Below are 57,671 nucleotides of genomic sequence, written 5' to 3' on the forward strand. Positions count from 1 at the left end.
ACATGCGTAAGTCCTTTTTTTGATTATTTGCGTAGAACTTCTGCCAAGTCCTTCACATCATCAATCAAGTTATGGATCGTCTCCTGATTATCCGTATAAAGTGCTTTTAATTCCTCAAAGCGTCCTTTCGGATCTTGTTTGACAGCAGACAATTGTGTTCCTGCGCCACTGAATGTTCGTTTCACTGCCGTGAACTGCGCTTGACGCGTATCTTTATGCAGTAGTGATAAAGTAGCGCCGACAAGTGCGCCACCAAGTGTTGCTACGACAAAATAGTTCTTCTTCATCTGTTAGTCCCCCTGCATCTCACTCATTTGTTGGTGGTACGATTTGATACCGTTTCATGACGGGAGAAGGCGCGAACGACTTCCCTGCCTCTTCAGCATACTGGTCTACCGTGAGACGTTCAACTGATTTTGCATAACGAGCCCCGTCGCTTGTCTCATGGAACTGAATCAATAAGACGAGATCTGTCCCCTTCTCGACACGTCCAATCCGAAAAGCCTGGAAGCCACCATATTCTGCTCCAATGACTTTTGGATTCGACATCACTTGATGTACGAATAAATCTCCGCTATTTTGATCTGCCGGAATCGACCAGTAGAAGAGACTGCCTTCATCCGAAAAATTTCCACGTGATTCGAGCAACGTGTAGGTATTGCCACTTTGAAAAGGTGATTTCGAGTCCGTCTCTATCCAGAGGATAGCGTCACCGCTCCCGCTAGCAACACGAATATGAGCATCCCGAGAACGAATTTGTTCAACAAACGAACCGCTACCGAATGTGATCGAAAGTTTAGATGGCATCACAGGCCTCCGCAAGTTGAAAGTCTTTTTCCGTCAATCCATTTTCATCATGAGTCGTCGCCGCAAGTGTGACGTTTTTATAGTCAATTACGATCCGTGGATGATGATTCAAGTTTTCGGCGATACTCCCGACTTCCTGTACGAAATCCAGTGCAGCAGGAAACGATGGAAGTGTATACGTTCGGACGATTTCATCATCGACGATACTCCAATCCTGCAATCGTTCAAGACGCTCTTCCACTTCATACTCATTCAACCTAGCCATCCCTTTCTCCTCCTCTACTATCATTTTCGTCCTATACTTTATACCCCATTCTATTACTTCTCTATACCTGTTTGTATCCGATTTCTTCCTTTCGCCTTCTATGTGAGATAGAGTACAATGTGAAAGAGAACACTAATTCAAAACCGAAAGGGGCTCACGCACATGCGCGCTCTGATTGTCATTGATTACACGATCGACTTCGTTGCTGACGAAGGGAAGCTGACTTGTGGAAAACCAGGACAGGCGATTGAAGACCGGATCGCTACATTGATGGAGGAATTTTCAACAGAGGACTACGTCGTCATTGCCAACGATATTCATGAGGAAGGTGATACGTTCCATCCGGAAACTGTCCTTTTCCCGCCGCATAATATTCGCGGAACACATGGACGTGATTTGTTTGGGAAAGTCGCAGCCATGGCACGTGTCGCTGATCACATCATTGATAAGACGCGTTACAGTGCGTTCGCCGGGACGGACCTTGATTTACGCTTGCGTGAACGTGGTATCCGCGAAGTCCACCTCGTTGGCGTCTGTACGGACATCTGTGTCCTTCATACAGCTGTTGATGCCTACAATCTCGGATATCATATCGTCGTCCATGCCGATGCGGTCGCAAGCTTTAACGCGACGGGTCACGACTGGGCGCTTACACACTTTAAACAATCGATCGGCGCAGAAGTCGTCGGCGAATAAGAAGGGATTTGTCCGTTATGTTACAACGTAATCTTGCACTCCATACCGATCTATACTTACCACGGTGGATGTATATCTACTGGAAAGAAGGACGTCACAATGAACGTGCCGTCTTCGATGTCTACTACCGTTCGAATCCGTTTGCAGGAGGGTATGTCGTCTTTGCGGGTCTTGAGAACATCATCGAGTACATTCAAACACTCCGTTTCACGGAAGAAGACATCACGTACTTGCAAGAGATGATCGGCTTCCCAGATGAATTCAAGGATGAACTGCGTCAATTCAAGTTCAACGGTTCGATTTCCAGTGTCAAAGAAGGTGAGATCGTCTTCCCGAACGAACCATTGATTCGGATCGAGGCACGAATTTTTGAAGCGAAACTCTTACAGACCGCAATTTTGAACATCGCGAACCATGAATCACTCATCGCGACGAAGTACGCACGCATTCGTCAATCGGCACCCCGTGCGAAGTTTCTTGAAGCCGGTGCCCGACGTGCGCAAGGCATCGATGCTGCTTACTTCGGAACGCGTGCTTCGTACCTCGCTGGTTTTGACGTCACAAGTCTTGCTTCAGCAGGACGCGATTTCGGAATCCCATGTGGCGGAACGATGGAACATGCCGACATTCAATTCCATGATGATGAACTAACAGCATTCCGGACATTTGCTTCTCACTATCCGGATCAAACGACGTTACTTGTCGATACGTATGACACACTCAAGAGTGGTCTGCCGAATGCCATTACGGTCGCAAAGGAACTCCAAGCCAAAGGACATAAACTGCGCGGAATCCGGATCGATTCTGGTGACTTATCTTATTTGTCAAAACGTGCTCGTAACATGCTTGACGAAGCCGGCTTCCCAGAAGTCGACATCGTCTTGTCAGGGGATCTCGATGAGTACGTCATCCAAGATTTGCGCATCCAAGGCGCCCAAGCGAATACGTTCCTCGTCGGAACACGTGGTATTACAGCTTACGAGCAACCCGCTCTCGGAATGGTCTATAAACTGGTCGCACGTGAAGTAGACGGCGAACTCACGCCTGTCATCAAAGTGTCCTCGTCAAAAGCCAAGACGACGACACCACACATCAAGGAAGTCTATCGCATCATCGATCCGGTGACGGATAAGTTTAAAGGGGATTACGTGACGTTGATGGATGAGGATCCATCGACACTTGAAGCCGTCGATCTCATCGACGTCCGGGACCCATCGTTCCGTAACCGTGTAGAGCAGTTCAAGGTCGAACGCTTGCTTGAACCGATCTTCAAAGATGGAGAGCTAATTTATACAGTTCCAACGATTGAAGAGATCCGTCACTTCCATGAAACGCAGATTGGTCGTCTTTGGGAGGAGTACAAACGTCTCCGTTTGCCAGAGATTTATGCCGTCACATTCAGTGACCGTCTCTGGAAACTCAAACTCGACATGATTCGGGAAACACGACTCGCGAGTGGTTTAAAATAAGACGCACAAACAAGCGCCGTTCTTCCTCTCTCAGGATGAACGGCGCTTTTCTCATGTTAATCCTGCTTCGTTTCCGACAGGTGTCATTTCTGTTGGCGCTTGTTCCATCTTCTTACGAAAGTACCACGCGAAACCAAGCGCACCTCCGATGAAGACGATATACGTTATGCGTTGACCGAATTCTGCTAAGGAATCCGCGTAAAAAATACTGATTAAATGATCACTTCCACTAATGAGTAGCAAACAGGCAATCAGGAGCGCAATGCGATATGCAAGCGTCGGGCGGTCTGTCGGTTCAGCATGCCAATACATGATGATATGGTGGGCAAGTAAGACAATACCCAGGATTCCTAATATTCCAATGAGTACTTGCGGCATAATGAACGATCCTCCTGTTAGTAATATCTAGTCTTATTTAAACATAGTTCACACGAATTTCGTCAGGAAAAGTTTCCCGTCCCACATTCCTCACGGTATACTGTAGAAAAATCGTAAGCGATCAAGGGAGGGCATTTTTTCATGAAAACCTTTAAATTATGCACATTGCGCATTTTAATGGACGAGTCAGGACGTGATACGACGATTCCCGTCGCCATTCAAGATGGACTAACGGTCAGTACCGAACAAACGGCACAATGGGTCGCAGAAATCGTCGTTCCTTCGAGCGATCAGCCGATCGTCGATGAATTGTTCACAAAACATTTACGTGCTTTGATTGAAATCACGATCTCACGACCCGATAATGACCCTGCCGCGATGATCGTCACGCCTCTTGAACGGACTGCCTTAAGCGAACACGTCTCCTATGTCTTCACTGGTAAGATGGTCATGATGAAGAATGATTTATCCGAATCGATCTTACGTGAAGTCGTTGAGGATGGATTCGCTGGTGAGGAACTCGTCCAAGAATACAAGGATCGTCGTTCAAAACGCGGTGCACATATCACGAGTATCGCTAAAGAAACATTTAAACAGTATCTAGCAGAACATCCAGAAACACCGATTTCTTAAGGTTTTTCGACTTCGTCCGTGATGTGATCCGCTACATTGATTCGATCAATCGTATAGTGGTCCGTATATTGGATATAATTCGCACATGCATTTTTCAAAGGTGTCCGGTAACTGAATGTCTCATCAATCGACGATAAGGCTGCTTTGATCGTATGCGAGTGACAGACGATTAAGATTCGTTTCCCCTCATACGTTCGTGTCACTTCCTGTAATGCTTCGAATACGCGATCCTGAATCGCTTGTTCCGTTTCAAGACCTGGAACACGTTTCGTATCGTTCGCTTGAACAGCTTCATAAATCGACGCAACCGGTTCACCGGAAGCGGCACCAAATTCACGCTCGACGAGTCGATCATCGGTCGCTGTGATCGTCAATCCGACCGCACGTCCGATGATTTCAGCTGTTTCAACAGCGCGGGACAACGGACTTGCTAGCAAGACATCCCACTTTTCATTGGCTAGATAAGCGGCGCTGAGTTCCGCTTGTCTTTTTCCTGTTGCATTCAACGGGATATCTTCTCTTCCTTGGATTCGCTCATTTAAGTTCCAATCCGTCTGACCATGTCGCACTAAACAAATTTCAGTCATGTCTCTGTCTCCTTCATTCAAGAAATATGACTGATTGTATCATGTTTTTCATCGGGAAGTTGTCGCGGTGGCAATAACAACACCTGACAAGTGAAGCGTTCAATTCGTTCGAGAAGTCGTTCAATTTTCAATGGATTTTCGGTCTGTGCAAAACTAGCAAGTGAGTGGGTACCGTTCGGAAAAGAAAACAAACGGACATCAGCTCCGACATCGGCTCCTTTTTCAACGAAGTGAAGAGCTTGGGAAAACGGAACGATTGGATCTTTTTTGCCATGCAGGAGCATGATCGGTGGGGCGTCTGACGAGAGATGCGTCACAGGTGAAACGTGGGTCATGAGCTTGCGCCATTCTTCCCGTCCACCTTTATAAAACTTAATGTGAGCGATCCAGGTCTGAATGAAAGTAAACAATAAAAAATTCGTCGGTGGATATAAGGCAATGACACCACTAATCAATGGCATGTGTCGTTCATCTCGCTCACCAACGAAAGCAGATGGGGCAAGTGCCGTCGTCAGCATGAGTGCAGCTCCGGCTGAGTCTCCCCATACCATCATCCGTCCTCTTAAAATGCGAAGATCTTCTGCTTCTTTGTTCAAAAAGCATAAGGCATCCCGTACATCTTCGAGATTATCCGGAAAATAACTGCCTTCTTCAAACAGACGATAATCGATACTACAAACAGCAACCCCAAGTTCAAGCAGGCGATCAACGATCGGGCTAAAACAGAACAGATCCTCGCGCTCTCCACGAACGAATGCGCCACCGTGCGCGTAGATCGCGACCGGAAACGGTCCTTCCCCCGGCGGATAATAGAGATCGAGTTGTAAGGTACGGTCTCCCACTTGTTTGTAAGTGAGTGTCCGCGATGCGAGTTGTTTTTCTGTGATTGGCAAGGCGGGTTCAGTCCATCGAAGTAATGCACCGTAATTGTTCCAGATACTTGCTCCCGCAGCTGCCGTCGTTAGTAGTGCAGCTCCCCCCATTAGCCATGCAGTTTCACGTTTCACTTGATCACCTCCAAAAGACGTACCAATTCCTTCACTTTATTATCCTTTTACCCCGTTTTAAAAGAAGTCGAACGTCTCGGTATTCGTACTTGACGCTTCTCAAACGTTCCGCTATAGTGAAAAAGTCCAAATCGGAATAATTACGTTTTAATAACGGAGGTAACATATAATGAAAAAAATCATTCCTGCTTTAACGGTCGCATTCGCGAGCGCAAGTATCCTCGCAGCTTGTGGATCAAACACCGATTCATCGACTTCAGATGATAAAAAGACGGAAATCTATACATCGACGTTCGCAACAGCTGCCATTGCCCGTGAAATCGGTGGTAATCAAGTCAACGTCAAGATGATCGTCCCACCTGGAGCAGATCCGCACTCCTATGAACCGACGTCAAAGCAACTCACTGAGATTGCCAAAGGTGACCTTTTCCTTTTGACGGGTACGACACTTGAACCCTATTCAAAAAAAATCCAAGAGAGTCTAAAAGGCACGGACGTCCGGTTCATCGAGACGAGTAAGGATGTCACTTTGCTGGAATCGGATGCTACGCTTCACGCACATGAAGAAGAGGGACATACAGAAGATGAGCAGGCGCACGAAGAGGAAGGACACGATCATGGAAAATACGATCCACACGTCTGGCTTGATCCTGTCAACGCCAAAGCAATGGCACGTTCTATCACAGTCGCCTTATCAAAAGAAGTACCAAAAGACAAAGCAACATTCGAAAAAAACCTGAAAGCGTTCGATCAGCAGGCTGACGCACTCGATAAAGAGTTCAAGCAAGCCGTCGCTGACGGATCAAAAAAAGAACTTCTCGTCACACATGCAGCTTACGGTTACCTCGCCGAACGATATGGTTTCACGCAGCTTCCAATCGCCGGAATTTCCCCTTCCGATGAACCCTCACAAAAGCAACTGGCTGCTTTAGTGAAAGAAGCGCGGATGCATGATTTGAAATACGTCGCGTTCGAAGAAACGGTTTCACCAAAGGTTGCGCGTGTCATCCAAAAAGAAATCGGAGCTAAATCCGTGACGATCCATAACCTCGAGTCGGTGACGAAATCGCAGCAAAACAGCTCGTATTTTAAGTTGATGGAAGAAAACGTCCAGACGTTAGAACAGGCACTTCAGTAAAGTACAGTTGACACGCGTTACTCAATGCGGTACGGTAAGAAACGTGTTTTACAACAATTGAATGACTTCTTTTTATCGCGAGAAACGGAGGGACTGGCCCAATGATGTTTCGGCAGCGGACGATTTGATTCGTACTGTGCCAAATCCAGCAAGCGAAAGCTTGAGAGATAAGAAGAGCGTCTTTATTTCATAAAGACCTCCTTCTTTCTTGCGAAGGGGTCTTTTTTTGTATCTTTGAGAAACGAGGTGTCAACAATGAATGAAATGATCACGCCTAACAAATGGGCACTGCTTCCCCTCGTCGTATTTCTGGTCCTCTTCATCGGAGCCGGCATCTTCTATGACGACTTTTACAAATTCCCGATTCTTATCGCTGCTTTGATCGCGCTGATCTTTGCTGCAATCACGACGAAAGGATCGATTAATCAAACGGTTGAACGAATCGCAACCGGTGCCGGAAATCCCGATATCATGATTATGGTCTTCATCTTCTTATTAGCCGGTACGTTCTCTGGAACGGCAGAAGCAATCGGCGCCATTGATGCGACCGTCAATGCTGCCTTAACGTTCCTACCTCCGTCACTCCTGATGAGCGGTCTGTTCGTCATCGCTGCCTTCATCTCGATGGCAATGGGAACTTCGACTGGAACGATTGCTGCACTCGCACCGATCGCCTTCGGTATTCATGAAGCAACAGGCATCAACGTCGCAATCGCAGCAGCGTCAGTCGTTGGGGGTTCGATGTTCGGCGATAACTTGTCGTTCATCTCAGATACGACGATCGCTGCCGTTCGAACGCAAAAAACGAACATGCGTGATAAATTCCGGACGAACTTCATGATCGTTCTCCCGGCTGCCATCTTGACGGTCATCTTACTCGCATTCGTTTCTGGTTCTGGCGATGCGGTAACGGCTAAAGCATTCGAGTTCTACAAATTGATTCCATATCTCGCCGTCATCGTCCTTGCACTATTTGGTGTTAACGTCATCCTCGTTCTCGTCGGTGGTACATTGCTCACTGGCATCATCGGTATGATTGACGGTAGCTTCGGTTTAAGTGGGTTCGTCCTTTCGATGTCAAAAGGAATGATGGGCATGGCAGAGATTTCAATCTTGACGCTCCTCATGGGTGGTCTCGTCAGTTTGATTACGTTCAACGGTGGAATCGCCTACTTGAAGGAGACGTTGACGCGCAAGATTTCACAGCGTCGCGGTGCCGAATTCAGTATGGCGGCACTCGTCAGTGCAACGAACCTCGCAACGGCGAACAATACGATCTCGATTCTTGTCGCTGGACCACTCGCGGCTGAAATCGCCGATACGTATGAAATCGATCGCAAGAAATCAGCGAGTATTCTTGATATCTTCTCTTGTGGGATTCAAGGTATCATTCCGTATGGGGCACAACTCTTGATCGCAGCAGAGTTGACGAAGACGGCTTCACCGGAACTGATTCCGTATCTGTTCTATCCGTTCCTGCTCTTCGTCTGTGGATCGATTGCCATCATCTTTGGTTTCCCACGTCCGAAGAAATCAGTTGCTCAACAGGAAAAAATCTCTTCTTAACCAACGACAGGTCCGATCATGGTGATCGGACCTGTTTCATTATTTTTTCTGCTTCGCTTGTCGTTCTAAAATCAAATACGCGATTGCTGGAAGTGGAAACTGAAGGAGTCCCGCGCCTCCCCATACCCACGGGTTACGTCCTGATTTTCGTGCACTGAAAAATAGGCTAACTGCTTGCGTGACCAACAAGGCACTAATACTAAGCCAAGCTCCCTTTGATAGCTTTTTATTCTTTTGAGCCATCCTTTCTCCCCCTCTTTCTGACATACAGTCAGATGTGATGAATTCTCTTTTATTTTAACCCATTCTATTCCTCCATGAGCATGGAAACGGACGGTTTCGTTCGTTCGTGCTAAACTAAACGAGCAAATCTAAACTACGTTTTATGAGGAGGAGTAACACATGCAATACGCAAAACTTTCAAACGGTATTACGATTCCCCAAATCGGATTCGGTGTCTGGCAAGTAGACGAAGAAACAGAAGCACCCGCTGCTGTTGCTGAAGCACTACGTGTCGGCTATCGTCATATCGATACAGCTGCTGTCTATAAAAACGAGCGCGGTGTCGCAAAAGGAATCAAAGAAAGCGGCGTGAAACGTGAGGATCTCTTCTTAACGTCAAAAGTCTGGAACGATGATATTCGTGCCGGTCGGACGAAGGAAGCATTCGCAGAATCGCTCGAACGTCTCGAAACAGACTACCTTGATCTCTACCTGATCCACTGGCCAGTCGAAGGCTATATCGAAGCGTGGAAAGCAATGGTTGAACTGTATGAAGCAGGCAAGATCAAAGCGATCGGTGTCTCGAACTTCAAGGAACATCACCTCGATACATTGGCAGAAGAGGGCTTGATGGCACCAATGATCAACCAAGTCGAATTGCATCCACAATTGCCGCAACACGAACTGCACGAATACTTGCAAGATCACAACATCCAAGTCGAAGCATGGAGTCCACTCATGCAAGGGAAATTCCTCGAAATCAACGATTTCAAGGAAATCGCAGAGAAGCATGGTAAGACACCTTCACAAGTCGTCTTGCGCTGGCACCTCGACAACGGTATCGTTGCTCTTCCAAAATCCGTCACACCAGAACGCATTGCAGAAAACTTCGACGTCTTTGATTTCCAACTCGATGCCGATGATCTTGAGAAAATTGATCGTCTAGCAACGGATGTCCGCCTCGGACCGGATCCAGACGAAATCGATTTTTAATCTAAAAATTATTGTAAAAAGAGTGATTTCCATGTGAAGTCATCTTGATTTAGATGAACGACAAGAGACCCGTTTCCAGTCGACGACTTGGAAGCGGGTCTCTTTTTTATAGATGGTACTAGTCATACGTAATAAATCAAAATCGTATCTTCCGCTTCTTCTGCCTTTTGAAAATAGGCACGCAGATCGGCGAACTGCTCCCAGACATATTCGAATTCGCCCGGTATTCCAGCTTCATCATGAATCGAAGCGAGTGCCCGTTGATCGAAGTTTCGCATCACTTCAGCGGAAATGATCAAAAGCGGTAAAGGAAGAATCCCGACGATTGCCGCTTTTTCCTCATTGACGATCAACTCTTCACCAATGATCGCTCGCCCTAGATTATAGTGCGTGTCCTGATCAATATAGATATCGATTTGATTCATCAAATGGTAGATGGCATTCGTTTGTTCGAGGGCAAACAATTGTTCATGGTCGGGTTGTGTCTCATGAATGAATAATATCCAGTCCATGATGATGTGGGGATCGTTTCCGAACGACTCCCAGACCGCATCCGTGACGCGAACGAAATGTACGTTTTCCATTCTCCCCCTCCCTTCTGTACTCTGTATTCCCTTTTTAAATTCGTTCTATACAAAAAAAAGAGCCAGATTTCTCTGACTCCCTTTTCTTAGATCGCTTTTTCGTCTTCTTCTGACCCATGCCATGCTTCAAGCGTATGTTTTCCTGGCAAGTTCGGAATCGAGTCCGCATAGAAACGCGGCTCTTTTCCTGCTTTTCGTTGTGTCGCGTAATCATCGAGCGCAAGCTTCGCGATTTTTGCGAGACGGAAAATCGCATATAGATTAACGATTGCCATCAGTCCCATACAGATGTCCGCTAAAGCCCACACGAGACTAGCCGACTCGACAAGTGAACCGAAGACGATCATGACGAGGACGAGTGCACGGTATGCCATCATGACCTGTTTATTGTCACGGATGAACGTGATGTTCGATTCACCGTAATAGTAGTTTCCAACGACAGAACTAAAGGCAAAGAGGAAGATGGCAAGTGCCATGAATCCTGTCGCAAGTGATCCAACTTGCGACGCAAGTGCCCCTTGCGCTAAATCAATACCGACTAAGGCATCTCCATTCGCATCTTTTGTCGGAACACCACTGACGAGAACAATCATCGCTGTCGCCGAACAGACCATCAACGTATCAACGAAGACCGCGAATGATTGAATCAAGCCTTGTTTGACCGGGTGGGAGACTTCAGCCGTTGCTGCTGCGTTCGGTGCCGAACCCATACCGGCCTCGTTCGAGAACAAACCACGGCGAATCCCGTTCAAGAGTGCTGCACCTACTGCACCACCTGCGAGTGTCTTGAATTCGAATAGACCTTCTTGGAAGATCAATTTAAAAATACTTGGCAGTACTTCAAGATTCGTCGCCATGATATAGAGCGCGATCAGGATATAACCACCGGCCATGATCGGTACGAGGAACGACGCGACGGTTGCAATGCTACGGACGCCACCAAAGATGACGAGTGCCGTCAGCACGACCAGTCCGACCGTAATCCATGTCTTATCAAAGCCATATTGATTTTGAAGAGAAAGCGAGATCGTATTCGATTGAACGGAATTGAAGACAAATCCGAATGAGATCGTAATCAAGACACTAAATAAGATTCCTAACCAACGTTGACCAAGTGCTTTCTCCATATAATAGGCAGGGCCCCCACGCCACGCCTTATCATCACGCACTTTATAAATTTGAGCGAGTGTACTTTCAACGAATGCCGATGCCGATCCGATCAAGGCGATTAACCACATCCAGAAGACCGCTCCTGGTCCACCGAGTGCGATTGCTGCCGCGACACCTGCGATATTACCAGTACCGACACGTGCTGCCGTACTGATCGCAAATGCTTGGAATGGCGATACGCCATCTTTCCCTTTATCCGTTCCTTGGAACAGTAAGCGTAACATCTCCGGAATCATTCGAAATTGAACGAACCGCATCCGGAATGTAAAATAAATGCCTAGTCCAACGAGTAAAACAATTAATACGTTCGTCCATAAGTAATCATTTGCTCGATTTACTAATTTCATCACTTCTTTTTCCATCGAATCTCCTCACTTTCATTCATCTTTTCTCTCTATTTCTATGTAAGTTTTTTTCACATGTGATTTATCATACGCAATTTTTTTTGAAAAATCAAACTCACTTATAACTCAGAACATAAAAAGCGTGTTAAACCTCACATCAGATGTCAGGTTTAACACGCTCACATAGTTAATTCTTTTATTAGATGAACAGATTCAGGTTAGCACCATCTGTTGCGCCGAGATAACTCGCGACACCACCGTAATCAATGCCGTCGAGGAGTTCTTCTTTCTTAATGCCCATGATATCCATCGACATCGTGCAGGCAATCATGCGGACACCCGCCGCTTGCGCTTTTGCCATCATCGTCTCGAGTGCATCGACTTGTTTATCCTTCATGACTTTTTTCATCATTTTTTGACCAGCACCTGCCATATTCATGTTTGAGAGTGGCAGTTCCCCGGCGTGTTTCGGCATCATCATCCCCATCATCCGCTCAATAGCGGCTTTCTCGACTGCCGGTGCATCCGGTTTTCGAATGATGTTCAAGCCCCAGAACGTAAAGAACATCGTCACTTGCTTCCCCATTGCTTGTGCACCTTGTGCGATGACGAAAGATGCAAGTGCTTTATCCAGATCACCACTAAAGACGACCATCGTCGCATCATCTGCCGGATTGACTTGAACCGGTGTTGCAGCAGGTGTCTCCCCTTGCCCTTTTTCAAACAAGACCTCAACGACCCCTTGATTCATCTCCGCTGAATGGACTGTGTGTCCTAGTTTTTTCGCCCATGCTTGAACGTCCGGTAAAAATCCCGGATCCGACGCTTTGACAAAAATTTGCTCGCCGTCCGTCATCTGATCGATTTTTGTTTTCAGCTCTAAAATTGGACCTGGGCACTGTAAACCGCACGTATCGAGCAGCGCCACTTGTTCTGGTGAAGTCTTCGTTGTTGGCTCACGTTTCGTTACCGTCACAGCAGTCTCCTCCTTCGCTTGGCTTCGTGCTTCTTGATCACGATGCACGACCGACCATGTTTTGTATCCGCCGCTTAAGTTTTTCACATCATAACCGTGTTGTTGCAACAGTTGACTTGCAACATATCCACGTAATCCGACTTGGCATGTCACATAGATCGTTTGATCCTTCGGCAGATCAGTCAACTTCTCACGTAACGTCGGTAACGAGATATTGACTGATCCCGGAATCGCGCCTAACTCGTTTTCCGATGGTTCACGGACATCGAGTAACAAACCTCCGTTTGCGACGATTTTATCGATTTCGTGCCAATGAACGTTCGCACTGTCACCAAGCACGATGTTCGACGCAATATATCCTGCCATATTGACCGGATCTTTTGCTGAACTATACGGCGGTGCATATGATAGTTCAAGATCTGGTAGATCAAGCACTGTCAATCCACCTTTAATCGCTGTCGCGAGGACATCGATTCGTTTCTCGACACCTGTCATGCCGATTGCCTGCGCTCCGTAGATCGTTCCTTCGATCGGATCAAATAACAGCTTCATCGAAATGGGACTCGCCCCTGGATAGTAACCCGCATGGGATCCCGGATGGAGGTGAATCGCTTCATAACGCATACCGAGCTGACGCAATCGTTTTTCGTTGTTACCGGTAGAAGCGACTGTCAAATCGAAGACTTTCGCTACTGCTGTACCGAGCGTTCCACTGTACCGGACATCGCGCCCGGCAATGATGTCGGCGACGAGACGCCCTTGACGGTTCGCAGGCCATGCGAGCGGCACATGTGTCGCTTCCTTCGTGATAAAATCCTTAACTTCGATCGCGTCACCAATCGCAAAAATCGACGGATCGGATGTCCGCAGTTGATTGTCGACTTGAATCGTCTGTTTGATTCCAAGCGTTAAACCAGCATCTGCTGCGAGCGTGCTCTCCGGTGCGACACCGATTGATAGGATGTTCATCTCTGTCTCAATCACGCGTCCACTTGTCAAGACGACACGACGACCTGCTTCTTCAAAACGAGCGACGCCATCTTCTAGAATCAGCTCGACGCCTTTTGCCCGAAGGTGTTCATGAACGATCGCCGCCATTTCTGGGTCGATCGGAGCCATGACTTGGTTTGCCATTTCAACGAGGGTAACGTGTGCCCCACGTTCGACAAGATTCTCTGCCATCTCGAGACCGATGAATCCTCCACCGATGACGACTGCCCGTTCCGGACGCGTCGTATCGACGTATTCTCGCATCCGGTCCGTATCCGGAATGTTGCGTAACGTAAAGACATTTGTTGCATCACTCAGTCCTTTAATGTTCGGACGAATTGGTTTTGCACCTGGAGAAAGAATCAGATGATCGTACGATTCATCGTATTCTTCACCTGTGTCAACGTTACGGATCGTGACAGTCTTCGCTTCACGGTTGATCCGAATCGCTTCCGACAAGTTACGGACGTCTAAATTAAATCGTGCATGCATCCCCTCTGGCGTTTGGACGAGTAATTTATTGCGATCTTTAATGACATCTCCGATATAGTAAGGCAGTCCGCAGTTCGCGAACGAGATCTCTTTTCCGCGCTCGAGCAAAATGATTTCTGCCGTTTCGTCAATCCGGCGCAGTCGTGCCGCTGCCGTTGCGCCACCTGCGACGCCACCTACGATGATCGTTTTCATCTAAATGATTCCTCCTTGAAGTACTATCTGCCACTCAATATACCCTGTTAGGTATGTATTTTCAAGTCAGTTGCTTGCAGCTTCACAGATATGACATATCCCATTCGTTTTTGTATTTTCTTCCTATCTGAACGGACATTAGTTGCATTTCCTTCTGAAATGCTTGAAACTAAATCTATAGTATATAAAGGGGGATTTTGCAATGGACCAGGAACGTAACTCGAACGAATCAAACGAGAACAATAAAGTGACACCGATTCACCAAGATCGTCAACCCGAAACAAACGAACAAGGAATCGCGCCACAACAGCAACAACACTTAGAAGCTTTCCAAGCTTTCCTCGTCGAAAAAGGCATTCCAATGGAAGCGCGCGAGAATGAAACACACGTCTTCTTCATGACACAAGAAAAAACACCTGCTGGAGCAGAACCGATGATGATGATTGTCTTCAGTAAGACGACGACAGATGTTGAATTGTTCGCTCGTACAGCGACACACGTACCAGATGGTGTCGAGGATCTTCCTATTCTTAATGCCATTAACGATTTCAACCAAGAGTTCAAATACTTCCGCGTCGTTCTCGATAGCGACCGTGATGTCACGATCGCATCGACGATTGATCTTGATCACGGCTTCAATCCAGCAGCGATCTTCGGACATTCTGTCATGATGTTCCAAGCATCGGACGAAGTCTACACGTATTTGACAAAACTGTATGAACAGTTCTGATTTTTGATTTTGGACGGCTTTGGATTCTTATTCCAAAGCCGTTTTTTATTTAAAGTTCAATTAAAAATACGAATCATTCTCCTTACGTTCAGATTTCTGAAAACAACTATATGATAGAAACTTCTTATCACTTTTGTAGGAGGTCATGATTATGAAAAAGCGCATAAAAGTAGCTTCGATTTTTATGTTAGCTGGCATCTTAGCTGCCTGCGGTTCAAACACAACCGATACGACTGTACCGAAAAAAGAGCAGTCGACAGAAACGAAATCAGCGGATGCTGGAATCGCTGCAACGACATTGATAGATGAATTGACGATTTACAGCTCGATCAAAGCAGAACTCGACAAAGCGAAAGACGGACAAGCAATCGATTGGAAGATGGTCAAGACGAGTTATGAAGCAAAACTAAAAGGTGGTGTCAAAACGGTAGCACCAGAAATCGACCAAGTCATTCAATCCGCTTTAGTAGATGTTGAAGCGAAGGATCTCGATCAGAACATCGCACGTCAACTCGTCGATAAAGGTCTACAATCCTATTTCTATCAATTACAAAAGGCAAATCAAGCAAAAGCTGAAGAAGCACTCGTTGCGGGTAAACCTGAAGCTGCAACAGAAGCACTCAAAGATATCGAAGCAATGGCAAAGACCGTTTTCATCCCGACAGCGAAAAAGTGCGACGAAAGCTACGAGTTCAAAAACGAAGACACGATTGCTCAAGCAATTACTTCCGGTCTATCTGCCCAGCAAGAAGCCATTGATACTAAAAAAATCGGTGACTTCAATGTCGCGAAACAAGTGACGGATAAATCGATTTATCGTTCGTTCTACTTGACTGCACTCGATTATGCTCAAAAAATCGAGGATGGTGTCAAAAGCGGGAAGAACGAAAAAGAATTACAGGTAGGGCAAGCAGAAGGATATGCTTCCCTCCTTGCAGTTGAAAAATCTTTAGCGGATGGCGAGGAAGAGGCTGTTAAAATACTAAAAGAACGTTATGACTTCTCGAAGACAAAACCAGCTGACGTTTCTTATAAAGAAATCGAAGGATTATTCGCACAAGCGTTGACGGAAAAAGTCGACGAATCTCATGAAGAAACACAAGAAGCAATCGAGAAGAAAGACATCGATACAGCACGGGCAAAAGCAATGGAAGCTAACCTGTTCATCGTTGCGATGAAACCCACGCTTGAAAACCGTCTCAGTAAAGAAAAAGTAGCGCAAATCACTAAAGATGCGGACGAATGGTTCGCGCTCGTTGAAAAAGGTGACGTCAAGGCCAAAATGATAGGTGAACGGATTAAGGACGCACTCAAACCATTTAACTAAGCAAAAATGTTATGAAAACGGAGTGCTAAGGTGAACCTCTTCATGTCTAGGATATGCGACGGGAAGTCACACCGAGCTTCCGCTTTACGAGTGATGCCCGATACGAACCAGAAGACGCGCTAGCGATTCTGTATCAACTAACGACGCCATGATGGCATGACTATAAAAACCATGTCGATTCCCGAATGACACTGTGGAGATCGACATGGTTTTTCATTGCTGTATATCGTAACGACGTTCCATATAATCAAAGGTACCGCCGCTAATTTCAATCGTCCGGACCGGTTTAAAGCCAAGACGGCGATACAGTCGCTGCGCTCCCACGTTCGTTTGATCAGCGTTTAAGGTGAACGCTTCTAGTCCCCGTTTCTCGCCTTCTTCCGCTGCTGCCTGCAACAGTTCCGTACCAATTCCTTTTCCACCATGACGCGCATCCACTGATAAGGTATCCAGGTAATAAACCGGTCCTTCCGTCTCGACGTCGATCTGGACATCTTGACCCGTCCAACGTTTCAGTTGTTCTTTGATTGGCTCGTCTAATTGTTCGGCATCCATCCCTGCATAAGCAATCACGATACCCGCTACTTTATCTTCGATGATTTTCACACGGATATTTTCATAACTTAGTCGGTTACCTGTTTGAGAAACGAAATAAGCAAGTCGTTTTAGAACCTCTTCTTTTTCTGTCGTTCCCGTCAATGTCTCAGCAATCTCATGAATCGCTTGCTCAATCAACGGGGCAATCTGTTGTGCTTCAGAAGCATCTGCTTGTCGAATCATCTAATCGTTCTCCTTTGAACTTATTTTCTAATTAATGAACCTGAAAAATCGGACTCGACGATGTCGAATCCGATACATGATTTTTTTAGATATTCTCCGTTTTACTGCGTCACTCTCTTTACGACAGGTGCCGGTACGATGATCGGCTCCCGTGTCATGACAGCAACAACACGACCGGCGATCGCTACGGCTAGTAATGTGTATAATGTCAAGCTAAGTGGCAGATAAACAAGTGAAATCACTAACACGATGGCGTCGAGTCCGAACAAAATCGTCCCGATCGATAGACCTGTCAGTTTACTGAGTCCCATCGACAGTAGATCGTCTCCACCTGTCGCTGCTCCACTTTTCAAAACAAGTCCGAGACCATATCCGGTCACGATTCCGCTAGCGATCGCTGCGATGAGTGTCGCTGGCCAAGCCTGTTCTGGAAAGTGGAACAAATCAAGTCGGTGCCACATCTCGTAAAAGAGTGATAACGCACCTGCTGATAGCAATGCTTCACTGACGAAGCGCTTGCCTTTGAAGTACAAGGCACCGATGAAAAATGGAATATCGAGCACGATCATCGAGATCGAAGGATTGATATCAAAAAAGTATCGACCGAGCAACGATAATCCGATAAAGCCGCCTTCTGCTAATCCGAACTGTTCATTCAATGTGTAGTAACCAAACGCCATGATGAGCGTCCCGGTTAAGATGGTTGCGATTCGTTTCATGTTTTATTGTCCTCTCCCATTTACATCGTGGGAGAGGTTTTATACGTCCCGTTTGGGTATTCATCTATTTTCGCTCTCCCTGATTTTTATAAGCCATTACCGTCTTGTTCGTCTTGACCGGTACTGCTAAAAATCAGGTAAGCTGAATAGATGATTGGTCCTCTCGGTATCCATCGGTTTCCACCCCTTCATTAAAAATCTATTTTCATTATAACCCGAATTTCAGTAACTAAAACAGTTTTACGCATTCTTCACACAATCCAAACACTTTTGCTCACTTATTCACAATTTAGACAAGATTATGCTCAATGTTGAACAAACTACTTGAAAGTGAACTTGTGAAGGATTACACTAAGTATATCAAATGAATGTGATTTACATCACAAACAAAACACAAAGGAGACTTTACCCATGAAAGTAGCAGTCATCGGATGTACACACGCAGGAACAGCAGCAGTCAAAGAACTCGCTTCACAACAAGATGTCGAGATTACCGTTTATGAGCGGAATGACAATGTATCGTTTCTCTCTTGTGGGATCGCACTTCACGTCGGTGGTGTCGTCAAGCACGCGGAATCGCTATTCTACTCGTCACCAAGTGAACTTGCTGAGCTCGGCGCCGAGATGCGTCTGAAACATGATGTACTTGAAATCGATAGTGAACGTCAAACGATCGTTGCGAAAAACCTCATGACTGGTGAAGTCGTTCACGATACGTACGATAAACTCATCATGACAACTGGATCATGGCCAATCATTCCGATGCTTCCTGGCATCGAATTAAATCAAATTGAGCTCTGTAAAAACTATCATCACGCTCAAACAATCATTGAAAAAGCGACAGAGGCAGAGCGCATCACGGTCGTTGGTGCAGGCTATATCGGTGCTGAACTCGTCGAAGCGTTTGAAGCCTACGGAAAAGATGTCACGTTCATCGATAGTGCAGATCGCATTCTCAACAAATACCTTGACCGTTCGTTCACTGACGTCATCGAACACGAATTGACAAATCGCGGTATTCACCTCGAACTTGGACAAACCGTCCAAAGCTTTAAAGGGGAAAACGGTACTGTGACACACGTCGTCACAGACAAAGGCACATTCGAAACGGATCTCGTCATTCTCTGTGTCGGTTTCCGTCCAAGCACGGAACTCTTAAAAGGACAAATCGATATGTTACCGAACGGTGCCATCATCGTTGACGATTATATGCGGACGAGCAACCCGAATATTTTTGCTGCTGGTGACAGCTGTGCCGTCTATTACAACCCAGCTCGGACACATGCCTATATCCCACTTGCAACGAATGCTGTCCGGATGGGTACGCTCATCGGGAAAAACTTACTTGCTCCAAAGATTCGTTACCAAGGAACACAAGGCACATCTGGTCTTCGCTTATATGATTTGAACATCGCGTCGACTGGTCTGACAGAAGAAGCGGCACCCTTGTTCGGACTTGAAGTGAGCAGCACGACAGTTACCGATGCCTATCGTCCAGAGTTCATGCCAACAGCAGAAGACGTCCAATTAAAGCTCGTCTTCGAGACGGCAACACATCGTGTCGTCGGTGCACAAATCATCTCAAAAGTTGATTTGACACAGGCCATGAACACACTTTCTGTCGCGATTCAAAATGACATGACACTTGAAGAGCTCGCTTTCGTCGATTTCTTCTTCCAACCGCACTACAACAAACCATGGAACTTACTAAACCAAGCAGCTCTACAAGCAATGAACGAGCGCCAATCAGCTCGTGTCTAAATTTATTGCAAGATAGATTAAGTGCAATTTTTCTCTATTGAGGAGAAAGATTGCACTTTTTTGTTCGTTTCGAACCGTTTTCTATAAAAGAACACGTCATGCATGTTTGCCATTTGAATGCATAATCAATGACTGAACGTTACTGTCATCTCTTCATTTTTTCGTTTCAGTCTGATAAAGATGTTGCCAGTCCTTATACGACATCGTTCCGTTCATCGTCTCCATATCAAAGCGTAACGGTGCGATCAATTCGAGTGAATTGCCATCTGGATCCTCGAAGTAGATTGCTGCGTGCGCATGTGGATGATTATCGAGAACGAGCGGTTGATCAGCTCCTGCTACACCGAAGGCTGATCGAACTTCAATCCCTCTCTCCTTTAACCAGTCCTGTGCTTTGTCGATATTTTCTTGTTCCACCCGAAACGCAACATGGCGAATCGACGGATGATACGGTAACCCAGCTTGACCTGCTTTCCATAGCCCTAACCAACTCTTACCGTGCTTGATCCAAAAGAAAGCGACGCGTTCATTTCGGAACGCACATTCAAGACCTAACTCTTCGTAAAAGACAATCGATCGTTCGAGCTCTTTGACCGGTAAATGGGCTTCATACAGTCCAGCAATCATCTTCTTCACACTCCTCTTTTTCTAGTGTAAGCCATCAATTTCCAAATTTACTACCATCAAAAACGTTTAATCCGACTTGTTGAGGGGAACATACAACCTATACCAAAACCAACTTTCAGGAGGAATGTTTACATGGCTGCATCGAAAAATCCGTTAACACAATACTTCAATGACGATTTCCCAAAACAATATCAGGACGCCCCAGCGGTTCAAGCAAAAATGGAACCTGTTCCCGATTGTGGAGAAGAGAGTTATAAAGGTTCTGGCAAATTGATCGGCAAAAAAGCACTGATTACGGGTGGCGACTCCGGCATCGGCCGAGCAGCAGCAATCGCCTACGCTCGTGAAGGGGCTGACATCGTCCTTAACTACTTACCGGAAGAACAACAGGATGCTGAAGAAGTCAAAGCATTCGTTGAAGCAGCGGGACAAAAAGCATATCTCTTACCTGGTGATTTAAGTGATGAAGCGTTCTGTGGACAACTCGTCAAAGAAGCACACGAATCACTCGGCGGACTCGACATTTTGGCACTTGTCGCGGGTAAACAACAAGCTGTCGAAAACATTCTCGACCTTTCGACGGAGCAATTACGCAAGACATACGAAATCAACGTCTTCTCCCTCTTCTGGGTCGTCAAGGCAGCCTTGCCACTCTTAAAGGAAGGCGCTTCGATTATCACGACGACATCTGTCCAAGGATATAATCCAAGCGCGAATCTCTTGGATTACGCTTCGACGAAGTTTGCCATTAACGGTTTCACACGTGGACTCGCTAAACAAGTCGCGCCAAAAGGAATCCGTGTCAACTCCGTCGCACCTGGTCCGATTTGGACACCGCTTCAAATCTCGGGTGGTCAGCCAAGCGAGAACATTCCAGAGTTCGGACAGGAAACACCACTAAAACGAAGTGGTCAACCGGTCGAACTGTCCGATGTCTATGTCTTCCTCGCTTCAGACGCTGCAAGCTATGTTACAGCGCAAATCTATGGTGTCACAGGTGGAATCGAGTTAGCATAAGGATCGAATCTCGACAGGGTAGCTTCGGCTATCCTGTTTTCGCGTGTCTTAACGGGATATCAGTTGCATCACCCGGTGCCATTTAGTCTAATGAAAGTAATAACGATGAAGGAGTGAATCAGATGACTGAAAAAGAAAAGATGATTCAAGGGGAACTTTATTTAGCACAAGATCCGGAACTCGTGGCCGACCGCATCCGGGCACAATCGCTCTGCTATGAGTTCAATCAATTGAGTGTTCATGATCGTGCCAAGCGAAAGATGCTTTTGCAGCAATTATTTCAGACGGAGCAAGCCGACTTTTACATCGAACCGACCTTTAAATGTGATTATGGCTACAACATCACGTTAGGGGCTCGTTTTTATGCCAACTATGACTGTGTCTTGCTCGATATTTGTCCGATTACGATCGGCGACAACTGCATGCTTGCTCCAGGTGTACATATCTATACCGCGACCCACCCACTCGATCCTGTCGAGCGCAATAGCGGTTATGAATTAGGAAAACCGGTCGTCATCGGGAACAATGTCTGGATCGGTGGACGCGCGGTCATCAATCCCGGTATGACGATCGGAGATAATGCAGTTATTGCCTCAGGAAGTGTCGTCGTCAAGGATGTACCGGCAAACAGCGTCGTTGGCGGAAATCCAGCTCGGATCATCAAGACGATCTAATTCTCATCAAATTCTAATCTGTTCCTCAGCTTCCTTTCACGTGGTCTGGTTATTCTATGTATAAGAACAACAGCCACTACTTAAAGGAGGATATCATCATGACTGAAAAACGAACAGATAAAGGAAATAAATACTTCAAAAAAGGAATCGCTACACTTGCCATAACGGGTACAGTCTTAACAGGAGCTGGTGCGTTCCTACTCTTCACAGGTCCAGGACACTCTCTCGTCAACTCGACGGTCACCACTTCGCAGCAGGCAGAGCAAAAAGTCGCAGCTGCTTCGCGCCAAGTCGAACAAAAGCTTCCTGCTTCAATGCGTGACGATCAAGAAATCGAAGGCACATTGCAGAAACTATCGGATCGTTCGATGACGATCGACGTTAACGGTGACGCTCAGACGTATGACTTTGCTTCGTCAGTAGAACGTGAAGCCGTGCAAAAAGAGGATTGGGTCAAAATCGATCTGAATGCGAATCAGCAAATCACGGAACTTGAGCGAGAAGATCAAGATGATCGCAATGACCGAGAGGACGATGGCAATCGCTCAAATGATTCATTGGACGATGCGAATGAACGGTACGGTGTTCTTCGTGCCCTATCACAAAGTGAATTGACACTCGAACAAGATGGACAAGAGACGATCTACGCGATGGCGGATCGTGTGGAACGTGACACTGTGAAATCTGGGGATATCGTAAAAATCGAATTGAATGCAGATGGTCAAGTCCGTGAGCTTGATCGGGAAGAGGACGACGAAAATCGTAATGATGCACGCGATGAAGACCGTGACGATGCACGGGAGCAAGAAGTCCGCGGTACACTCTCTAAAATAACGAATCAAGAGATCATCATTGAACAGAATGGTACGCAAAAATCGTACTCTCGTGCATCAAACATGGAACAGGATGATGACGTCCGAGTTGGTGGTGCCGTCAAACTCGAGTTGAACGCATCAGACGAAGTAACAGAAATCGATGAATGATCATTAAAAGGAGGATGTTTATGCCAACCACCATCTTAATCGTTGAGGACGATGCGAAAATCGCACGCCTCCTTGAACTTGAACTCCAATATGCCGGGTACGCGACACGAGTCGCCCCCAACGGAAAAGATGGTCTCGCTGCCGCTGAGCATTCGGTTGATCTCGTCTTACTCGACGTGATGATGCCGGAGCTGAGCGGCTTCGAGGTGTTGCGCAGGCTCCGCGGAAAAGGCATGCACGTTCCCGTCATTATGCTAACAGCACGTGGAGAAGTGTACGATAAAGTCGCGGGACTCGATCTTGGTGCGAATGATTATGTGACGAAACCGTTCGAGATGGAGGAACTCCTTGCTCGAATCCGAGCGTTATTACGCACTCCGACTTCAACTAGTAACGCACCGCGCACGTTACAGTTCGCTGATCTTGTACTCAATCTTGATCGACATGAAGCATTTCGCAATGAAGGGCGACTCGATTTGACACCACGTGAGTTCGAACTTCTGACATATTTACTAGAAAACAAGGAACATGTCCTGACACGCGAACAAATCCTAAATCACGTCTGGGGGTACGATTACTTCGGCGAGACGAACATCGTCGACGTCTACATCCGTTATCTTCGCAAAAAAGTCGATGCCCACCCTCCGGCCTTGATTCAGACCGTTCGTGGGGTTGGTTATGTGCTACGGGAGGCGATCCCATGAAGCTTCGAACGAAGCTTGCTTTATCCGTCACCGCCTTTACGACACTCTTGTTATTCCTTTCGTTCATCGTCGTGACACTCGTCGTCCAAAATCATTTAATTGAATCGCGTTATACCCAACTGGAACAGGCAGAGGAATTGATGGAAGATGATTCATCGGTCCGGACATTGCTGACGCTTCATGAGGATGCTGTCGTCTTATCGAACGAAAATGGACGCTGGGTCATCTCAAACGATGAAGATGGCGACGACCCGTCTACTGTTAACGGAGACATACAAGCAAATGACCTCCCCGGTATCCCGCGCTCGAATGAACCTTTTAAGTCTGGCGATTGGTTCGGCATCGTCTATCAGGATCAAGCCTATCTGTTCGAAGATGAGAGCGTCGATGATACGGTCTCGACACTCGTCTTGACCTTCACCATCGTGTTGGTCGTTGGAATCGTCATCGCGTTCATCAGTAGCTTCTGGATTGCGTATCAGACGCTCCGCCCGCTCAGGCAACTAAATGATACGATGCAACGGATCTCGTCTTCTGGAACGCTTGAGACCGTGCAGACCGAACGTGATGATGAGATCGGTCGCCTCGGTCGCGTCTTCAATCAGATGATTGGGCGTGTCGATCAAACGATGGAACAACAACGGCAGTTCGTCGCCGATGTCTCGCATGAGATGAAGACACCGCTGACCGTCATCGAAGGGTATGCGCAATTATTGAAGCGATGGGGCAAAACGAAGCCCGACGTACTCGATGAATCGATTGAACATATCTTGCAGGAAACACATGCGATGCGGACGACCTTGATTGAGCCTATGCTCGAATTGTCTCGTCTCGGTTACGAGGAAACGTCTGTCGAAGTGATTGACTTAGCAGAGCTTGGAAGCGAACTCGCTGATCGGATGTATCACGCGACAGGGACGATCATTCCTGTTGATGCCTCCGGAACGATTCGGGCAAATCGCGAAGCGGTGTTACGTATCTTGACGATCTATATCGATAATGTCCTGAAGTATGCCACTTCACCAGAATTGCACCTGCGAAAAGAACGTCTGGCTGTCCTTGATCGGGGAACGTCTCTAACGGACGAAGAACGCGCTCGGTTATTCGACCGGTTTTACCGACTCGATGCAGCACGCGATCGTTCAGGAAGTGGACTCGGATTGTCGATTGCTGCTGCACTTGCGACGACACATCATTTTAAAGTAGGTAGTGAAGCGCGTCAGCCAGATGGAAGCTGCTTCTATTTAATCCCCGAGCAGTCTGAATGAAACTTTTTCTACAATTGTGTCGTACACTTAAGGAAGAACGTCACATGATGAAAGAAGGAACTTCACGATGGCTAAAAAACGTTGGGGTGGACTTGCTGTTGCCGGCGCCTTTCTCTTGACGAAAGGAAAGGTCATCCTTGCCTTATTGAAATTTTCAAAGTTCGGAGGCACTCTGATTTCGTTCGGAATCTCTCTTCTCTTTTACGCTCAAATATTCGGTGTTTGGTTCGGGGTCGGATTGCTTTATCTCCTATTCATTCATGAGATGGGACATCTACTCGCCGCTAAACGACTCGGTTTTAAGACCGGTCCTGCGATTTTCGTACCGTTCATGGGAGCCGTCATCGGCATCAAGGATACATTTCGAACGCCAAAACAAGAAGCGATTCTCGCGTACGGTGGACCACTCGCGGGTCTCGTATCCCTGATTCCGCTTGCGATCGGATATGCTGTGACCGGAAATGACTTCTGGCTCGTCATCTTCCACCTCGGGGCTCTATTGAATCTCTTCAACCTACTTCCCGTCAGTCCACTTGACGGCGGACGGATTCTTGCGGGACTTCCGATCATCGTCTGGGTCGCGGGACTTGCTGCCTTGATTGCCTACGGTATCACCCACTTTAGTCTGATTTTGCTCTTGATTGCCTTTTTAGGCGGCAGTGCCGTTTGGAAACGGTATAAGTTCGCGAAACAATATGAGGCGAACCGGTCGACCTTAATGTTGTATCGTGCTGCACGCGAACGCGTCTTACGGGCAAAGGCGGAGCAGGAACGTGCAAACGTTGAAGTCGCTCTTGCACCGGAAGTGGAGGAAGAACAAACGGTCGAAAGTACGTACGATCCGATTGCTTGGTCGCTTCGTCTCGATTTACAAGATTTGCGACAAGCGAGTCCAGAAGAGGCACGTCAGGAAGCGGACGATCTGTTACGGTATCAATATGATGCTGCGAACGACTACGATGCGTTGTTGCGACGAATCGATCAGCGGATTGAACCACTTCGTCTTGCTGAAGAGTCTGTTCAGTATCATCAGATGCCGAAAAAACAACAAACGATCACGCTCCTCGCTTATTTGGCGCTCGGTGCTATTTTATTCGTTGCTTTCGAATATTCGAAAGGTTACCTGCCTACACCATCTTAAATCGAGATCCATCGGATGCGCTTCATGGCGCATCCTTTTTTCATAGAACGAACACATTGACTAGAGTGATTTCTTGCATCTCGTTAAAGAAGCGACTACTCTGAGTAAAACCCTACTTACCACTTGTCTAAAATAGGAGGTTCTCCTTCCATGAATAAAAACACTGCCCGTTTGGGTGAAGCACCTGTCAATCAGCTTTTACTTAGTCTCTCTTTACCAGCGATGGTCGGGATGCTCGTCACGGCACTCTACAATATCGTCGATACGATTTTCGTCGCTCAAGGAATCGGTACGGCTGCCGTGGCCGCCGTCGGAATCGCTTTCCCCGTCCAGCTCGTATTAATGGCAATCGCCAACTCGATCGGGATTGGTGGTGCTGCAATTGCGTCACAACGACTCGGTCAAAAACAAATAGATGGTTCCAGTCGTGCTTATGCCAACGTCTTGATGGCTGTTTTCTTCATCAGTATGCTCGCTATCATCAGTGCTTTCATCTTCGTCGAACCGTTGCTACGTCTCTTTGGAGCGACGGATGAGATCATGCCGTACAGTATCGATTTCTTACGCGTCCTCTTGATCGGATCTCCTTTCTTCATGTTGACGATGGCGTCGAGTGCAATGTTACGCGCAGAAGGACGCGCGAACTATCAGATGCGCGTCATGCTGACGACGGTTGCCATCAACATCGTCCTGACACCGCTGTTCATCTTTGGTCTTGATTGGGGCATCCAAGGTGCTGCACTCGGGACAGTAGTTGCGCAAATCGTCGGTGCTGCACTTGTTTTCCGATTCTTCTTTACGAAACGTCGGCAAACGGGGTTAACACTCGATCGGAATGCTTTCAAACCTGATTTCCGATTAACGTTCCGGATGATGCAAATTGGATCATCATCGTTCATCATGCAAGTCTCCCAATCGATTTTGTTCATCACCGTCAACCATATGCTCGTCCGGTACGGTGGTACGACAGAACTAGCTACGTTTGCGGTCATCAATAAGTTCATGGCGCTCGTCGGTATGCCGATCATGGGGATCGTGCAAGGGATGCAACCGATCGTCGGATATAATTTCGGATCCCGGCAGTTTAGCCGGATGTCGCTTGCCATCAAGTTGGCAATCCGCTACGGTTTATCGTTATCGATCAGCTTGTGGTTACTCATTCAACTGTTCCCTCGTTTTTGGGTCGGCTTGTTCACAGAAGAGGCGACACTTCTACAGGAAGGCTCGAGTGCGATGCGCATCTTATTCGCCTTATCGTTCGTCTACGGAATTCAAATGATTGTCAACGGAATGTACCAATCGCTTGCAAAAGCAAAAGTCGCTTTATTCTTGTCCTTGTCGCGCCAAACGTTATACACGATTCCACTCGTCTTGATATTGCCCCTGATCTTCGGTGTCAATGGTGTCTGGGTCGCTTTTCCGATCGCTGATGCAATGGCTGTTTTGACGGCCCTTGTTTTCGCCTATAAAGATCGCGTTCTGTTATTTAAACCGGAAGAGTACGTCGCAGAGGAACAAAAAGTCGCTACCGCGAAGTGACTGGAATGGATCTAAGATCGTCTGCTTTGCAGATGGTCTTTTTTGATGGACTTCCAGAATACGAACATGTATTCTGTTACTAGTGAATGACAGAAAGGAGCCTGCTGGATGTATACATTAGCAATTGACTTTGAAACGGCAAATCGGAATAGCCGAAGCATTTGTGCGTTTGGTTGGTCCGTTCTCGCGAACGGTCGTGTCACGGAGAGTAAACAGGTCTTAATCAATCCAGAAGAAAATTTCGATGCTGGAAACATTCGGGTCCACGGAATTCGTCCGAGCGATGTCTTTGATGCGCCGACGTTACCTGAAGCAATGGAAGCCCATGGCTTATACGATTTGATTGCAGGCGCTCAACTGATCGTTGCTCACAATGCATCATTTGATATGGGGGCACTCCAAAAAGCGATTCAAAAATACGATATGTACCAGATGCCCGCTTTCACCTACGGCTGCACGGTCAAATTATCCCGCAAATTGTATCCTTGGTTGCCGAACCATCGATTGAATACGATGGCAGAGTTTCTCAACGTCTCTTTCCAGCACCATGATGCAAAAGAAGATGCCTACGTCTGTGCGTTACTCTTAAACGATATGTTGGAACGGACGAATCTACAGGATCCGGTCACCTTGCATACGTTTTGTGGCGTTCGGATGGGACAGGTTGCATATTAAACAAAAAAACACTCTAGACACAAAATCTAGAGTGCTTTCAGGTTTGTAGACAACAGGGCTGACTCCAAAAAATGACGCGTCTTTTCACGCCCTTTCCTCAGGCGAGACACAAGCAAGAGCGACCCTACAGCGAAGCGAAGCGGCGCGATGCTTGTCCCAGGAAAACGATGCGAGACGAACAAAAAAGCGCAATCCTTCTCGTTAGAGAAAAATTGCACTTTACCTTCAGTCTCAAAGCACTCTAGACACGAAATCTAGAGTGCTTTTGATGCTGTTCTATTATTTGCTTGCTTGTTTGATCGGGAACCAGCCTGGACGGCTTGTGATACCTGCCCATAATGCATCTGGAACGACGAGTTCTGCTTGTGCTTCTGGATCAAGTTCTGTCCGGATTGACGCAAGGTCACCCGCTTCGACTTTCTCAACCCATTTCGGTTCCATGATCAGTTCACGACCAAGAGCGATCATTGGAACGACAGCCAAACCTTGTTCTACTTCGTCCGCTGTGTGAAGCGATCCGACACCAATGATAGGTACTTGTTCACCAACACGTTCTTGAACGAGTGTAATTGGTGACGTCGTTTCATTTTCATCACGAATTGAACCTGCGAAGAAGTCCATCACGGAAACGTGCAAGTAATCGAGGTCTTTTTTCGCCAGCTCATCGACGAGACGCATCGTATCATCGAGTGTGATTCCTGGATTTTCAATTTCCTCTGGAGAGAAACGGTATCCGACGATGAACGAAGGATCTTGTTTCGCGACAGCTTCGACTGCATCCACGACAGCTAATGGGAAGGCGAGACGTTTTTCTAAGCTACCGCCCCATTTATCTTCACGACGATTTGAGTGTGGTGAGAAGAATTGTTGGATCAAGTACGTGTTTGCACCGTGAATCTCAACACCATCAAATCCGGCTTCCATCGCACGGCGTGTCGCTTGACCGAATGCTTCGATGATTGCTTCGACTTCTTCTGCCTCTAACGCACGTGGTGTCATCGCACCTTCACGCACGGGTGCAATAGCACTTGCACTGACCGTTTGCCCACCGACGAGTTCTGGTGGTGCCATACGACCAGCGTGGAAGATTTGTAAGATCGCTTTTGCGCCTTTATCTTGAATCGTTTTCGCGAGTCGCTTCAGACTTGGCACGAGATCGTCACGATGTGCACCAAACTCATTCGGGAATCCTTGACCGTCTGCTGTGACGTTCGCACATGCTGTAATGACAGCGCTGACGCCACCTGAACGTTCTGCGTAGTACGCGAGTTCCGCATCCGATACTTCGCCGTTCTCTTGTGCCGCATAGTTCGTCATCGGTGCCATCAAGACGCGGTTTTTCAGCGTCACACCGTTTGGTAGTGTAAATGGTTCAAACATTGCTTGAGTTGCCATGAGTGAAGTGCCTCCTCTAATTTCTTGAATTGAATATCGACAGTATACGCTCGTCTTCCTCTGAATAGCTACTGATGTGCTTAGGCGATGTGTCACTTGCGGATCGCTTTACGACGCCCCCCCCGGCCACCACCAGTTCCAGTGACCAAATAGCTTCATCAGTGCGGGAACAAGGAGCATCCGGACAATCGTAGCATCAATAAAAATTGCAAGCGCGATACCGACGCCAAGTTGTTTGATCGGACTAACACCTGTAAAGGCAAACGCACCAGTGACGACGATCATGATCAAGGCAGCGGACGTAATGATTTTACTCGTCTTCGCCAGTCCCATCTCGGTCGCATGATCGTTGTCGCCCGTCTCGTCATAATATTCTTCCATTCGCGAGACGAGGAACACTTCATAATCCATCGATAAGCCGAAGACGAGTGAGAAGATGAAGACCGGTGTTAGAATGCCGATCGTCTCCTGCGGAAGAACTGCGCCGGACTCGAACAAGACGACGAGTAATCCAAACGTTGCTCCTAAACTGAGCAAATTCATCAGAATCGCCTTGATTGGAATCAAGATGGATCGGAACGCGATTAGCAGAATGATGAATGTCGCCAAGACGACGACACCGACAGCCAGTGGGAGTTTCGATTCAATGGCATCATAAATTTCCTGATTAAAGGCTGCTGGTCCCCCGACAAGGTAACCGTCCGCCTGCACCTTTCGTACCCAGTCTTGCGAAGTAGCATCACCGGGATCTCCTTTTAAATTGACGTTGATCCGTGCTTGATCGTTCTCTGATAGAAACGGCTTCAGTGCATCGCGCCCAGCCGAAACAGCGAGTAACTGCTCGAGCGGAACCTGTTGCTGTTCCGCGATCGTTGCGGCGGACACGACGGAACGCACTTCTGAATCTGATTCGAGTCGAATCGTCACATCTTCGATTTTTTCTCGTCCCACCTCTGAGGAAGCATCCGCAGATAAGATGAGAACGGCGTCCGTTCCATCGTTCCCGAATGTTTTTTCCCACGACTCAAAGGCGAGACGCGACGGATAGGATTCCGGCAAGGCAGTTGCTTGCGGAATGTTCAACGTCAAGTCCCGTAACGGAAATAAACAAGGTAAAAGAAGTAATAAAGATAGAATCGTCACTGTGACAGGGCGCTTCATGACGAAACGTGCGAGGCGGCGCCAACGATCTTCTCCACGACCTGCTTGTTGCCGGAAAAGTCGTCCTTTTTCTAGTACCTTCCCGAAAACGATTAATAGTGCCGGTAATAATGTCAACGCACTGACAACCGCCCCGAGTACCGAAACGAGTGTCCCGATTGCGACAGCGCGGAAGACATCAACATCAATCAACAACAATCCGGCAAGTCCGACGAATACACAGATTCCGGAAAATAAAATCGAGCGTCCTGCCGTCTCGACCGAACGAATCGCTGCCGACCGAATCCCTTGTCCGTCCTGCCGTTCTTCACGGAACCGATTAACGTATAACAACGAAAAATCAATGCCGAGTGCCAGCGAAATCATTGCGACCGCATTCAAGACGAAGATCGATAACTCTTGTTGTCCGGCAACGAAATAAAGAATACCGGCTCCAAAAACAAAAGTGACGAGTCCCATGATCAAGGGTAAGATGGCGGCAACGGGTGTACCGAAAACGAGTAGTAAGACGATCAATGCTGCCGGAATTCCGATTAACTCAGCTCGGATGAGGTCATTTTTGGACGCTGTATTCAAATCATCAACGACGACCGGTTCACCCGTTAGCCGAATCGTCCCGGTACCATCCAGTTGACGTGTGACCGCTGTTGCCCATTTCGCATCAAGTGTTGGTACACCGACTGTCACGTATCCCTTATCGTCCCGCATCGCTCGCGGATTTTCGACGGGACCAATGACATTCCCGACTCCTTTGATGTCACGGAAGCGCTCGACATGTTGTACCATCGTTTGTCGTAGATTCTCTTGATTCTCAAATAGGACGATGATCGTATGTGGATCCTGCCCAAAATCTTGAGCGAGCACCGTTTCGACACGTTGAAAATCACCGTCACGTGTAAATCCATTTCCTTCTAGACGATCGGGTAATTGATATGCAAAATAACCAAGCACGACGAGTAGAAGCCCCCAAACGATCAACACTTCTCGAAAATACGCACTAATCAGATGACCAAGCCGTTCCATGATGCGTCTCCTTCCTGTATAAACGTACAAAAAACATCCTTCTTGCTGAAAAGCGAAAAGGATGTTTCATTACGTCTTTTGAAAAATTTGAACCCATGTGTTGCCGAATGTAGTCGATGTCGACACGATCGCAAGACGCCGCGCCTCTTCATCGAGTAACACACTTTTGAGTAAAACGGAGGAGTAGCATCCCTCGAACTTATATTTCAGCTGACTCTTCTCATACAAGTAAAACCGAGAGGAATCGGTGATCGAAAACAATTGGTGCCGGTGGTCAACGAGTGAATACTCCGCGTAATCCGAAAAAGGAATGACCGATTCCAGATTCGTCGCGGCATCCCAAATCACATATCGTTCTTGTAGATCATCATAGGAGATGATCGTCGTAGGTGCGATGAATCGCTCGAACGTCAAACGTGTATCATATCCTCGCTCAACTAATCGTCCGAACAGCGGCGCCTCTTCATAGTTTGAGTACCGCCAGTCCCCTGTTTGAACGTTCACACAGACGACGTCCGTTTCTGCCGTGTATAGGAAGATTTCATCATCTTGCCACAAGAATAAATTACTGAACCATGCTTCGGAAAAAGCAGCGGGTCGCTTAATGTAATTTAAATGCCCTTGCTCTAAATCCAATAAACCAAAATAAGCTGACTCTTCAAATACGATGAACAATCGTCCACCGCCTGGCTCAATGTACCAGGAGAATGGAACATACGCACATGCTGTTTCCCACAGTGGTCTTAAATCCGCATCACATTTCATAAATCCGTGGCGATCTCGAAAAAGAAGCAAATCCTCCCCGATGCGATCAAACAGTGAGACGGATTCATGGAGTAACAGCTCTGCAGCAGGTTTATACATATGCATCACTTCCTACTTCATACGGTATCAACCTTCTCCGTTTCTCGCTACTATTGATGCGCTCAGCTTGCACCTCCTGTTATACTAACTTCATGGAAGAAGGAGGACGAACACGATGAAACCTTTACAATTATCCGCAGAGACAGCTGTCGAACTCTCGAAACGTCTGAACGTACCACTTGAACAACTAATGCATATGCCACGCCATATCTTGATTCAAAAGCTCGTCGAACTCGAGCAGGAACAAGCGAAAAAGGAATCTGATTCGTCTAGCGAATCGGAATCTTGAGTGAAGAGCCTCTTTTCCAACGATGGAAGGAGGCTTTATTTTTTACCTTAGGATTGCGGATGGTATTCTGATTTACCGTACCGGAAGACATTAATGATCGCTTTCCCATCACTCGGATAACCGTTCGGATGATCGATCGGGAAGAGTGAGAAAAAAACGAAATAAAACGAAAAATACGCAAATTGATAGGTAAAGATTGATGCTTCGAACACACCGGCGTAAATCAGACCATTGATGGCTAAGATACTCACCACGTTTGCAATCGATCCACCGGCATAAACCAGAATGTTAGCGAATTTCGTCTCCTTACGTAGTGCCTCATATTGACACCAGCCATCCCAAAAATAGACGCGATTCAAACGAATCGGACCAACACGAAGCAACGACTTTCCTGAACCGATATTGATCTCCATGTTTCCGCCGAATAATCGGGCAAAAAAGTAATGTCCCATCTCATGAATCAATGTCACGATAGGCAATAGTAAAAAGAACGACAAAAAGAATTTCCATAAATCACCGAAACCGAACATACAACGTACATCCTTTCACGTCAAAACAACATTTAAAATACTACATATGAATTGTTCCCGAAAGATGTATGTTCAAACAATCTTTCAATGATTTTTGTAAGTCAATTGCATGACAGGCTGACATCGGACTATCATCCGCGCACAAAAGAAGGACGAAGCCATTTAGTGCTTCATCCTTCTCCATTTAATCGGTTTTCTTTCGACGCTTGTTCGCTGCGTACAACAATCCGATGATTGTCAGTGCTGCACCACCTGCTACCGCGTATTTCTTGTAATCTGCTTTTCGTTCCGCAATAACCGTAGTCGTCAATGCTGGAACGACTAACTGTTTTTCTTCGTGCAATCGTGGTGCGTGTAATTTAACGGCACCCGACTCAACCAACACCTCGAATTCACCATTTGGCAATTCAATCGTGATATCTTTTTCCGTCGCATTGTGATAGACACGCTGCCGTTCGACGTATCCTTCATATGTTCGCTTCAGTTCAAAGGCAATGACACCTTCCTCTTCTTCAAGGAAACGAAGATGTTTTTTGATCATCGCCGCGTTTGCGAGACGGAACATCGGATACTGACGACGAAGGGCAATCAATCCTTTGACGTACTCGACTGCTGGACGCTCTGTTTCTGCCCGTTCATAGTCGAGACGATTCACGACCTCTCCGGCATTGAAGCTGTCACGAATACCGTCTTTCGTCCGGAAGAACTCTTGTCCGGCATGGAGGAAAGGAATACCTTGTCCCGTCAAAATGATCGCATTTGCAAGCATTTGCCGTTTCCGACGAATCTCTTCCGTGTCTTCTGGACGAGACACCGTTAATTTATCCCAAATCGTCAAATCATCATGAGCCTCGACGTACGAGACGACTTGATTCGGCTCATCGGCAAATCCTTGCGAAGAGACGTTACCAGCGATTCCCCGTTTGACTTCACTCGTCCGGTCAAATGCACCACTGATGAAACCACGGTCTTCTGGCGTTTGGACGTCGCCTTTGACCCCGTCCCGTAAGCCGTTGTTGAAATGAGCGATCCCTGGCATCTTCGGTGCGTTGAAATAGTTCGCTTTTTCTTCCGGATCAAGTGGCGTATCGAGATCCCAGCCTTCACCGATGATTAGAATCGACGGATCAATCCGGTCAAGTGCATGGCGCACTTGATTCATCGTCTCAACATCATGAAGTCCCATTAAGTCGAAGCGGAACCCATCGAGATGGTATTCTTTCGCCCAGTACGTCACACAATCAAGAATGAACTTTCGCATCATCAGACGTTCAGATGCGGTATCATTTCCACAGAAACTACCGTTTGAGAGACTCCCATCCGCCTCTTGACGATAAAAGTATCCAGGAACGAACTGACCAAGCGGAACCGTCGCCGCATCATACGTATGATTGAAGACGACGTCCATGATGACACGGATCCCGCGATCATGTAACGCTTGCACCAATTGTTTTAATTCAAGGATCCGCGTTCGTGGATCATCCGGATTCGAGGAGTACGAACCTTCCGGCGCAAAGTAGTTCACCGGATCATAACCCCAGTTATAGTTATCCGGGTCGTTCGGCGCTGTCTCATTGACCGAGCCAAAATCATAGATCGGTAGTAACTGGACATGTGTCACACCGAGGTCTGCCAAATAATCAAGCCCTGTCAATCCACCATTTGGTGTCCGTGTCCCAGCTTCCGTCAGTCCAGCGAACGTCCCACGTGCGACGACACCACTAGCCGGATGACTCGTTGCATCGCGTACGTGTAATTCATAGACAACTGCGTCTTGCGAAGAATGGAACAATGGACGTTCTTCAATCCATCGTTCTGGTGTCACACTGGTCGGGTCAATTAATGCGCCGCGCTTTCCGTTCGTTCCGACGGCTTTCGCATACGGATCGACCGCCTCGACCTTTTGTCCGTTGATGCTCGCTTGAAACGTATAGAAATAACCTTCATATGTCGCTCGATCGAGTTCGACGACGTACGTTCCCCGTTCGCCTGCCACCATCTCGACCTCTTCGACTTTTCGTGCGCGTAGTGTCTTGTAGAGACGAATCACGACACGTTCTGCTGTCGGCGCCCACAAGCGCACGTGAATCGCTGTCTCTGAGAAGGTCGCTCCTAAATCATTTCCACTATAGGCAAATCGCTCATCCAGTTCTTGCGGTGTGAGCGTCAACATGTCTGCTGTTTGTTTCAAAGCCAAGCACCCCTTTCATTTCATGGTTTTTATTATAACAAAATTTCAAAGCAGTGGACGCTTCCGGTATTCCTCTCTAAAATAGAGAGTGGAATGAAAGGGGAGATTGAAATGGCAGCAAAAGATAATTCATTTGATATCGTGTCACAAATCAACATCGAGGAAGTCAAGAACGCGGTCCAAATCGCACTGAAGGAAATCACGAACCGCTTCGACTTCAAAGGTTCAAAAAGCGACATGAAGCTCGAAAAAGAGGATTTGATTCTAATCTCAGATGACGATTTCAAACTCGATCAAGTCAAAGACGTCTTAACAGCAAAATTGATCAAGCGAGAAGTCCCAACCAAAAACCTGCAGTATGAAAAAGTCGAGCAGGCTGCCGGGAATACAGTCCGACAACGTGTCATCCTGAAAAGTGGAATCGACCGTGACGACGCGAAAAAGATCAACAATGCCGTCAAGGAATCGAAATTAAAAGTGAAGACACAGATCCAAGATGATCAAATTCGTGTCACAGGTAAATCGCGTGATGACTTACAACAAGTCATGCAGATCGTTCGTGAGCTTCCATTATCGGTCGACGTTCAATTCATTAACTTCCGTTAATCGATTGATCTGAACGCTCATATTCAAAAGATAGGCATAGCGCATTTTCGGGTATCTCCTTAACAAAGGAGTGGTCGATCATGCGTTATGCCCTTTTTGCGGATCTTCACAGCTCAGTAGCCGACACAGCGGCTGTCCTAGCTGACATACGACAGCTCGCTCCCGATGCGCATTTGTTCTGTCTTGGTGACGTTCATGAATGTCATGTCGGTAAAAAGCGAGCGAAGCGCTATTCCTTCGAATCGCTCTCCCTCGTCGTGACGCTTGATGATGATTTTTTAAACCTAATTGATTTTAAGATGTTACTTGGCAATCAAGAAGAGCGCATCCTGTCGCTCGTTCCACCGCAACTATCTCCTGTCATCGATGCGTTACGCGATTGCCCTCGAAAACAACGCATCGAGGGTGCATTATTGATTCATGGAGATCAATTGAATTGGTCCCGTGATTTTTTGCCCGATCTGTCACAGCAACGTGAACCAGTACTCTTTTTTGGTCATAGTCATATCAGAGGTTTGTTTCGAAATGGCATTGCTATGTCGAGCCCATTGTATCAATCTTTATCCATTAATAATGGAGGACGATATGCCATCAATCTAGGTCCTGTCGTGTTCGAACGAGAATGGTGTCTTTACGATTCAGAGCAACAATCGATCGTGTTCCATCGGGCAAACTAAGAAGATACGACAAAAGCCGTCGGGCACGGGGCTCGACGGCTTTTGTTTGTGCATCCTATTGATCAGAGATAACGGACAAGCGATGCCTTGACGACATCCACTTGTGTGAAGTTCGTCTCTTCCGCGAATGCTTCGATGACTTGACGGACATCCCCTTGACGACGAACGAAGCTCGTCGGAACTGGTGTTGTACCGACAAGTTGCTCATGCAAACTCGTCAATCGATGATCATCGATGATCGTCGTCATCAAATCAAGGAACAAAAGAACATGCAGACGGTTCAAATAATCCCATGGCTTGTCTTCCGAACGGAATTCATTACGAGCGAGCCATTTTTTCAATCCGATCGCATCGATTTGACTCAACGTCTCTGTCGTGCGCGCCGACTTCCAAAGCGTCAACAGTTCGCCGAGTTTTTTTCGTGTCTGTTTTTTACGCATGAAGAATTCAAAATTGTCTTTCGTGCGCAACGCGTCTCCTTCGATCGGAGCAATCAAATCAGCTTCCGGCGCCGTCACGAAATCGTGAACGAAATCGACAGACTCTCCCGGTAACCAAGCAGCGAGTTTCCCGTGAAAATCAGCCATGAAGGCGACGGTTTCTGCCAAAGGCTCCTGCTTCATCCGTGAAGCAGCTTGCTGTAATCGGTCTTTCGTCTCAGTCTTCATAATCTACCTCTTCTTATTCGTGGATTGGTCTTACATTTCTTCCGGAGCGCCGACACCAAGTAAACGAAGACCTTCTGTCAAGACGATCGTGACGGACTTGACGAGTGCAAGACGCGATTGTTTTGCTGCGTCATCTTCGAGAACACGGACGTGTCCGTAGTATTTATTAAAGCTTTGTGCAAGATCTAAGACGTAACGGCTGATGATTGACGGCTCGCGACGTGTGAATGCGCGATCGATGACCGTCGAGAATTGGTTCAGCATCGATACGACACCCCATGCATGATCATCGGCACTGCCAGCGAATGGTGTGCCATCATAGCTACCTTTACGGAGCAATGAGTGCGCACGAGCATTCGTATACTGGACATACGGTCCTGTTTCACCTTCGAATTTCAACATCTGCTCAAGATCGAACTCGATATTGTTCATCCGTTCATTTTTCAAATCATGGAAGATGACGGCGCCAACACCTACTTGACGAGCTGTTGCTTCGGCATTCGCTAAGTTCGGATTTTTTTCCGCGATGTTTTGCTTCGCGACGTCGATTGCTTCTTGTAGTACTTCTTCAAGCAAGACGATCCGACCTTTACGCGTAGACATTTTCTTTCCGTCTTTCATAATCAAACCGAACGGTACATGGTGCATTCCGTCGACATTCTCAAATCCAAGTTTCTTCAGGACTGCGAACAATTGCTTAAAGTGAAGCGCTTGTTCGCCGCCAACGACGTAGAATGCTTGCTCAAAACGGTACGTTTCGAGACGATAGACAGCAGCTGCTAAGTCACGTGTCGCATAAAGCGTTGCGCCATCCTTCTTTTTAATCAAAGCAGGCGGCATACCTTCTGCTTCGAGGTCGACGACCATTGCCCCTTCTGATTCGACGAGTAAATCTTTTTCTTCAAGCAAATCGATGACGTGTTGCATCTTATCGTTGTAGAAAGCTTCTCCGTTCAAGCTATCGAATTTAACTCCGAGCATCTCATAAACACGATTGAACTCAACAAGTGAGACTTCACGGAACCACGTCCAAAGCGTTGTTGCCTGCTCATCACCTTGTTCGAGTTTTTTGAACCAGAGACGTCCTTCGTCTTCAAGTGCCGGATTTGTTTCCGCTTCTTCGTGGAACCGGACATATAATTTCAACAATTCCTTGATTGGTTCTGCACGGACCGCTTCTTCCTCACCCCACATCGTGTACGCAACCATCAATTTCCCGAACTGTGTTCCCCAGTCCCCTAAATGGTTGACACCGACGACATCATAGCCTTTTTTACGTGAGATTTGGTTGAGCGCGTTTCCGATTACCGTTGAACGTAAGTGACCCATCGAGAATGGTTTCGCGATGTTTGGTGATGAAAAATCAGTGACAATCGTTTTTCCATTGGCTTCACTTGATCCGAACGCCTCATTTTCCGTCAGAACTTGGTTGACGATTTCTTGCGATACGACTTCCCGGTTCAAGAAGACGTTGATGTAAGGACCTACAGCCTGAACGTTTGAGAACAATGGCGCGTCGATTTTTTCTGCGAGGTCCGAAGCAATCATATTGGGTGCTTTACGGAATGCTTTCGCGAGCATGAAGCATGGGAATGCTAGATCTCCATGATCTTCATGTTTCGGTTGCTCGATTAGTTGTTCAATTTGTTCAATCGATAAGGCACCTTCCATGACTTGATGTAATACTTCTGCGTATTGCGTTTTATAACTCATCTTTATTTCCTCCTGCTTCACTGATTTTTGGCAATAAAAAACGCCCCTTGCGCCACGCGCAAAGAGACGGAATGACCGCGGTACCACTCTTCTTGGTGTCCTTTTGACACCCACCTTGTTCGGGGATAACGGGGTTCCCCCGGCTACGCCTTTTCCTTCAGGAATCGGGTAGCGTCTCAAAAGTGCGCTTCACGACCGGTTCGTCCTCAGGCTTCCACCATTCCCTGATTCGCTAGTTGACGAAAATCAACCGTTACTCTCTTCATCATCGACTGTATTCGATATCTTTCACATTATACGCAATTCTTTCTTTTCTCTCAACCTTATTTTTTTTGGTAAATGGCTTATCAAAATTTCCACAATTCGGGTATAGGAATAAAAGATACTTCTCAGGGGGAGGGATGTTTCATGCGCTACTACCAACAGGTAGCCCGGACGAGCTGGATCGTTTTCAGTCTCGTCGCCTTGACATTGTTATTGATTGGCATCGTTCATCCACCTACCTTCCCTCCTTCCATCTCCATCGTCAATACCCTTTATTTGTTTGGGCTCGTTCTCCTGTTTCAGTTCGATAATGTCCGTCGTGGCGGCATTTATTATACGTTTCAAGAAGGAATCATTTTATTTTTATTCCTCAATTACGGTTTGACGTACGCTTTGATTTTAAGCCAAGTCGGTATTCTCGTCTTTCAATTCATGTCTCACCGAAAAGCGATTCGCTGGAAACGTTTCGCCTATCTCTACCCAATCAACGCCTTGTTTGATTTAGTCTACATCTCGCTTCCGGTATTTGCGTATGAAGCGCTCGGTGGACCGATCGGCTCAAGCTTTACGTATACCAAAGCTCTGATTCCCTTCATCGGCTTTTTGATCACAGTCTTCCTTGTTTCTTACTTCCAATGTCTGCTCGTCAATCGCTTTCTTTTCTTGAAATACGATTGGCAACGTCTTGTGAAGCTTCAGTCCCTCGTTTACGGAATCAGCATGTTAAGTGCTCTACTTGGGATCTGGTTCTACGATGAAAGTCCTCTTGTCGCGGCTACAGTCTCCGCCTTGATTCTCTTTTTATTCAAACGTCTGTTGCAAGAACGTGGTGACTCACTTGAAGCAAATGATAATGCTAAACGATTTGATGATGCGAAGGAACACTTATTGATCTCCCGCTTCGAACGCGAGACGATCGACTCGTTACTTCTCGATTTACCGCATCTGCTACCGTTTTCTGAAGGCTGGATTTCGATTCAACAACAGCGGAAACAAGTCATCTATGACATCCGGACGAAGCAACCGATCGATGTGTTACCGCTGTTTCACTCTTTGACAGCCGACGATTTGCATACCCCGATCATCTATGGTCTTCGTTGCGACTGGGGAAACGATATTCAAATCGGATTGCCTGTCGATCGCCATTCAATGCTAGCAATTCCTTCGATTACGAGCGGAGAAGTCGATGTCTCGATCATTCTGTTCCATCAAGTCGCAGACGCCTATGATGCGACGAATGCCGACGAATTATCTCGTCTACTCCGTATCTTTTGTCGCGTCCTAGAACGCTCTCGTGAAACGGTTCAACTCTATACAGAAAGTCGGACTGACGCCTTAACGGAATTACCAAATAGTCGTGCCTTTTACGAACACGGTCGACAAGAATTCGCTGCTGATTGCTATCCGCTTTCCGTGATTCTGTTTGATATCGATCATTTCAAACGCGTCAACGATACGTACGGGCATAAAGTAGGCGATCTCGTCCTTCGTGAACTCGGTCGACGCATCCAGGTGATCCAACTGCAACATGATGATGTCTTCGCTGCTCGTTATGGCGGGGAGGAATTCGTACTTTTGTTGCGAAATCGTAGTCAAGAGGCTGCCATTCAGATTGCCGAGACGGTCCGCCATGCGGTCATGGATCGCCCCTTCCTCGTCGATGGTCACCGACTTTCCTTAACTATAAGCCTCGGAATTGATACAGTGGAAGAAAGATATCAACGGACGTTCGAAGAATCGCTACGTCAAGCCGATCATGCACTCTATGTCGGCGGAAAACACAACGGACGCAATTGTACCGCGCACTATGCAAATCTTTGAAAGGTCGTGACTCTATTGTCGATTACGGAAATTGAAATGACGCTACCGACATCACAAACCCACCGGACGATTCGAATTCATCGTCCGCCACATTTTGATCCTTCTGAAGCTTTACCAGTAATTTATATGCATGACGGACAAAACGTCTTTAGTGGAGAAACCGCCTCGTTCGGAAAAGGCTGGGAGATTCATCTTGCACTACAACAGACACAGATTCCGGCAATGGTCGTCGCGATTGACAGTCCAGAAGATGGAATGGATCGGTACGATGACTATGCTCCTTGGAGTGACGAAGCCTTATTGATGCGGAGCGCCTATCCTTCGCACCGGACGTCAATCGGTGGCAACGGTAAGGTCTATATGGACTGGATCATCCGCGAGTTAAAACCATACATTGATGCCAACTATGCGACACGCCCTGATGATACGACAATGATCGGCAGTTCGATGGGTGGCGTCATCTCGCTATATGGATTATTCGCGTATCCGGAAGTCATCACGCGCGTCGCTGCCTTATCGACTGCTGGATGGGCAAACTTCTCCTCACTCCTTGAATTCATCGAGCGCAGTCCGTCTCTGTCTGCAACGCATCGCTGTTATATGGACGTCGGCACAAAAGAAGTGAGTGGTCCGATGACCGAGACGGATTATTTACACACGAATGATGTCTTAGCGCGAGCGGTCGAACAGAAACTCGCTCAAAGTCGCTATACGATCATTCCGGAAGCAATTCATCATGAAACGGCCTGGGCCAAACGTTTGCCAGATATTTTACGTTACTTGTTCCCATCCTCTTGAATACACAAAAAAGCCGGACGGTTTCTATTAAAGAAATCATCCGGCTTTTTACGCGTGCCTTATACTAATTCTTCTTGTTGCTCTTTTTCATAACGGTTGCGCGGATGCTCCCGGCATTCATCGGAACACGAACGCATGACTTTTGGTTCGCATTCTTCACAGCAGAAGTGCTGTCGATTGCATTCCGGGTTTGCGCAATTAACGTAGCGCGTCTCCGGTTTTCCACAGTAGTAACATTCTGAGACGACAGAAGGATTGACGGCATTGACAGGAACTTGTACACGCTCATCAAAGACGTATAGTTCGCCTTCCCAGTCTTCTCCTTGTGTCTGTTCATCTTTTCCGTACATGACGACTCCGCCTTTAAGGTGGAAGATGTCATCACTCTGTTGCCGTTTACGGAAGTACGCCGTGAATTTTTCACAACGAACACCACCCGTACAGTATGTGAGAACCTTTTTTCCTTCAAACAAATGCTCGTTCTCGTCAAGCCACTCCGGGAATTCCCGTGAAGCATTGACATCCACTTTTACAGCATTCTTGAAGTGTCCGAGGTCGTATTCGTAGTTGTTGCGTACATCGAGAATGACGACGTCATCTTGTTTCATCATTTCTTTCCACTCTGCTGGTTCAAGATACGCAGCGTGTTCTTCTGGTACGTTGAATTCGTCCTCAAAACGCCATGTGACGAGTTCTTTTTTGTAACGGACGAACGTCTTTTTGAAGGCATGCTCCTCGACTTCATCGATTTTGAATTCGATGTCAGCGAATCGTGGATCCGCCGTCAAGTCCTTCATGTATTGTTCCGTTTGTTCGACCGTTCCAGAGAGTGTGCCGTTGATTCCTTCAGGTGCAATCAAAATCCGACCTTTGATACCGAGCTCTTTACAGTAAGCAAGATGCTCTTTTGTTAGCTGTTCCGCATTTTCAATTGGAACATACTTATAAAATAATAGTACGCGATAAGGTTTCATATTCCTCATTAGCCCCCATGTCAGTTTTTTGCAGTAAAACGAACGTTGGCAAACGAAGCGTCTAGCTATTGACTAGCTGGGAACGCCTGCAAAACGCACCCATTTAAGTATAATACCAACTCCCTTTCGAATGTACAATCCACAATTCCTGAATCCCTTTCAAGGAATTTCATTCCCTTTCTGAATCCGAAAGAGGTAAAATAAAACACAGTAGTACATCTCGCAAGGAGGATTCCGAATGCTCCATACACTTCGTGACTGGATCGAGCAGATGATTTTCTTTCTCCAAGACTTACCTGGAGGAGCTGCCACCGGTTTGATTGCCCCGTTTCTTGAGTCTCTATTTCCTTTCCTGCCACTCGTCCTGATCATTTCCGCGAATGCGGCAACCTATGGTTTTGGTATGGGTGTTCTCGTATCATGGGTCGGGAGCATGCTTGGATCACTCGTCGTCTTCGCTTGTATTCGATATCTATTTCGTCGTCCGGTCACGCGTTGGCTTGAAAAACACCATGCCGCGCAACAGTGGATCGAACGTGTTCGTCACATGAGTCCCATCTCACTCGGATTCTTTTTTTCGCTTCCATTCATGCCTGCGTTCATCATCACGTCCATTTCTGCCATGATTCAACTATCGCTGCGGACGTATTTGATCGCTGCTGGTGCCGGGCGTCTGATCGTCGTCATCATCTTCTCGCTAATCGGAAAGGAATGGTCCACGTTTCTTGAACGTCCGATGCGTCTTGTCCTTCTATTTTTGATTTTACTCGCCATCTGGGGAGTTAGTCGCGGGACGGAAGAATGGTTGAAGCGTCGTGCCCTTTCAAAACGTGCGGATCATTTACGAGAAATCGAAGATAAGATCGAACGTCCATTTGAAAAATGACTTGAGGCTGACTCAAAAAAAGAATGACGCGTCTTTTCACGCCCTTTCCTCAGGCGAGACACAAGCCAGTTTTCCTGCTCCGTTGAAGCAGGAAAGCGGGTCTTGTTCGTCTCTGACAGCGCATAAATGCGCTTGTTCCTGTAGGAGTGGCGCGAAACGCGTCATTCTTTTTGTTACGAGATAAGGATGGCAGATCATCATTCTGCCATCCTTATCTTTGTAGAGACTGACTTTTGAGTCAGCCCCTTTAAGCTGTTCTCATTTTTCTAGGGACTAGGTCTTTTGAATCATTTTATAAAGTGGTTAATATATAAAAATAACGTTCAAACAATGTTCAATATTGAAAACGCTTACATTAAATTGGTATGACCAATATTAATATAATAATGATCTTTTCTTCTTAAAAATTAGGATAGCTTTTCCAGAAACGACATCCTTATAATGAATTTACATTCATTCCTTAAAGGAGGCGTCCTCATGCATCAAGTGTCCGAAGTTCAAAAAAATGAAGCGACTCAATCTGCTCCAGCAATCGTCGAGAGTGCTACCTTTCAACAATTGATGCGCCAAAAGAACGGCTTCATTCTTCCAGCTATTAGTTTTTGCCTTATTTTTTATTTTGCGCTTCCGATTTTGACAAGTTACTTCACGATTTTGAATGAGCCAGTATTCGGTGATATTACAGGAGCTTGGGTATTCGCATTTGCCCAGTTCTTCATGACGTGGACGTTCTGCATGATGTATAGCAAAAAAGCACGTGCCTTTGATCGACTCGTCGAACAGATCAAGGAGGAGTCGAAATGAATTATACTGCCGTTGCCCTATTCGCAGCGATCGTCGGTTTGACGCTCGTCATTACATACTTTGCTGCCCGTAAAACAAAAACAGCTAACGACTTTTATACAGCGGACGGCGGACTCACTGGTGCACAAAACGGGATGGCGATTGCCGGCGACTACATGTCAGCCGCCTCGTTCCTCGGAATTGCCGGGATGATTGCTTTAGCCGGATTCGACGGATTCTTTTACTCGATCGGCTTCCTCGTTGCTTATCTTGTTGTCTTGTACCTCGTTGCCGAACCACTTCGGAACCTCGGAAAATACACTATGGCTGATATGATTGCCGCTCGTTTTAACGCCTCAAAAGTTCGTGGAGTCGCTGCCATGAACTCGATTGCGATCTCGATTTTTTACATGATCGCGCAACTCGTCGGTGCAGGTGCCTTGATTGAATTGTTGTTAGGAATTCCTTATACGACGAGTGTCATCATCGTCGGTATCTTAATGACGGTCTACGTCGTCTTCGGTGGTATGACTGCGACTTCGTGGGTTCAAATCATCAAAGCGATTCTCTTGATGGCAGGAACAGCCGTCATCTCGTTCATGGTCTTCGCGAAGTTCGATTTCTCGATCTTCAAGATGTTTTCAGAAGTGAAACAAGCCACGCCGCTCGGAGATTCATTCTTGAATCCTGGAAACAAATTTAAGTTACCACTCGATACGATTTCGCTCAATCTCGCGCTCGTTCTTGGAACAGCTGGATTACCACATATCTTAATTCGTTTCTTTACTGTTAAGGATGCTCCGACAGCTCGTAAATCCGTCGTGTACGCGACATGGATCATTGGTGTCTTTTATATCTTGACGATTTTCCTCGGCTTTGGTGCTGCTGCTTTCGTTGGTTCTGAAGATATCATCGCTGCTAATGCTGCTGGTAACATGGCTGCGCCACTTCTCGCTAAAGCACTTGGTGGCGATTTACTCTTTGCCTTCGTCGCTGCGGTCGCTTTTGCGACAATCCTCGCCGTTGTTGCAGGACTTGTCTTATCCGCTGCGTCTGCCTTTGCTCATGATTTTTATAGTCATATTCTACGCAAAGGGCAAGCAACGGAAAAAGAACAGATGACGGCAGCACGACTTGCTTCCATCGCTGTCGCCTTGATTTCGATGGTACTGGCATTGTTCGCACAATCGATGAACGTCGCGTTCCTCGTATCGCTTGCCTTCGCTGTCGCGGCAAGTGCCAACTTGCCAGTCATTCTCTTGACGATCTTCTGGCGCCGTTTCAATACTGGCGGAGCTGTCACAGGTATGGTCGTCGGGTTATTCTCTTCACTGATTCTCGTCGCACTCAGTCCAAACCTTTGGGCAGTCGACGGTTCAGCCTTGTTCGTCGGGGAAGCCCTCTTCCCGCTGACGAATCCAGGAATCGTCTCCATCCCGCTTGGTTTCCTCGGAGCTATCGTCGGGACATTGTTGACGAAATCGAACGAGGTTGCCGGTAACTTCGAACGTATCTTAGTCAAGGCCAATACCGGTATCGATGCAGCAACGGAAGTCGCCGCGTCAAAAGAATAAGTTCCCCTTAACGGCTCCTTCAACCCCCTTGAAGGAGCCGTCCCCTTTTACATTCTTCTCATTCATTGCCATACTAAGTGAATAATAGAGAAGAGAAGAAAAGGAAAGGAAGACTGTACATGGATCTCGCTTTTTATTATTTCTTAATCCTCGGATTTTTCATTGGAATCATTTCCGGATTTTTCGGAATCGGTGGCGGTATCATCTTGACGCCCCTGTTACTCATTTTAGGATATGCTCCGAGTGTCGCGATCGCGACGAGTCTCATGCTGACACTTGGATCTACCGTTTCAGGAACGATCTCTCACTTACGTCTTAAAAATGTCGTCTGGCGCGATAGTCTCGTCGTCGGTGGCGTCGGAATCATCGGTTCGACGATCGCGACACCACTCGTCCTTCGTCTAGAGGCAGTCAATGGTGCTCATCTCGTCATCTCAATCGTTTATATCGGTCTCTTACTCTACTTCGCGAATAAATTCTTACGTCCGAAATCAACGACGGGTGAACAGACGGGGTGGAAAAATCGATATCTTGCTCTTGCCTTCACTGGTTTGTTCGCCGGATTCATTTCTTCATTACTTGGTGTCAGCGGTGGCTTCATCATCACCCCGTTACTCGTCGGAATCGTTGGCTATGAGTTGAAACGTGCGGTCGGAACGAGTATTGCTTCTGCGTTGCTGATTGTCCTATCGGGACTCGTCAATTACACGGTCGCAAGTACGAACATCGATATTCTGGTCGGAATCATGCTGATCGTCGGTGCCTTGCTCGGAGCACCGATTGGCGCGAAGCAATTGACGCACTTCGAAAGCCCATTCGTCAAAAAGTACCTCGGTATCTTCTATTTGACTGTTGCAATCAGTGTTTTACTCGAGGTCATCGGCTGGAACGTCGCTTCACTCTCTGTCCTCGTTGCGCTGAGTTTGATATTCTTACTGACACTCCTCATCTACAGTCGTCGTCGGACGAATGGATGAATCGTCTCATCACAAAAGCCGTGGTGCCTGTTTAAAGGCATCACGGCTTTTGTTCGTTTAAGCGACTCGTTTATGAGCCGTCCGTTCGTAATTCCTCGTTTGTTCAATGACCAAGTGCGACAAGAACAGCATCCCGATCAAGTTCGGAATCATCATCAATCCATTTGCGATATCTGCGACGAGCCACAACGGTTCTAATTGCGCGACGGCACCATAACAGGCTGCGAGTGCAAAGAATACACGGTATCCTTCGTTGAAACGTGTCGTACCGCTCAAGTACTCCAAGCACTTCTCTCCATAGACATACCAACCGATGATCGTCGAATAACCGAAGAAGAAGACGGAGAATGCGACAGTCCATTCTCCAAATGATCCAAGGACGCTCGCAAAGGCGGTTGCCGTTAGTGCTGCCCCGGAAAGGCTCGCATCGTGCGTTACACCTGAATGTAACCCGCCTGACGGATCCCAAAATCCTGTCGTCAGAAGAACGAGTGCCGTCATCGTACAGACGACCAAAGTCACGATGAAGGTACTTGTCATCGAGATCAATCCTTGTTCGACCGGACGTTCACTTTTCGCAGATCCGGCGATCAAGGCTGCTGTCCCGAGTCCTGCCTCATTCGTAAAAATGCCTCGTGCTACACCGACTTGCATTGCCATCATGATCGATACACCGGTGAAGGCGCCTGCAGGTGCAAGCGGCTGGAAAGCATACGCAAAGATTAAACCAAGGGCTGGTAGAATCTGATCTGCTTTCACTACCAAAAGCACACAAGCGGCACCGATATAGAGCAAGCTCATGATCGGAACGAAGATCGTCGAGATCGCACTGACGCGTTCGAGCCCACCACGAATCGATACATAGACTGCCAGCGCGAGCAGAATGCCGAAGAGTAGAAGCGGTACATGAAACGATTGCTCAAGCACCGTTGCCATCGCATTCGCTTGCACGGTGTTCCCGACACCAAATGATGCAATCAAACCAAATGCCGCAAACAAGATGGCGAGGAATTTAAATTTTGCACCTAGTCCCTTTTCGATATAATACATTGGTCCACTGACAGCTTCGCCGCGTTCATTTCGACTTCTAAAAAGAATCGCAAGAAGACTTTCCGCATATTTCGTCGCCATTCCGATCAAACCGATGATCCACATCCAAAAGACTGCACCCGGTCCGCCCATCGTTAAGGCGACCGCGATTCCCGCGATGTTTCCGTTCCCGATCGTCGCTGCAAGAGACGTCATTAACATCTGAAAGCTACTAATTTCCCCTTCACCCTGTCCTGATTTTTGAACTGACAATTGAAACGCTTGTTTCAAGCGACGAAACTGAAGACCACGTAAACGAATCGTAAAGTACACTCCCGTTCCTACTAACAACACCATGCTTGGAATTCCCCAGACCCAAGCAGATATCAGACGTAACACATCCATGCCATTTCATCCTCTCTCTTTTTCCGAGGCTTACCGTAGCATGGAGTTGTGTTTTCATACAATACGAAAGAATACTTTTTGTGATTTTACACAACAGAAGCTATACTAAAGATACTGAACGAGAGAGAAAGAAGGGATTCCTCCATGTTAGAAGCTTCATACCATTCGTTAGACGATTTAGCGGAAGCGATCGGTATCGCCTTAAATGCGCCGATTACGATTGAAGATCGTAATCACCGTCTCCTTGCCTATAGTACGCATACTGCTGACACGGACCCTGCTCGTGTCGCAACGATCATCGGTCGCCGGGTACCGGAATCGGTCATCGACCAACTCTGGAAAGACGAAGTCATCCAGAGTCTCGCTACTCAAGACGATCCGCTCATCATTTCTGCGCGCACGGATGTTGGACTGAATGACCGCGTCGCCATTGCCATCAAACAAGATTCAGAAATTCTCGGCTACATTTGGTCGATTGCTCGCAGTACCCCGTTCACTCCATCAGAACTAGCAGATTTAAAGAAAGGAGCTCTGCTTGCTCAACGTCAGTTACTAGCGATCGATATGCAGAAAAAACGGAAGGAAGAGCAGACGGAACAATTCTTCTTTGAGTTATTACATGAAGAACTATCCGAGTCGGAGATCCTGAAGATGTTTTCTAAGCTCCATGTCGCACCCCCTGGCATTAGTCGTTTGACGGTCATCCGTTTTTCAGAAGCAATCACACCACGACTTGCGGATCGTCTGCGCTATTTATTGACGATCCAACAGACGGTTCGTCCATTACTTTACGCATATGATGAAACAGATTTTATCTTGTGGATCAGCACAAACGACCGCGACGCAGAACAAGAGCGTCTACAGTTTGACGCCTTCATCCAGTCCTTCCGCCAATTACTCGCGGAGCGGTTCGATTACACGGACTTTGTCGCAGCAAGTAGTGAAGTCTTCACAGGCGTCCAAGCGATTCCCGAGCGCTATGAAGAAGCGGGCATCGTCTTGCGTTTGAAAGATGCCTTTCCATTCGAACTGAAGAACGTGACGCGTTACGAACGTCTCGGCTTGTTTCAGCTCTTGCCAATTTTTTCAGAACGTCTGCGACGACGAACGGTCCGTCTCGAAGAAATCGAGCGATTGCGTGCTTACGATGTGAAACATGCCTCCTCTTTATGTGAGACGCTAGAATGGTTTCTTCATTATGATGGGAACGTCAAGCAAGTCGCTTCCCATCTCCATGTTCATCCGAACACGATCCTATATCGGATGCGACGGATCGAGGAGGAAGCTGGTATCCGGATGGAATCACTACCCGAACGTTCCTTACTCTATTTGTACCTAAAAGCAGACCGATATCCTTTGTGATTTTACACAAAGGATATCGGTTATTTTTGAAAACACCGATAAAGTAGAGCGTTTTCATTTCTCGTATACTGAAGAAGAAGAGAAATTGATTTGTTTATTTGCGAAAGGGGATCGCGTTCACATGATCATTGGAGTATTAAAGGAAATCAAAAACAACGAAAACCGTGTTGCATTAACACCTGCCGGGGTAGCAGCGTTACATGCACAAGGACATCGTGTCATCATTGAATCGATGGCAGGCATGGGGAGTGGCTTCACGAACGAGGAGTACGTCAAAGCTGGTGCTGAAATCATCGCGACTGCTGCTGAAGTCTGGGCAACAGCCGAACTGGCTTTAAAAGTCAAAGAGCCAATCGCTTCAGAGTACCAATATTTCCGTCCGGACCTGACATTATTCACGTATCTCCACCTAGCTGCTGAGCCAGAACTGACACGTGCACTCGTTGATTCGAACATCACAGCAATCGCTTATGAGACAGTCGAGAAGAACCGCACACTTCCATTGTTAACACCAATGAGTGAAGTCGCCGGTCGTATGGCATCACAAATCGGTGCACAGTTCTTGGAAAAACCACACGGTGGTATGGGCATCCTGCTTGCAGGTGTCCCTGGGGTTCGTCGTGGAAAAGTAACAGTCATCGGTGGCGGTGTCGTCGGAACAAATGCTGCGAAACTCGCTGTCGGTCTTGGTGCAGATGTTACAATCATCGATGTTAGTCCAGAACGCCTTCGCCAGTTAGATGATATCTTTGGTAACTCGATCAACACATTGATCTCAAACCCGTACACGATTGCTGAAGCGGTCGCTGAAAGTGATCTCGTCATCGGTGCTGTCTTGATTCCAGGTGCAAAAGCACCGAAGCTCGTCACTGCCGACATGGTCAAACGGATGAAGCCAGGTGCTGTCATCGTTGACGTTGCCATCGACCAAGGTGGAATCTTTGAGACGGTTGACCGCATCTCGACGCATGATGATCCAACGTACGAAAAATTCGGTGTCGTTCATTACGCGGTCGCGAACATGCCGGGTGCCGTTCCACGAACGTCTACCCTGGCATTGACGAACGCAACGCTTCCGTATGTCCTTGAACTCGCGAATAAAGGCACACATCGTGCGCTTGCTGAAAACGATGCTCTCGAAAAAGGATTGAATGTCGCGCAAGGCTTCGTCACGTATGAAGCGGTCGCACGCGATCTCGGATACACGTACAAATCCGTTGAAGATGTACTTCACTTACACGCATAATTTCGAAATTAAAAATAGCCGATGCTTCCTTTTCTAGGAATGATCGGCTATTTTTTATGAAAAGAAGAAATTGCGGACGAATCTCTTTATTATTTCTTGAGGCACCACTCGGCTTGTCATATGATGAAAATGAAAATATATGATTTTGAACTAATAGAGGTGATTTCATTACATGACACAAACCGTAACCGCTCATTCTCATGAACTTCAGAGCCATGTCGCTGAAGTTGCGTTACTCGAAGCACTGACATCTGATACAGAAGAGAACACACGTATTGCCGCAACCGAGCGCTTACGTGTTCTCGTTCCATCCCATCCATTGCTCAACATTGCTACAGCCCATTCCCTTTATTTCAAGAACGAACTCACTCAAGCGCGTCGACTTATTGAAGAGACGCACCAGCAAATCGGCGAGCATGTGCAAGGATACATTCTTCTCGGTATCATCAGTGAAGAGGAAGGATATATGCACGAAGCAGAACAGTTTTTCCTTTCAGCCATCACACGGTTCCCGGAAGAACCGGCAGGACATCGTTCTCTTGCCGTCCATTACAATCATCGACAATTTTATGGAGAATCAGCCGTCCATGCGTTTACATATTTAAAAAAAGTTGGCGCATCTGGAATCGATACGCTGATGGCTATTGATTCCATCCAACAACTAGACGGTCATTCGATCGATATGTTGGAAACACTCTATGCGTTAATCATCGGGGTATCTCATCTCGATAAAACAGCTGTCTTTCATGCGACTGCTTCTGCTAATCAAGGTATTCAATACGAGATGCTACATGCTACATTGCGTGAAGACAGCGACGATACACTCTACGCTAAACTCGACGAACGCATTTCCAATATGCTCGAGCACGGCTTGTACGCAGCTGTTTATGACGATTCCGAAGAAAAAATCTATCGCTATGTTTTCCGTGATATGTGTCGAGATATGACCATCCGTCATGCAGGATGGCGTGCGTACCCAGACTATATTCGACTACGTTTTCTCTATTTCAAACAATTGTTGTTACGCGACTGAAAGTCAAAAAGCAAACGCAACGAGTGCCGCGATCGTCCATGGCAAGATTAAGTTGTCGAGATCGCGATATGAGATTGCTTCGATTAAGGCTGCGATGTTTGCAAGCAAGAAGCCGTAACTGACAGCGAGCCAAATCGGTTGTCCATAAAATAAGAACGTTACAGTCAAAACAAGGAATGACGCTAAAAACAAAGCGATACTTCCTTCAAAGGAACGTTTCGTCTCACCGCGGACGTAAAACGTCTTCCCGAAGCGTTTTCCGACGAGTGCCGCGAGACCATCTCCCCAAGCGAGCACCATGCTTCCCGCAACGAATGCCATCGGTTGTCGTTCGAAGAAGAATAGGACGAGTCCTGCCAATGCGAGCGGATAATAGACCGTTCCATAAGAAGGACGGTCGACGCCATGCATCTGTCCGATTCCTTTTCGTAATGTCAACAGATTGACGAGAGCAAAGAAAAGTAATGGTACGATGGCGATGTACCAGTGATCAAGCCATAGCAGCGCAAGAAATACCCAGTGACCGACAGCGACATGAATCCATTTCCGAACCGTCTCGGGAGAAAATCCGAAACGGCGTCCAACGAATTCAAGAATGACGAGAATGAAGCCGACGATTCCAATCGTGCCAATGGCAGCAAACCATTCCATCGTGATTCCCCCTTTCCTATTATTGTACGTTGTTTTAGTTGCCATTTGCCCTATTGAACCTTCATTTGATAACATAAGGTCAAATGACGTCCTAGAGAGGAAGTTTTGGAAATGTATGATGCTCAAGCAGTCCAAACATTATCAAGTTGTCTGCAACGCCTGAACGAGGGGAAAGGAATCGAACCCCTCGTCGCAATAGAAGGAACGGAATTGCCAAAGGTAATCAATCGCCTGAAACAATTCGATCCATTAAAAAATGGTTTATCGATCAATGAAATCGTCCATTTGGCAAATGCTCTAATCGGAGAACACATGTCAGCGACGACGATCCAGAACTGGACGAAACGTGAAGTTCGGGACATCATCGGCGTACCGCATCGTGGGAAAAAATACTCGATCAATCAAGCCGCCATCATCTACCTGTTGGATGATTTAAAACACCTCTTCTCGTTAGAAGAAACACGGGAACTGCTGACGATCGTCTTCCAGAACCCAAATATCGATGAGGATGATTTAATCAGCCCTCTTAATTTTTATCTCGTCTATACGCAGCACGCGGAGACAAGTGGACCGATCGAATTAACGGAGAAGCGTCTCAAACGCTCGCTCGAGCGGATTAACGCCTACCGCCCTGAAACCGTTCATGTCTTACAACTCTGCCTCTACGCCCGTCGTGTGTCGCATTTGACACATGAAGCGAAACAACGCCTCCATCATGTCCTGCAAACGACATGATAAAAAAAAATGCCATCCATGTCATGGAAGGCATCTTTTTTTTATTAAACAGCTGTCAGTGATTTAAAGTGGACGTTATTCGTCAGACTTTTCAGGACAGAGAGTAGTTCGTACATCGAGAGCTTGTCAGCATCCTTGACAAGACGGTATTCATCACCGTCCTGCAATAATTCCGCAACGACTTCTCCGGCTGCACTCCGTACGGAGAATTTTCCTTTTGTCAGGTCGAAGGAAATCGTGAACGTACCACGCTCATATACGTTGTACTCACATTTCTTCGAGAAGAGCGAAAACTTCTCGCGCATTTGACCTACCTCTTGTCCATCATGGTTCATCACGACCCATTTCTTGCATGTCGGAATGAACTTACCAAACGCTACCCCTCTACCTTCACCATTCATTACTTGAACACGACCGTTTTCGTCGTGTTGAACCGCACCGATCATTTGGTGCGCTTCATCATAAATCGCGGCATGACCTTGCGAAAAAACGCAACCCTGCACATAGACAACTTTGCGCAACAGAAATTCTCCTCTCACTGCTAAAACGTGCTGGTTTTTCGTCCCCAGTTTATTTAGACATCCTGTATAGTTTAACTTTCTTTATCTGTATGATATTTCGTTAACGAAAATGATTATTGCACCGTTTCTTCAAATTGACAACCCCCTTTTGTCGACAATCATTCGACAAGTTCAATGCAGGTTCATCTCCTTTGCAAATGCGAGCAATTCTTCCCGATCGATGAGACGAACTTGATTCGGTTCTGCCAGTTGATACGCGGCTTCTGTAAAGGTCGAATTCGTAACGACCCATCCCTCGTCCATTCCGTAGAATGGAACCGAGGCAGCGACCTGTTGAACCGCTTCGAGCCCTACAGCCGCACTGTATCGCTTCGCCTGGATGGCAATCTTATACCCTCGTTCATCCTCTATCAACAAATCTGCTCCGAAGTCGCGTGAGGCAGGTGTCAACTCGACCCGATATCCTGCTGTTTCAAATAAATCGGCAAGCCATTCTTCAAATTCTCGTCCTTCCATTCGATCGAGTCTTTTTTCAAGCGACGGCGTTAAAACGGACAAAAGAAGAAAAAGGATACACCCTACTATACTGATGATTAAGATTAAAGGTTCCCAAGAACTTGAAAAAAAATAAGTTCCGAAAACTCCTATCATGGCAAACAAAGCTGCTAGTAACAATCGTTTTCTTTTTAATTGTTTCATCCTACTTTTCCCCTCTACTTCGTCGTGACCTTTTTTTCACTATACTAAAATTCTTCGTTGGTTGCTTCCTTCGACAGGAAACGCGGCTCGTCTTGCAGAAGTAAACTAACGAGGAAAGACTGTCTTAAAATCCATGGTCGAAGACCAGTAAGGAGGTAGCTCATGGCAGAACATTCATCCCCTTCATCGCTACGGATCATCCATTCGACGTTACGTGCTATGAAAGAACCCGTACTTCTTGTCGATGCAGATGGAAAGATTCACTTTCATAATGACGCGTTTCAACACCAGTTCATGACCACTCCGGATAAAGAAACGATCCAGGAACTTTTTTCGATTACGGATGATTTGTTTCCGATCCAACAGGAAACCGTCATTTTGACGACACATCAGTTAACAGTCACAGCGATTGAAGAGACTGACTATTTTCTTGTCCATGTCGCTTCTCTTAAAATAGAAGACTTATTTGATTCAACTTTTGATGCTGCCTTATTCATCACAGATCCGGAGTTTCGGATTCGAGCATATAACGAGGTTGCCAGTACCTTATTCCGATTCGATCATACCGAAGACATCATCGGTCTAAAACCGACGATTCTCCATGACGCAAAGGAAGTTGCTACCCGCCGTCAACATCTTGAACAACTGAACCTGAAAGATTTATCCGATGAACAACTCTTCTTACTCCATGGTCGGGAAGCGGAAAATGAATGGACCTATCATCGTCTGGATGGTTCGACGTTCCATGGACGGCTTTATATGACACGTCTGCCGAATGATACGTACTTTTTACTCATTCAGGACATCACGACACAAAAACAAATCGAATGGCACCTGACGAAAAGTGAACGCCGCTTCCGACTCTTCTCGGAGTCCGTCGTCGAAGCCGTCATTTTTCATGACCATGGCATCATCATCGATGCCAACCGCGCAGCAGAGGTCATCTTCCGGACGAAGCTTGAAAAGATGAAAGGAAAAACGACGCTTGAGTTGATTCATCCGGATCATCATGCGCGTGTCTTACAACGAATCGAAGAACATCGAGAAGAACCCTATGAAGTTCTTGGTCAACGTGCCGACGGAACTTCTGTCGAAATTGAAGTTTTCCCACGTGAAATCATCTACAACAATATCCGTATGCGCGTCGCCGTCGTTCGTGATATCACGGAACGAAAAAAAATCGAGAAAATGCTTGAACGTGAAAAAAATGCCATCATGCGTCAACGTGACATCACACAATCGATTCTTCAAGCCTCTAATGAAGGATTCCTGCTGACGGAAGAGGATGGAAGTTTCATCTTCATGAACGTCAAAGCACGCAAGTTACTTGATGTACCAGGGATTGCGCCAAGTAAGATCCAAGAACGGATCAGTCTGATTCCGAATCTCGATTTGAACACTCGATTCGAGATGCTCCGACAAGTAGAAGAATTACTCGCCGGAAAACATTCTGAACTATCGTTTCGTTTTACGTTACAGCGACCGAACGAATCGAGTCCACTTTATTTTGAATTTTATGCGACGGCGATCAAGAAGGAAAAGAGTCGTATTTCTCGTCATGGTTTCTTATTCGTTTTCCGTGACCGAACTGAGGAAGCAAAGATGGATCAAGTCAAGGATGAACTTGTCAGTACCGTATCGCATGAGTTACGGACGCCACTCTCATCGATCCTCGGGTATATGGAATTGCTTCGCTACCGAGAGCAACCAGCTGATAAAATCAAACGTTATGTCGAAATCGTTCACGAAGAGACCAAACGGCTGACGACACTATTAAATGAGTTTTTAGATATTCAGCGTCTAGAGGGTGGAAAACAGGAGTATATCTTTACCTCGTTCTCATTACGCGATCTTCTCACATCGACCGTCGATACCTATCGGGAGACCGTCGAACACCGGATTGAATTGGAACTACCGGAAGATCCCGTACTCGTTTTTGCGGATGAGCACAAAATCAAGCAAGTCATGTTGAACTTGCTTTCGAATGCTATTAAATACTCTCCACAGGCGGATCACATTCAAGTCCGTCTCTCAGCAAACGAAGAGAAAGCGACGTTCTCCGTGACCGATTACGGACTCGGTATTCCACAAAATGCATTCGACAAGCTCTTTACGAAATTTTACCGGGTCGATAACTCGGACATCCGGAAAATTGGTGGTACCGGACTCGGTCTTGCCATCTGTAAGGAAATCATCGAATCACACGGAGGAGCGATTTCAGTTGAATCAGAAATCAATGATGGTTCGACGTTCACCGTCGTTCTCGAACGCGATCCAAGAAAGGAATGGAATTGATGCGGACCTATTTCATGACGGGTTTTCCCGGCTTTTTAGCGACT

At 46.8% G+C, this 57,671-nt stretch carries 57 protein-coding genes, 1 riboswitch and 1 other annotated feature (1 of these 59 running past the window's edge); of the genes, 32 read left to right on the plus strand and 25 right to left on the minus strand.

Annotated elements, in window-relative coordinates; translation table 11 throughout:
- Positions 1 to 23: 23 nt before the first annotated feature.
- The 3 genes from Q9R23_RS09315 to Q9R23_RS09325 are packed head-to-tail and all read right to left on the minus strand — an operon-like array spanning position 24 to position 1,072.
- Positions 24 to 287 (minus strand): hypothetical protein, encoded by a 264-nt coding sequence (locus tag Q9R23_RS09315; protein ID WP_035412200.1) that lies wholly within the window; start codon positions 285 to 287, stop codon positions 24 to 26.
- A 19-nt stretch (positions 288 to 306) separates the two neighbouring features.
- A complete protein-coding gene (locus Q9R23_RS09320) occupies positions 307 to 807 on the minus strand; it encodes a hypothetical protein (protein WP_035412198.1) in 501 nt (166 codons plus the stop codon).
- Positions 797 to 1,072 carry a 4a-hydroxytetrahydrobiopterin dehydratase gene (locus Q9R23_RS09325; RefSeq protein WP_035412195.1) on the minus strand — a complete coding sequence of 92 codons (276 nt, stop codon included), beginning with the start codon at positions 1,070 to 1,072 and terminating at the stop codon, positions 797 to 799. Before Q9R23_RS09325 ends, Q9R23_RS09320 begins: the two co-directional genes overlap by 11 nt.
- A 162-nt stretch (positions 1,073 to 1,234) precedes the next feature.
- On the opposite strand from Q9R23_RS09325, the gene Q9R23_RS09330 reads away from it, so the two are divergent.
- The gene (locus Q9R23_RS09330) at positions 1,235 to 1,768 is read left to right on the plus strand and encodes a cysteine hydrolase family protein (protein ID WP_035412192.1); all 534 of its coding nucleotides are present in this window, start codon (positions 1,235 to 1,237) and stop codon (positions 1,766 to 1,768) included.
- Positions 1,769 to 1,785: 17 nt separating this feature from the next.
- Positions 1,786 to 3,237, plus strand: a complete 1,452-nt coding sequence (locus Q9R23_RS09335; protein WP_214856625.1) for a nicotinate phosphoribosyltransferase — start codon at positions 1,786 to 1,788, stop codon at positions 3,235 to 3,237.
- Positions 3,238 to 3,288: 51 nt separating this feature from the next.
- Here the strand turns inward: Q9R23_RS09335 and Q9R23_RS09340 are convergent, their stop codons facing one another.
- A complete protein-coding gene (locus Q9R23_RS09340; RefSeq protein WP_029342848.1) occupies positions 3,289 to 3,615 on the minus strand; it encodes a hypothetical protein in 327 nt (108 codons plus the stop codon).
- 141 nt (positions 3,616 to 3,756) lie between these two features.
- Here Q9R23_RS09340 and Q9R23_RS09345 point away from each other — a divergent pair, with 141 nt between their 5' ends.
- Positions 3,757 to 4,248: a YwpF family protein gene (locus tag Q9R23_RS09345; RefSeq protein ID WP_035412187.1), complete on the plus strand. Its 492-nt coding sequence runs from the start codon at positions 3,757 to 3,759 to the stop codon at positions 4,246 to 4,248.
- Here the strand turns inward: Q9R23_RS09345 and Q9R23_RS09350 are convergent.
- Positions 4,245 to 4,835 carry a histidine phosphatase family protein gene (locus Q9R23_RS09350; RefSeq protein WP_035412184.1) on the minus strand — a complete coding sequence of 197 codons (591 nt, stop codon included), beginning with the start codon at positions 4,833 to 4,835 and terminating at the stop codon, positions 4,245 to 4,247. The genes Q9R23_RS09345 and Q9R23_RS09350 overlap by 4 nt on opposite strands.
- A gap of 17 nt (positions 4,836 to 4,852) precedes the next feature.
- A complete protein-coding gene (locus tag Q9R23_RS09355; RefSeq protein ID WP_214856627.1) occupies positions 4,853 to 5,842 on the minus strand; it encodes an alpha/beta hydrolase in 990 nt (329 codons plus the stop codon).
- 169 nt (positions 5,843 to 6,011) lie between these two features.
- Between Q9R23_RS09355 and Q9R23_RS09360 the strand changes: the two genes are divergently transcribed.
- Positions 6,012 to 6,980, plus strand: a complete 969-nt coding sequence (locus tag Q9R23_RS09360) for a metal ABC transporter solute-binding protein, Zn/Mn family (RefSeq protein ID WP_214856628.1) — start codon at positions 6,012 to 6,014, stop codon at positions 6,978 to 6,980.
- 69 nt (positions 6,981 to 7,049) lie between these two features.
- Positions 7,050 to 7,154, plus strand: a riboswitch (SAM riboswitch).
- Positions 7,155 to 7,235: 81 nt separating this feature from the next.
- Positions 7,236 to 8,546, plus strand: coding sequence for a Na+/H+ antiporter NhaC family protein (locus tag Q9R23_RS09365; RefSeq protein WP_290757300.1), 1,311 nt, complete (start codon positions 7,236 to 7,238; stop codon positions 8,544 to 8,546).
- A gap of 39 nt (positions 8,547 to 8,585) precedes the next feature.
- Here the strand turns inward: Q9R23_RS09365 and Q9R23_RS09370 are convergent, their stop codons facing one another.
- Positions 8,586 to 8,789, minus strand: a complete 204-nt coding sequence (locus Q9R23_RS09370; RefSeq protein ID WP_035412176.1) for a hypothetical protein — start codon at positions 8,787 to 8,789, stop codon at positions 8,586 to 8,588.
- 159 nt (positions 8,790 to 8,948) lie between these two features.
- On the opposite strand from Q9R23_RS09370, the gene Q9R23_RS09375 reads away from it, so the two are divergent.
- The gene (locus Q9R23_RS09375; protein ID WP_050678472.1) at positions 8,949 to 9,761 is read left to right on the plus strand and encodes an aldo/keto reductase; all 813 of its coding nucleotides are present in this window, start codon (positions 8,949 to 8,951) and stop codon (positions 9,759 to 9,761) included.
- A gap of 122 nt (positions 9,762 to 9,883) precedes the next feature.
- On the opposite strand, the gene Q9R23_RS09380 is transcribed toward Q9R23_RS09375, so the two are convergent.
- The 3 genes from Q9R23_RS09380 to Q9R23_RS09390 all read right to left on the minus strand — a co-directional run bounded on the left by Q9R23_RS09380 (position 9,884) and on the right by Q9R23_RS09390 (position 14,512).
- Positions 9,884 to 10,345: a YfbM family protein gene (locus Q9R23_RS09380; protein WP_214856632.1), complete on the minus strand. Its 462-nt coding sequence runs from the start codon at positions 10,343 to 10,345 to the stop codon at positions 9,884 to 9,886.
- A gap of 86 nt (positions 10,346 to 10,431) precedes the next feature.
- Positions 10,432 to 11,877: an alanine/glycine:cation symporter family protein gene (locus Q9R23_RS09385; protein WP_311246950.1), complete on the minus strand. Its 1,446-nt coding sequence runs from the start codon at positions 11,875 to 11,877 to the stop codon at positions 10,432 to 10,434.
- A gap of 181 nt (positions 11,878 to 12,058) precedes the next feature.
- Positions 12,059 to 14,512: a CoA-disulfide reductase gene (locus Q9R23_RS09390; protein ID WP_214856635.1), complete on the minus strand. Its 2,454-nt coding sequence runs from the start codon at positions 14,510 to 14,512 to the stop codon at positions 12,059 to 12,061.
- A 202-nt stretch (positions 14,513 to 14,714) separates the two neighbouring features.
- On the opposite strand from Q9R23_RS09390, the gene Q9R23_RS09395 reads away from it, so the two are divergent.
- Both Q9R23_RS09395 and Q9R23_RS09400 read left to right on the plus strand, forming a co-directional pair.
- A complete protein-coding gene (locus Q9R23_RS09395; RefSeq protein WP_311246951.1) occupies positions 14,715 to 15,242 on the plus strand; it encodes a type III secretion system chaperone family protein in 528 nt (175 codons plus the stop codon).
- Positions 15,243 to 15,393: 151 nt separating this feature from the next.
- On the plus strand, positions 15,394 to 16,569 hold the full coding sequence (locus tag Q9R23_RS09400; RefSeq protein ID WP_311246952.1) for a hypothetical protein: 1,176 nt from the start codon (positions 15,394 to 15,396) through the stop codon (positions 16,567 to 16,569).
- A gap of 213 nt (positions 16,570 to 16,782) precedes the next feature.
- On the opposite strand, the gene Q9R23_RS09405 is transcribed toward Q9R23_RS09400, so the two are convergent.
- Both Q9R23_RS09405 and Q9R23_RS09410 read right to left on the minus strand, forming a co-directional pair.
- Positions 16,783 to 17,349, minus strand: coding sequence for a GNAT family N-acetyltransferase (locus Q9R23_RS09405; RefSeq protein WP_311246953.1), 567 nt, complete (start codon positions 17,347 to 17,349; stop codon positions 16,783 to 16,785).
- Positions 17,350 to 17,450: 101 nt separating this feature from the next.
- Positions 17,451 to 18,068, minus strand: coding sequence for a YitT family protein (locus Q9R23_RS09410; RefSeq protein WP_311246954.1), 618 nt, complete (start codon positions 18,066 to 18,068; stop codon positions 17,451 to 17,453).
- A 411-nt stretch (positions 18,069 to 18,479) separates the two neighbouring features.
- Here Q9R23_RS09410 and Q9R23_RS09415 point away from each other — a divergent pair, with 411 nt between their 5' ends.
- Positions 18,480 to 19,829 (plus strand): FAD-dependent oxidoreductase, encoded by a 1,350-nt coding sequence (locus Q9R23_RS09415; RefSeq protein WP_311246955.1) that lies wholly within the window; start codon positions 18,480 to 18,482, stop codon positions 19,827 to 19,829.
- 153 nt (positions 19,830 to 19,982) lie between these two features.
- Here Q9R23_RS09415 and Q9R23_RS09420 read toward each other — a convergent pair whose 3' ends face one another.
- A complete protein-coding gene (locus Q9R23_RS09420; protein ID WP_311246956.1) occupies positions 19,983 to 20,456 on the minus strand; it encodes a VOC family protein in 474 nt (157 codons plus the stop codon).
- A 132-nt stretch (positions 20,457 to 20,588) separates the two neighbouring features.
- Here Q9R23_RS09420 and Q9R23_RS09425 point away from each other — a divergent pair, with 132 nt between their 5' ends.
- The 8 genes from Q9R23_RS09425 (at position 20,589) to Q9R23_RS09460 (ending at position 28,457) form a co-directional block, all read left to right on the plus strand.
- On the plus strand, positions 20,589 to 21,473 hold the full coding sequence (locus Q9R23_RS09425) for an SDR family oxidoreductase (protein WP_290757319.1): 885 nt from the start codon (positions 20,589 to 20,591) through the stop codon (positions 21,471 to 21,473).
- Between the two features lie 122 nt (positions 21,474 to 21,595).
- Positions 21,596 to 22,147, plus strand: a complete 552-nt coding sequence (locus Q9R23_RS09430) for a maltose acetyltransferase domain-containing protein (protein WP_311246957.1) — start codon at positions 21,596 to 21,598, stop codon at positions 22,145 to 22,147.
- 98 nt (positions 22,148 to 22,245) lie between these two features.
- Positions 22,246 to 23,130 carry a hypothetical protein gene (locus tag Q9R23_RS09435; protein ID WP_290757324.1) on the plus strand — a complete coding sequence of 295 codons (885 nt, stop codon included), beginning with the start codon at positions 22,246 to 22,248 and terminating at the stop codon, positions 23,128 to 23,130.
- 20 nt (positions 23,131 to 23,150) lie between these two features.
- The gene (locus Q9R23_RS09440) at positions 23,151 to 23,834 is read left to right on the plus strand and encodes a response regulator transcription factor (protein ID WP_290757327.1); all 684 of its coding nucleotides are present in this window, start codon (positions 23,151 to 23,153) and stop codon (positions 23,832 to 23,834) included.
- Positions 23,831 to 25,102 (plus strand): HAMP domain-containing sensor histidine kinase, encoded by a 1,272-nt coding sequence (locus Q9R23_RS09445; RefSeq protein WP_290757330.1) that lies wholly within the window; start codon positions 23,831 to 23,833, stop codon positions 25,100 to 25,102. The genes Q9R23_RS09440 and Q9R23_RS09445 overlap by 4 nt, the downstream gene beginning before the upstream one ends.
- Positions 25,103 to 25,169: 67 nt before the next feature.
- Complete coding sequence (locus Q9R23_RS09450; protein WP_290757333.1) at positions 25,170 to 26,243, plus strand: site-2 protease family protein; 1,074 nt, start codon at positions 25,170 to 25,172, stop codon at positions 26,241 to 26,243.
- A gap of 150 nt (positions 26,244 to 26,393) precedes the next feature.
- Entirely contained in the window at positions 26,394 to 27,782 is a 1,389-nt protein-coding gene (locus Q9R23_RS09455) for an MATE family efflux transporter (RefSeq protein WP_290757336.1), read from the plus strand.
- 108 nt (positions 27,783 to 27,890) lie between these two features.
- Positions 27,891 to 28,457, plus strand: a complete 567-nt coding sequence (locus Q9R23_RS09460) for a 3'-5' exonuclease (RefSeq protein ID WP_214856647.1) — start codon at positions 27,891 to 27,893, stop codon at positions 28,455 to 28,457.
- A 279-nt stretch (positions 28,458 to 28,736) separates the two neighbouring features.
- Here Q9R23_RS09460 and Q9R23_RS09465 read toward each other — a convergent pair whose 3' ends face one another.
- The 3 genes from Q9R23_RS09465 to Q9R23_RS09475 form a co-directional block, all read right to left on the minus strand.
- Positions 28,737 to 29,852 (minus strand): NADH-dependent flavin oxidoreductase, encoded by a 1,116-nt coding sequence (locus Q9R23_RS09465; RefSeq protein WP_056059882.1) that lies wholly within the window; start codon positions 29,850 to 29,852, stop codon positions 28,737 to 28,739.
- Positions 29,853 to 29,960: 108 nt separating this feature from the next.
- Positions 29,961 to 32,036 carry an MMPL family transporter gene (locus Q9R23_RS09470; RefSeq protein ID WP_311246958.1) on the minus strand — a complete coding sequence of 692 codons (2,076 nt, stop codon included), beginning with the start codon at positions 32,034 to 32,036 and terminating at the stop codon, positions 29,961 to 29,963.
- 69 nt (positions 32,037 to 32,105) lie between these two features.
- On the minus strand, positions 32,106 to 32,900 hold the full coding sequence (locus Q9R23_RS09475) for a hypothetical protein (protein WP_214856650.1): 795 nt from the start codon (positions 32,898 to 32,900) through the stop codon (positions 32,106 to 32,108).
- Positions 32,901 to 33,015: 115 nt separating this feature from the next.
- Between Q9R23_RS09475 and Q9R23_RS09480 the strand changes: the two genes are divergently transcribed.
- Positions 33,016 to 33,189 carry a YycC family protein gene (locus tag Q9R23_RS09480; protein WP_214856652.1) on the plus strand — a complete coding sequence of 58 codons (174 nt, stop codon included), beginning with the start codon at positions 33,016 to 33,018 and terminating at the stop codon, positions 33,187 to 33,189.
- 47 nt (positions 33,190 to 33,236) lie between these two features.
- On the opposite strand, the gene Q9R23_RS09485 is transcribed toward Q9R23_RS09480, so the two are convergent.
- Both Q9R23_RS09485 and pulA read right to left on the minus strand, forming a co-directional pair.
- Positions 33,237 to 33,719, minus strand: coding sequence for a site-2 protease family protein (locus tag Q9R23_RS09485; protein WP_035412122.1), 483 nt, complete (start codon positions 33,717 to 33,719; stop codon positions 33,237 to 33,239).
- Between the two features lie 184 nt (positions 33,720 to 33,903).
- Complete coding sequence (gene pulA, locus Q9R23_RS09490) at positions 33,904 to 35,910, minus strand: type I pullulanase (protein WP_311246959.1); 2,007 nt, start codon at positions 35,908 to 35,910, stop codon at positions 33,904 to 33,906.
- Positions 35,911 to 36,021: 111 nt separating this feature from the next.
- Between pulA and Q9R23_RS09495 the strand changes: the two genes are divergently transcribed.
- Entirely contained in the window at positions 36,022 to 36,516 is a 495-nt protein-coding gene (locus Q9R23_RS09495; protein WP_023469671.1) for a YajQ family cyclic di-GMP-binding protein, read from the plus strand.
- An 80-nt stretch (positions 36,517 to 36,596) separates the two neighbouring features.
- The gene (locus Q9R23_RS09500; RefSeq protein WP_290755375.1) at positions 36,597 to 37,193 is read left to right on the plus strand and encodes a metallophosphoesterase family protein; all 597 of its coding nucleotides are present in this window, start codon (positions 36,597 to 36,599) and stop codon (positions 37,191 to 37,193) included.
- Positions 37,194 to 37,255: 62 nt separating this feature from the next.
- Here Q9R23_RS09500 and Q9R23_RS09505 read toward each other — a convergent pair whose 3' ends face one another.
- On the minus strand, positions 37,256 to 37,861 hold the full coding sequence (locus Q9R23_RS09505; protein WP_214856656.1) for a hypothetical protein: 606 nt from the start codon (positions 37,859 to 37,861) through the stop codon (positions 37,256 to 37,258).
- A gap of 30 nt (positions 37,862 to 37,891) precedes the next feature.
- Positions 37,892 to 39,574 carry an arginine--tRNA ligase gene (gene argS, locus Q9R23_RS09510; protein WP_290782504.1) on the minus strand — a complete coding sequence of 561 codons (1,683 nt, stop codon included), beginning with the start codon at positions 39,572 to 39,574 and terminating at the stop codon, positions 37,892 to 37,894.
- Between the two features lie 59 nt (positions 39,575 to 39,633).
- Positions 39,634 to 39,852, minus strand: a binding site (T-box leader).
- A gap of 130 nt (positions 39,853 to 39,982) precedes the next feature.
- Here argS and Q9R23_RS09515 point away from each other — a divergent pair.
- Positions 39,983 to 41,659, plus strand: coding sequence for a GGDEF domain-containing protein (locus tag Q9R23_RS09515; protein ID WP_290782502.1), 1,677 nt, complete (start codon positions 39,983 to 39,985; stop codon positions 41,657 to 41,659).
- A 15-nt stretch (positions 41,660 to 41,674) separates the two neighbouring features.
- A complete protein-coding gene (locus tag Q9R23_RS09520; protein ID WP_290755372.1) occupies positions 41,675 to 42,457 on the plus strand; it encodes an alpha/beta hydrolase in 783 nt (260 codons plus the stop codon).
- A 59-nt stretch (positions 42,458 to 42,516) separates the two neighbouring features.
- On the opposite strand, the gene trhO is transcribed toward Q9R23_RS09520, so the two are convergent.
- Positions 42,517 to 43,431, minus strand: coding sequence for an oxygen-dependent tRNA uridine(34) hydroxylase TrhO (gene trhO, locus Q9R23_RS09525; RefSeq protein WP_396136368.1), 915 nt, complete (start codon positions 43,429 to 43,431; stop codon positions 42,517 to 42,519).
- Between the two features lie 238 nt (positions 43,432 to 43,669).
- Here trhO and Q9R23_RS09530 point away from each other — a divergent pair, with 238 nt between their 5' ends.
- The 4 genes from Q9R23_RS09530 to Q9R23_RS09545 all read left to right on the plus strand — a co-directional run bounded on the left by Q9R23_RS09530 (position 43,670) and on the right by Q9R23_RS09545 (position 47,651).
- A complete protein-coding gene (locus Q9R23_RS09530; RefSeq protein WP_290755371.1) occupies positions 43,670 to 44,317 on the plus strand; it encodes a TVP38/TMEM64 family protein in 648 nt (215 codons plus the stop codon).
- Positions 44,318 to 44,794: 477 nt separating this feature from the next.
- On the plus strand, positions 44,795 to 45,121 hold the full coding sequence (locus Q9R23_RS09535; RefSeq protein WP_311246960.1) for a DUF485 domain-containing protein: 327 nt from the start codon (positions 44,795 to 44,797) through the stop codon (positions 45,119 to 45,121).
- A complete protein-coding gene (locus tag Q9R23_RS09540; protein WP_035412105.1) occupies positions 45,118 to 46,674 on the plus strand; it encodes a solute symporter family protein in 1,557 nt (518 codons plus the stop codon). Before Q9R23_RS09535 ends, Q9R23_RS09540 begins: the two co-directional genes overlap by 4 nt.
- A gap of 119 nt (positions 46,675 to 46,793) precedes the next feature.
- Positions 46,794 to 47,651, plus strand: a complete 858-nt coding sequence (locus tag Q9R23_RS09545) for a sulfite exporter TauE/SafE family protein (protein ID WP_035412101.1) — start codon at positions 46,794 to 46,796, stop codon at positions 47,649 to 47,651.
- Positions 47,652 to 47,708: 57 nt separating this feature from the next.
- Here the strand turns inward: Q9R23_RS09545 and Q9R23_RS09550 are convergent, their stop codons facing one another.
- Positions 47,709 to 49,085 carry an alanine/glycine:cation symporter family protein gene (locus Q9R23_RS09550; protein WP_214856665.1) on the minus strand — a complete coding sequence of 459 codons (1,377 nt, stop codon included), beginning with the start codon at positions 49,083 to 49,085 and terminating at the stop codon, positions 47,709 to 47,711.
- Between the two features lie 144 nt (positions 49,086 to 49,229).
- Between Q9R23_RS09550 and Q9R23_RS09555 the strand changes: the two genes are divergently transcribed.
- From Q9R23_RS09555 to Q9R23_RS09565, 3 genes are all read left to right on the plus strand, one after another.
- Complete coding sequence (locus Q9R23_RS09555) at positions 49,230 to 50,447, plus strand: PucR family transcriptional regulator (protein WP_035395605.1); 1,218 nt, start codon at positions 49,230 to 49,232, stop codon at positions 50,445 to 50,447.
- Positions 50,448 to 50,568: 121 nt separating this feature from the next.
- Entirely contained in the window at positions 50,569 to 51,693 is a 1,125-nt protein-coding gene (gene ald / locus Q9R23_RS09560; protein WP_029342897.1) for an alanine dehydrogenase, read from the plus strand.
- A gap of 172 nt (positions 51,694 to 51,865) precedes the next feature.
- Positions 51,866 to 52,726, plus strand: a complete 861-nt coding sequence (locus tag Q9R23_RS09565) for a tetratricopeptide repeat protein (RefSeq protein ID WP_290782498.1) — start codon at positions 51,866 to 51,868, stop codon at positions 52,724 to 52,726.
- A gap of 3 nt (positions 52,727 to 52,729) precedes the next feature.
- Here the strand turns inward: Q9R23_RS09565 and Q9R23_RS09570 are convergent, their stop codons facing one another.
- Positions 52,730 to 53,377 (minus strand): diacylglycerol/polyprenol kinase family protein, encoded by a 648-nt coding sequence (locus Q9R23_RS09570; protein WP_214856667.1) that lies wholly within the window; start codon positions 53,375 to 53,377, stop codon positions 52,730 to 52,732.
- A 111-nt stretch (positions 53,378 to 53,488) separates the two neighbouring features.
- Here Q9R23_RS09570 and Q9R23_RS09575 point away from each other — a divergent pair, with 111 nt between their 5' ends.
- Positions 53,489 to 54,112, plus strand: a complete 624-nt coding sequence (locus Q9R23_RS09575) for a DUF1836 domain-containing protein (protein WP_035412080.1) — start codon at positions 53,489 to 53,491, stop codon at positions 54,110 to 54,112.
- Positions 54,113 to 54,156: 44 nt separating this feature from the next.
- Here the strand turns inward: Q9R23_RS09575 and Q9R23_RS09580 are convergent, their stop codons facing one another.
- A complete protein-coding gene (locus Q9R23_RS09580; protein WP_214856669.1) occupies positions 54,157 to 54,633 on the minus strand; it encodes an LURP-one-related family protein in 477 nt (158 codons plus the stop codon).
- A 171-nt stretch (positions 54,634 to 54,804) separates the two neighbouring features.
- A complete protein-coding gene (locus Q9R23_RS09585) occupies positions 54,805 to 55,149 on the minus strand; it encodes a restriction endonuclease (RefSeq protein ID WP_235147606.1) in 345 nt (114 codons plus the stop codon).
- A gap of 345 nt (positions 55,150 to 55,494) precedes the next feature.
- Between Q9R23_RS09585 and Q9R23_RS09590 the strand changes: the two genes are divergently transcribed.
- Together Q9R23_RS09590 and Q9R23_RS09595 are read left to right on the plus strand one after the other, a co-directional pair.
- On the plus strand, positions 55,495 to 57,627 hold the full coding sequence (locus Q9R23_RS09590) for a PAS domain-containing sensor histidine kinase (protein WP_311246961.1): 2,133 nt from the start codon (positions 55,495 to 55,497) through the stop codon (positions 57,625 to 57,627).
- Positions 57,627 to 57,671, plus strand: partial view of an SDR family oxidoreductase gene (locus Q9R23_RS09595; protein WP_251138013.1) — the 5' portion only. It continues 1,020 nt past the right edge of the window; only the first 45 of its 1,065 coding nucleotides appear in the window; it begins with the start codon at positions 57,627 to 57,629; its stop codon lies off the right edge, out of view. The genes Q9R23_RS09590 and Q9R23_RS09595 overlap by 1 nt, the downstream gene beginning before the upstream one ends.

It is taken from the genome of Exiguobacterium sp. BRG2 (assembly GCF_031844245.1).
Lineage (GTDB): Bacteria > Bacillota > Bacilli > Exiguobacteriales > Exiguobacteriaceae > Exiguobacterium_A.

Coding starts and splice junctions, on each gene's coding strand:
- Q9R23_RS09315 (WP_035412200.1), bottom strand. CDS start 287: ATGAAGAAGAACTATTTTGTCGTAGCAACACTTGGTGGCGCACTTGTC.
- Q9R23_RS09320 (WP_035412198.1), bottom strand. CDS start 807: ATGCCATCTAAACTTTCGATCACATTCGGTAGCGGTTCGTTTGTTGAA.
- Q9R23_RS09325 (WP_035412195.1), bottom strand. CDS start 1,072: ATGGCTAGGTTGAATGAGTATGAAGTGGAAGAGCGTCTTGAACGATTG.
- Q9R23_RS09330 (WP_035412192.1), top strand. CDS start 1,235: ATGCGCGCTCTGATTGTCATTGATTACACGATCGACTTCGTTGCTGAC.
- Q9R23_RS09335 (WP_214856625.1), top strand. CDS start 1,786: ATGTTACAACGTAATCTTGCACTCCATACCGATCTATACTTACCACGG.
- Q9R23_RS09340 (WP_029342848.1), bottom strand. CDS start 3,615: ATGCCGCAAGTACTCATTGGAATATTAGGAATCCTGGGTATTGTCTTA.
- Q9R23_RS09345 (WP_035412187.1), top strand. CDS start 3,757: ATGAAAACCTTTAAATTATGCACATTGCGCATTTTAATGGACGAGTCA.
- Q9R23_RS09350 (WP_035412184.1), bottom strand. CDS start 4,835: ATGACTGAAATTTGTTTAGTGCGACATGGTCAGACGGATTGGAACTTA.
- Q9R23_RS09360 (WP_214856628.1), top strand. CDS start 6,012: ATGAAAAAAATCATTCCTGCTTTAACGGTCGCATTCGCGAGCGCAAGT.
- Q9R23_RS09365 (WP_290757300.1), top strand. CDS start 7,236: ATGAATGAAATGATCACGCCTAACAAATGGGCACTGCTTCCCCTCGTC.
- Q9R23_RS09370 (WP_035412176.1), bottom strand. CDS start 8,789: ATGGCTCAAAAGAATAAAAAGCTATCAAAGGGAGCTTGGCTTAGTATT.
- Q9R23_RS09375 (WP_050678472.1), top strand. CDS start 8,949: ATGCAATACGCAAAACTTTCAAACGGTATTACGATTCCCCAAATCGGA.
- Q9R23_RS09380 (WP_214856632.1), bottom strand. CDS start 10,345: ATGGAAAACGTACATTTCGTTCGCGTCACGGATGCGGTCTGGGAGTCG.
- Q9R23_RS09385 (WP_311246950.1), bottom strand. CDS start 11,877: ATGGAAAAAGAAGTGATGAAATTAGTAAATCGAGCAAATGATTACTTA.
- Q9R23_RS09390 (WP_214856635.1), bottom strand. CDS start 14,512: ATGAAAACGATCATCGTAGGTGGCGTCGCAGGTGGCGCAACGGCAGCG.
- Q9R23_RS09395 (WP_311246951.1), top strand. CDS start 14,715: ATGGACCAGGAACGTAACTCGAACGAATCAAACGAGAACAATAAAGTG.
- Q9R23_RS09400 (WP_311246952.1), top strand. CDS start 15,394: ATGAAAAAGCGCATAAAAGTAGCTTCGATTTTTATGTTAGCTGGCATC.
- Q9R23_RS09405 (WP_311246953.1), bottom strand. CDS start 17,349: ATGATTCGACAAGCAGATGCTTCTGAAGCACAACAGATTGCCCCGTTG.
- Q9R23_RS09410 (WP_311246954.1), bottom strand. CDS start 18,068: ATGAAACGAATCGCAACCATCTTAACCGGGACGCTCATCATGGCGTTT.
- Q9R23_RS09415 (WP_311246955.1), top strand. CDS start 18,480: ATGAAAGTAGCAGTCATCGGATGTACACACGCAGGAACAGCAGCAGTC.
- Q9R23_RS09420 (WP_311246956.1), bottom strand. CDS start 20,456: ATGATTGCTGGACTGTATGAAGCCCATTTACCGGTCAAAGAGCTCGAA.
- Q9R23_RS09425 (WP_290757319.1), top strand. CDS start 20,589: ATGGCTGCATCGAAAAATCCGTTAACACAATACTTCAATGACGATTTC.
- Q9R23_RS09430 (WP_311246957.1), top strand. CDS start 21,596: ATGACTGAAAAAGAAAAGATGATTCAAGGGGAACTTTATTTAGCACAA.
- Q9R23_RS09435 (WP_290757324.1), top strand. CDS start 22,246: ATGACTGAAAAACGAACAGATAAAGGAAATAAATACTTCAAAAAAGGA.
- Q9R23_RS09440 (WP_290757327.1), top strand. CDS start 23,151: ATGCCAACCACCATCTTAATCGTTGAGGACGATGCGAAAATCGCACGC.
- Q9R23_RS09445 (WP_290757330.1), top strand. CDS start 23,831: ATGAAGCTTCGAACGAAGCTTGCTTTATCCGTCACCGCCTTTACGACA.
- Q9R23_RS09450 (WP_290757333.1), top strand. CDS start 25,170: ATGGCTAAAAAACGTTGGGGTGGACTTGCTGTTGCCGGCGCCTTTCTC.
- Q9R23_RS09455 (WP_290757336.1), top strand. CDS start 26,394: ATGAATAAAAACACTGCCCGTTTGGGTGAAGCACCTGTCAATCAGCTT.
- Q9R23_RS09460 (WP_214856647.1), top strand. CDS start 27,891: ATGTATACATTAGCAATTGACTTTGAAACGGCAAATCGGAATAGCCGA.
- Q9R23_RS09465 (WP_056059882.1), bottom strand. CDS start 29,852: ATGGCAACTCAAGCAATGTTTGAACCATTTACACTACCAAACGGTGTG.
- Q9R23_RS09470 (WP_311246958.1), bottom strand. CDS start 32,036: ATGGAACGGCTTGGTCATCTGATTAGTGCGTATTTTCGAGAAGTGTTG.
- Q9R23_RS09475 (WP_214856650.1), bottom strand. CDS start 32,900: ATGTATAAACCTGCTGCAGAGCTGTTACTCCATGAATCCGTCTCACTG.
- Q9R23_RS09480 (WP_214856652.1), top strand. CDS start 33,016: ATGAAACCTTTACAATTATCCGCAGAGACAGCTGTCGAACTCTCGAAA.
- Q9R23_RS09485 (WP_035412122.1), bottom strand. CDS start 33,719: ATGTTCGGTTTCGGTGATTTATGGAAATTCTTTTTGTCGTTCTTTTTA.
- Q9R23_RS09495 (WP_023469671.1), top strand. CDS start 36,022: ATGGCAGCAAAAGATAATTCATTTGATATCGTGTCACAAATCAACATC.
- Q9R23_RS09500 (WP_290755375.1), top strand. CDS start 36,597: ATGCGTTATGCCCTTTTTGCGGATCTTCACAGCTCAGTAGCCGACACA.
- Q9R23_RS09505 (WP_214856656.1), bottom strand. CDS start 37,861: ATGAAGACTGAGACGAAAGACCGATTACAGCAAGCTGCTTCACGGATG.
- argS (WP_290782504.1), bottom strand. CDS start 39,574: ATGAGTTATAAAACGCAATACGCAGAAGTATTACATCAAGTCATGGAA.
- Q9R23_RS09515 (WP_290782502.1), top strand. CDS start 39,983: ATGCGCTACTACCAACAGGTAGCCCGGACGAGCTGGATCGTTTTCAGT.
- trhO (WP_396136368.1), bottom strand. CDS start 43,431: ATGAAACCTTATCGCGTACTATTATTTTATAAGTATGTTCCAATTGAA.
- Q9R23_RS09530 (WP_290755371.1), top strand. CDS start 43,670: ATGCTCCATACACTTCGTGACTGGATCGAGCAGATGATTTTCTTTCTC.
- Q9R23_RS09535 (WP_311246960.1), top strand. CDS start 44,795: ATGCATCAAGTGTCCGAAGTTCAAAAAAATGAAGCGACTCAATCTGCT.
- Q9R23_RS09540 (WP_035412105.1), top strand. CDS start 45,118: ATGAATTATACTGCCGTTGCCCTATTCGCAGCGATCGTCGGTTTGACG.
- Q9R23_RS09545 (WP_035412101.1), top strand. CDS start 46,794: ATGGATCTCGCTTTTTATTATTTCTTAATCCTCGGATTTTTCATTGGA.
- Q9R23_RS09550 (WP_214856665.1), bottom strand. CDS start 49,085: ATGGATGTGTTACGTCTGATATCTGCTTGGGTCTGGGGAATTCCAAGC.
- Q9R23_RS09555 (WP_035395605.1), top strand. CDS start 49,230: ATGTTAGAAGCTTCATACCATTCGTTAGACGATTTAGCGGAAGCGATC.
- ald (WP_029342897.1), top strand. CDS start 50,569: ATGATCATTGGAGTATTAAAGGAAATCAAAAACAACGAAAACCGTGTT.
- Q9R23_RS09565 (WP_290782498.1), top strand. CDS start 51,866: ATGACACAAACCGTAACCGCTCATTCTCATGAACTTCAGAGCCATGTC.
- Q9R23_RS09570 (WP_214856667.1), bottom strand. CDS start 53,377: ATGGAATGGTTTGCTGCCATTGGCACGATTGGAATCGTCGGCTTCATT.
- Q9R23_RS09575 (WP_035412080.1), top strand. CDS start 53,489: ATGTATGATGCTCAAGCAGTCCAAACATTATCAAGTTGTCTGCAACGC.
- Q9R23_RS09585 (WP_235147606.1), bottom strand. CDS start 55,149: ATGGAAGGACGAGAATTTGAAGAATGGCTTGCCGATTTATTTGAAACA.
- Q9R23_RS09590 (WP_311246961.1), top strand. CDS start 55,495: ATGGCAGAACATTCATCCCCTTCATCGCTACGGATCATCCATTCGACG.